We start from the raw sequence: 57,671 nt of genomic DNA, 5'->3' as shown, positions 1-57,671 counted from the left end.
TTCTTATATCTAGTTTTTATACCTATTAATACTGTGGTGCTGAGCGGGGGGTGTGATGTGCGCATTATTTAGGGGTGTATGTGCTGTTCAGATTCGTTCCTTGCAGGTGGGGGCGTTATCCTGGAGAGTATGACCCACTCACAGCCTAACCGCCGACTTTTTGTGCTCGGCACTGCTATGCTTCCGCTGATTGCTGCCTGCTCGAAGAAGTCGAATGACTACGACGGCACCAGCGGTAATTTCACTCCGTATCAGGCTGGCGGCGAGACCTCTGCTGCTGCTACTCGCCCCGCACCCACGAATTCGCCGACGGTTGCCGCTGCTGGCAACCCGGTTGATAAGCCGCGCGAATGGCCCGGCATCGGCAACTCCCTCGTTGGTGACGGCAAGTATGTTGCGTGGACTGTTGATGACGGCGCAAGCCCGGAGGCGATTCGCGGCTACGCTGAGTTCTCGAAGCGTACGAATACTCGCCTGACGTTCTTCATTAACGCTTCTTACACCGGTTTTAAGGAGCACGTGTCGCTGTTGCGTCCGCTGGTTCAGAGCGGTCAGATTCAGGTTGCGAACCACACCTACAGCCACGCCGACCTGACCACCCTGGACGCTGAGGGCGTGAAGGAAGAGCTGCAGCGTAACGAAGACGAGATTATGAGCATGTTCGGTGTCTCGTCAAAGCCGTACTTCCGCCCGCCCTACGGCCGCTACAACGATGCGGTTCTGAAAGCAGCCGGCGAGATTGGTTTTACCCGCCCGGTCATGTGGAACGGCACGACCGGGGATGAGGCGAAGACCAGCTCCCGCGTGATTTACATGCGCTGCATCCGATACATGCTGCCGCAGCAGATTGTGCTGGGCCACCTGAACTACGAGACGATCATCCCGATCCTGGATAAGGTGAAGGGTCTGATTGATGACCGCGGCCTGACTGCGGTGACGGTTCGTGACTACTACGGTGACGCATCCGAGGAAGAGATTAAGGCGGCGGCACCTTCGCCGACCCCCACCCCGGAGGAGCACACCCCGGAGCCCGAGCAGACCACTGAGGCACCGGCAACCCCTACCCAGGAGCCGACTACTGAGGCTCCGACTCAGGCGCCGACTACCCGCTATGAGGATGAGGCAGCGGCAAACCAGCAGGCGACGACCGCCCCGGCGGCAACGACTGCTCCGGCTGCTCGTGCGACCGCCGCACCTGCGGCTACGACTGCTCCCGCGGCTACTGCCACGACCGCACCGGCGGCTGCCCGCCGATAGGGTCGCGTATTTCGCGTGTGCTAAGCCCCCTTGACCCGGTTCCTGTACGGACATTCCTATACAGGGATTCTGTACGAACCGGCGCGAGGGGGCTTTGCCGTACCCGGCGGGAATAACCGCTGGGGAATAAACTCTGGGAAATAACGCTGGGAATAGCCGGGAATAAACGCGGCAGCCGGGGCGTTAGGTGAGCATACAAGGCGGCAACGTGCCGCATCCGAGTATGAGAGGAATAGATAACATGCGTATTGATATTTGGTCCGATATTGTGTGCCCCTTCTGCTACGTGGGCAAGCGTAACCTGGAGCAGGCGCTCGCCGAGTTTGAGCACCGTGACGAGGTTGAGGTGGTGTGGCATAGTTTTGAGCTGGACCCGTCGGCTACGGAGCATCCTGCCGGTTCGCTGCCTGAGATGATTGCCGGTAAGTATCAGATGTCGCTGGAGCAGGCGATCGCGAGCCAGGAGTCGTTGGCGGAGCGTGCCCGCGAGGTGGGTTTGGATTTCAATTGGCGGCAGGCACGCTACGGTAACACGTTTGATGCGCACCGTGTGATTCATTATGCGGCGGAGCAGGGTTTGGCATCGGCGGCGCAGGAGGCGTTTAAGAAGGCGTACTTCACGCAGGGCCGTTCGGTGCAGGATCACGAGTCGATTCTGGATATCGCCTCTGAGATTGGTTTGGATACCGCCGAGGTTGAGGCGGTGTTGAAGAGCGACCGTTACGCGGTGGATGTGCGCGCTGATGAGCAGTTGGCGCACCAGCTGGGCATTAATGGTGTGCCGTTCTTCTTGATTGAGTCGAAGTGGGCGGTGAATGGTGCGCAGCCTGCGGAGGCGCTGGTGCAGGCGCTGCGTCAGGTGTGGGAGCAGACTCATCAGGTTGAGTTCCTGAACCCGCTGGCGGGCGCGGCTGGTGACGCGGCAGGTAACAATGCTGCGGAGGCGGGTCCGTCCTGCGATATGAACGGCAACTGCTCCTAGCGACAGTTCTGGATGGAGCTGCCCCGGCGGGGGTGCTACTCCCCCAGCGCCCCCGGCTAATGCAGCCCCAGGTATAGCGGATCCCCCTCGTACTATTTCTAGTACGAGGGGGCTTTGCTATGCCCGCACGTTATATCTTCCCTTGTCAGAATGTTTGGGAGCTCAATATTACCTGCGGATAGGACTGTTTTCATTTACACTTGAGTGTGTGTTCTACGGTGAACACACTTGTCCACTCACTTTATAAAGGAATATTGTGTTGAAAATTCACACCGCGACCGCTGGTGTTCTTGCGGGTGCTCTGCTGCTGACTGGTTGCTCTTCGTCTGTTCGCGCTCCGAAGCCTGGGCCTTCTGCGTCATCGTCGACGTCTGTTTCTGCTAGCCCTTCGGTTTCAGCTACTCCTAGTTCTTCTCCGAGTGCGTCTGCGACTCCTTCGGAGTCTCCTACCCCGACGGTAACCCCGTCTCCGGTTCCGACTACTGAGGCTCCCGTGCAGGCACCGGCTACTGAGGCACCTTCCGCGGAGGCTCCGGCACCTCCAGTTTCTGAGGCACCCGCGCAGCAGGCACCGGTTCAGGAAGCTCCTGCTCAGGTCGCTACGGAGGCGCCGGTTCAGCAGGCGCCCGCGCAGGCTCCGGCGGCTGAGGCTCCTGCTCAGCAGGCTCCCGCGCAGCCGGTGCAGCAGGCTCCGGCGCAGTCGAGTGTTTATTACAAGAATTGTGATGCGGTACGTGCAGCTGGTGCGGCGCCGTTGCATCGTGGCGAGCCGGGTTACCGCCCCGGTCTTGATTCTGATGGTGACGGCGTGGCGTGCGAGCCGAAGAAGAAGCACTAAGTTTCAACCCCAGATATGGCGAAGCCCCCTCGCACTATTTCTAGTACGAGGGGGCTTCGTCATATCAGCCTCGTTCTGTCAGCTCAGCCGGTGAGGTTAGCGCGGCTGGTAGGCACGGGCACGCTCAGCACGAGCACGGCGCGCCTCCGCATCCTGCAGGACCGGCACCAGCATACGCACCACCTGGCCCATGCCACGCAGCACCAAGTTCAGCCACAAACCCACAGACCACACCGCCGCCACACGCGGATGCCCCGTGCGCACCCACCGCACACCCAGAAAAGACAGCGAATAGTACAGCAGAAGCAGTAGCGACTCACGGAAGCGGTGCACCTGCCGAAGGAGAGGGTTCTGAGGAAGCTTCATCATGCCTCCCAGTATACCCACCGGAACCCCTCGCCGGGGCTCCCCCGCACTACCCGTAATAGTCGCGAATCGTCACCGTCTTCAACCCGCGCCGATCCAACAACGCCCGAATACGGTCCAGCTCAGACACCACACCCCGATAATTCAAATGCCCAATCACAATATGCTGAGCCAACGCATACTTCTCCGCATAGGCATACACCTCAGCCGAAGAAATATTAGACGAATCCGCCAACGACCCGTACCACAGAACCGGGCGCGTAAAACCACACGACGCCGCAGCCGCCAACACGCGCGCATCATAATACCCGTACGGCGGGCGGAAGTACGGCTTCGAAGACACCCCAAAAAGCCGCCTAATCTCCTCATCATTACGGGTCAACTCCTGAACAATCTGCTCATCCGTCAGGCTCGTCAACGCCGCATGACTATACGTATGGTTCGCAATCTGCAACTGACCACTCTTCACCAGCGGCAACAACAGGTCACGATGCTGCCTAAACGCCGGGTACTGACCGTTGATAAAAAAGGTGAGGCGCGTGCCGGTACGGCGGGAAAACTCCGCGTAGGCGCGCACCACCTCCGGGTCGGCGCCGTCATCGACCGTCCACGCAATGTACTTACCCTCACCGGGCAGGCCGGTCTGCGGGCCGGTCCAGGCACGAGCTTCGGGAACCGGGTTCGACGAGGTCGCAGTCGCAGAAGCGGTCTTAGATGCCGCGGCAGTCGGGGATGGGGTACCCGTTGCGGAGCCAGATGCGGAGGGGGCAGCCGCCGAGCTTGCCGAAGGGGTCGAAGAAGGGCTCGCCGACGCACTACCGGACGGGCTGCTCGATGGGGTGTTCGACGGGGTACAACCGGTGAGGCCAAGACCCAGCACGCCGAAGCTCACCGCGCCCAGGCCAAAGGTACCAACGTGTTGTAAGAGTTCCCGTCGCCCCATGGAGGCGCGGGCAGAGGCGCCCGATACCATGTGGTCAGTAACGGGGTTGACGATAGCGGATTGACGAGGAGCGATAGGTGTTTCTGGGTGTGGAACAGTGTTCATATTACGAGTGTATGATGAGACCACTGTTAGCTATCGAAAAATTCAAAATATTACTTAATGATTAACAACTGCGCCATTAAAGAACCTCTACGTACTTTCAGTCCCCTCACTCACCGAAGACCACGCTCAGCGCACTAAGCTACCCCCGCCAGGCAATCCAGGTACAGCTCCAGCTACAGCGCAAGGTGCAACTCTAGGTAAGTACAGCGAGGCCCCTCCCCCAGAACACGTTCACAACGCGCCCGGGAAAGGGGCCTCAATATATAAAGTTCACGCAATCGTACTGCCAAGTACGCAGATACGATCAAGTACGCGGAGAGAAACCTACTCAGTTTCCGAAGCTTCCCGCTGCTCCGCCTTAGCAGAGTCCAGCGCATTCAGTGCCTCCAGAGCCGCAGCCTCCGCAGCCTCTTCAGCATCCGCCTCAGCCACACGCTCAGCATCCGACTCAGCAGAAGTCACCGCCGCCGGGTTCGTCAGAACCTTCACACCCATGCTGCGCAGCGCATCCGTATTCGTGATCGTCTCGTCATTATCAATCAGGTACACCTTGTACCCGTCATTCCGCAGGCGACGCATCAGCTCCAGGAGCATGCTCTGAGCGACCTCATCCACCGCGTACACGCGAGTCACGTCCAGGGCGACCTTGGAACCCTCCATCGGGGATTCCACAATCTCACGGATTACGCGCTCCACACCCGCAAAACGGATACGGCCCTGCAACTGGATCAGGCGCATAGACTCATCGCCCGAACCGATCTGGTAGTTCGCGCGCAACGCCGAACGAGCCACGGTCGGCACGTTCATCACGTGCATGCCCATGTCATCCGAGAACTGCTCGAACAGCTCCACACCGCGCACACTGTTACCGTGACCGTCCAGGCGCGGCGAGAACGTCGCCACACCCAGCTGACCGGGCACCGCACCAATAATGCCGCCGCCCACGCCGCTCTTCGCCGGCACACCCACCTGGGTTGCCCAGTCACCCGCAGCGTTATACATGCCGCACGTGAACATGACGCTCAGCACCTGACGCACCACAGTCTTAGGAACCACCTGCTCACCCGTCACCGGATGCACACCATAGTTCGCCAAAGTCGCCGCCATCAACGCCAAATCCTTAACCGTCACCATCAGCGAGCACTGGCGGGTATAACCCTGCACCGCCACAGTCGGGTCACCGGTCAGGATGCCGTGGCCGCGCAGCATGTGCGCAATCGCGTAGTTGCGGTGCGCGTGCTCCAGCTCAGACTCGTACACGCGCTCATTCACCGACAGGCGGCGACCCGCAAACGCAGACAGACCAGAAATGACGCGCTCCATGCGCTCGCCCTGAGTCGCACCGGGAGGACCAACCAGCGAATGGGTGGTAATCGCGCCCGCGTTAATCATCGGGTTCAGCGGCTTACCGGAGCCGTCCTCCAGGGACAGCTCGTTGAACGGCTCACCGGAAGGCTCCACGCCCACCTTCGCAAGCACGTCATCATAGCCGCGGTCCGCGAGCGCCAGGGCGTACACGAACGGCTTAGAAATCGACTGGATCGTGAACTCCACATCGGAGTCACCGGCGGCGTACTGCTCACCATCAACCATGGCGATAGACGCGGCAAGCTTGTCCGGGTCCACGGCGGCAAGTTCCGGAATGTAGTTTGCCAACTCACCGGAGGTATCAGAAGCGACCGACTCGAGGGTCTCGGTCAGGTAAGTGGCAATAGGTGAATGCATAGTGTTCCGTATCTGCTGCTAATCGTGGTTGTTCTCGTCAAAAATCTATGGATGCGCCCGCCCGCTGTTCCGTTTCAGCTATTCCGTTTCAGCTGGGCTGAGGCGCTCATCGTTGCAGGCTACCGCGGCTACCAAACTAAAGAGCCAGCCAGCGGGCCTGTCAAAGTGTGTGGGTGAGGAGCACCTTTTGCTCCCTAAAGAGTGTATCTTTTGCGTGTTGAAGCCACCAAATATAACGGTCACTTCTCCCCCGCTATTTCAGGCTCTGGTACCTGTTCTGGCTTGCCGTTTTCTGCCGTAATTTACCGCGGCGGGCAGAACTGCCTGCGAAGTCCCGGCAAAACCTACGGGCACAGCCTAGGGGTGGCGAATCGAATCCGGCTCACGACCACCCAGCTCGGCGGTCTCCAGCTGGAAGGTCGAGTGCTCCACCGACACCTCAAAATGGCTCGCCACACACGAACGGATATGGTCCAGAATCGTCACCGCAGACCCGTCATGGAAGCATGAATCGGCAACCACCACGTGCGCGGTCACCACTGGCAGACCGGTCGCCACCATCGAGGCGTGCACATCGTGCACCTCTACAACGCCGTCAACGCGCAGCATGTGCTCACGCATCGCGTCCAGGTCCAGGCCGTCCGGGGTAAACTCCATGAGCACCGCCGTGGTCTGCTTCATCAAACGTACTGCACGCGGCACAATCAGCGCCGCAATGAATAGACCCGCCAGGGCATCCGCCTGGTAGAAGCCGGTCAGCCAAATCACGATAGCCGCCACAATCACGCCCAGCGAGCCCAGGGCGTCATTGAGCACCTCCAGGAACGCGGCACGCATATTGAAGTTCGCGTTCCTCGCCGTAGCCAGCACCGCAATACCAATAGCGTTCGCCACCAGGCCGACCACACCAAAGATCAGCAGCTCGGTGCCGGGCACCTCCGGCGGGGCGAACAGGCGATGCACGCCCTCCACCGCCGTGTAGATACCCACCGCCAGCAGCAGTACCGACTGCCCGAGGGCGGCAAGCACCTCAATACGGCGGAAACCCCACGTGCGGCGGGACGTTGCCGGGCGCGTCATGAGCGAAGCCGCCGTAAGCGCCACCAGCAGGCCCGAGGCATCCGTAACAGCGTGCGCCGTATCAGTCAGCAACGCAAGACTTCCGGTGACCAACGAACCAATCGCCTGCGCCAACACAATAACGACCGCCAGACTGAACGCAATCAGCAGGCGCGGACGCATCGAGGCGGCGTCCTCCGGGCTCGGGGCATGCGAATGGTCGTGGTGATGCCCGTGATGCCCGCCGTGGCCGTGATGTGCGTGCGCTCCCATGAGTGACTCCTCAACTATGAACTGTGTTGTTGACTATCGAGAGTTATCGGCAGATAGCAAAATCGCCCGATTCACAAGAACCGGGCGACAAGCTCCTCAACCGAGGAAAACGTGGAGATAAGGGGACTCGAACCCCTGACCCCCTGCATGCCATGCAGGTGCGCTACCAGCTGCGCCATATCCCCATATTCTGTTAGTGACCTCAACGAGGCAACATGAATATATTACACACACCACGGACAGCGATGCAAACCAGCGCACCCAAAAATCCAAAAAGTTCCCGGCGGGTAAGCAAGAAGGGCGGCCCCCGCGGCACCATACAGCGCCAGCAGAGCCCACCCCTCATCAGCTAAAAATTAAGCAGAAGCCTACGCCTCGTCCTGAGCGGGAATGATGCGTGCAGCATCTTCCTCAGTCTCACCCTCAATGTCGAAGGGAGCCTCGTTCTCAACGCCCAGCTCAATACGCGGAGCCTCAGCCCACAGACGATCCAGAGCGTAGAACTCGCGGTCCTCCTCGTGCTGAACGTGCACGACAATATCGCCGAAGTCCAGCAGAATCCAACGACCCGAGGAACGACCCTCACGGCGGACCGGCTTCAGGTCAGCCTGCTCACGCAGAGCGTCCTCAACCTCATCCGCAACAGCGTTCACGAGGCGCTCATTGTGGGCAGAAACCACCAGGAAGCCATCAATCAGGCCCATCGCGTCGGATGCATCCACAGCGAACAGGTTAGTTCCCTGCTTCTCCTCCGCAGCGCGGGCGGCAATGCGCAGAGCCTCAATCGAGGACTGTGCAGCAGTCATATTTTCCTTCCTTGCCGGCAGAACACCCGCCGGCAACACCCGCAACAGGGGTGCATTGTTCACGGCCTACTTAGGGCCAAAAATCATAATCAGACCGACAACGACCAGGGCGAGCAACAGCACAATCCACAGCCACGCCAGGGAGGGCTTCTGCGCAGGCTGCAGAACCTCTTCAGTCTTCTCAACAGCGCTCTCAGAAGCAGAGTCTTCCCCAGTTTTCTTCGACGCTGCTTCCTTTGACTCGGCTTCCTTCGAAGCCTCAGCAGAAGAAGCCGAAGCAGACTTCGACTCAGCCGGCTTAGACTCTTCAACCTCAGAGTCCTCTTCGGACTCCTCGGCAGTCTCCTCGACCAGTGCTTCTTCGGGATCCTGACGATCCACCATGCGCTGCAGCAGCTCCTCAACCTCATCCGGGCTCAGAGCAACGGTCGGGTCGCCGTCCACCGAATCCACGGTGTCACCAGCGGAGGCGCTATCCAGCACGCTCAGGTCAAGACCCTGCGCGTTCACTGCGCTCACGCGGGTGGGCAGTTCGTCAGCAGACTCTTCAATCTCAGCAATCTCAACGGCTTCTTCCTCAACGGAAGCAACCTCGGTCTGCTCAGTCTCAACGTCAGAGCTGTCCAGCTCCTCAACCTTCGGCTCATCGCGCACCAGGTACTGGTGCAGCTCGGGTTCCGGTTTCTCCTCCTTGACCACGGCAATGACCGGGATCGAAGAAGTCATCGGGTTATCCACCGCGGAGGGGCTGGTCGCATCCACACGGTTCTGCGCGATCTCTTCGGGGCGCAGAATACGTAGGCTACTGGTCAGAGGAGCAGGCTCGTGCAGCTTCTCCTCATCGTTCGCTTCAGTGTCAATCTTGCCCTGAGCCGCCAGCGCCGCAAAACGACGCTGAACAGCCAGAACCTGCGGGTCAATAGCGTCCGTATAAATCACGGAGCCCATGTTCGCAACAGGCTTCGCGGGCTCACCGCGGCGGTTCGCGCGCAGGTACTCGGCAACTTCTTCACGGTAGCGGGCAAGACGGCGCGGACCCATCACCTTAGTAGGCGGCGGCACCTCAATGCCGTCCTCGGTCACGTACGTCTCGTAGAGGTACGCTTCGTCCTCGCTATAGGGCTTCGAACCCGTAGCTTCACTCATGTGTTCCCTCATTATTCGTCGATTGGGGTGCCTGCCCAGACTCATCCTTCACGCGGGGCAAGCCGTCACGGTACGCCGTCAAGGCGTCCTTCTTGTACAGGCCGTACTTAGCAATGTACTGCACCACACCATCGGGCACCAGGTACCAGATGGGGGCGTCTTCAGCTGCGCGGCGACGAATATCGGTCGAAGAAATCGCCATCGCAGGAATCTTCAGGGTCGTAATATGACGACCCTCAGCCAGCGGCGGATCCAGCTCATGATCGGGGCGGGTCACACCCACAAAAGTCGCCAAATCCCACAGCTTATGGGCATTGCGCCAGGTCATAATCTGGCTAATCGCGTCCGCGCCGGTAATGAAGAACAGGTCAGCATCCGGGCGCAGGGCGCGCAGCTCGTTAAGCGTATCAAAGGTGTAGGTGGCGCCGCCACGGTCAATATCAATACGGCTCACCGTAAAACGCGGGTTCGACGCGGTCGCAATCACCGTCATCAGGTAGCGATGCTCAGCGTCACTCACGTGCCGCTCCCCCACCTTCTGCCAGGGCTGACCGGTCGGAACGAACACAACCTCGTCCAGGTCGAACACGGCGGCAACTTCACTAGCTGCCACCAGGTGTCCGTGGTGAATCGGGTCGAAGGTTCCACCCATCACGCCCAGACGCACCCGACCGGGAATGCGCGGGGGAATCGACTCGGTGCTCGGAGCACCAAAATCAAGGTGAACAGGCTGGTCAGTCACAAATGCCGTCCTTGCTGGGGACAGAGACCGCACCACAGCAGCTAAAAAGCCACTACAGGCGCGGATGCGGGCAGGTACACAGAAGGTACGCAACACCGAAAAAGGTGCCCGCGTACATTCTCCTCTATGCTACCTGCTTACGGTCAAAAAAACCGAAATGACGGGGGGTGAGCTAAGCCGCCAGTGGAATACCCAGCCAGCACGCCCGACCACAGGCTCACCCGAATGTTCCAACACACACATCCGGCGCGAGAGACAACCGCACAGCACACAAGAAAGCGCCGCGCACCGGAGCCAAACCCCGGTACGCGGCACCATTCACTGTCTAGGAAACAGCTGTCTAGGCAACAGCTACGCTTCAGCTACTAGTCGTCAATGTTCGGCATGTCGATATTCTCGTCGACCTTGCCTTCCTTCAACTTCTTGCGGTACTCAACCGACTCGGTCCACACGCCTGCAACACGCTCGGACTCCAGCTCGGCACGAGCCTCCGCCTTCGCGTCCATACGCTCCTTGTACTCCACACGCTTCTGCGCACGAGTCGGGCGAATGATCTCTTCCAGACGAGCGTCCGTACCACGCGGGGAGGACAGCAACTCAGCGCCACCGACCATGGTCGGCTCCCAATCGAAGATCACCGAGTTGTCATTCTCACCAATCACCACGGCGTCACCGGCACGAGCACCAGCCTTGAACAGCTCATCCTCAACACCCAGGCGCGCCAGGCGGTCCGCCAGGTAGCCGACAGCCTCATCATTATTGAAGTCAGTCTGCTGAATCCAACGCTCAGGCTTCTCACCAATCACGCGGAACAGCGGCTCAAGGTTGCGCTCCTCGCGGCGAATAGTGAACTCCTGCTTCTTCTTACCGCGGAAGCCCTTCGGACGAACCACAGGAGCCTCAACAACCACGCGCTCCGCTTCCTTCTCGGCAGCGGCACGAGCCACGCGGTCCTCCTCCACGAGCTTTGCCATCGCAAAGATCAGGGACTTCAGACCCTCATGGGAAGCAGTCGAAATCTCGAAGACCTTAAAGCCCATCTCCTCAAACTCGGGGCGAACAAACTCCGCCAGCTCACGAGCCTCAGGAACGTCAATCTTATTGAGCACCACAATCTGCGGACGCTCATGCAGCGGCACGGTCACACCCGCAGTCGGGTCAACCTCGTAGTTCTGCAGCTCGCCGCGGATCACCTCAAAGTCACTGATCGGGTCGCGGCCCGGCTCCAAAGTAGCGCAGTCAATCACGTGCACCAGAGCCGAAGAACGCTCCACATGGCGCAGGAAGCGGTGACCCAGACCGCGGCCCTCCGAAGCGCCCTCAATCAGACCCGGAACATCCGCGACGGTGTAGCGAACATCGCCCGCCTGCACCACGCCCAGGTTCGGGATCAAAGTGGTGAACGGGTAGTCAGCGATCTTCGGACGCGCCGCAGAAATCGCAGCAATCAACGAAGACTTACCCGCCGAGGGGTAACCCACCAGAGCCACATCCGCAATGGACTTGAGCTCCAGAACAATATCAGCTTCTTCACCGGGGGTGCCCAGCAGAGCAAAACCGGGAGCCTTACGCTTAGCCGAAGCCAACGCAGCGTTACCCAGACCACCCATACCGCCACGGGCAGCAACGTACTCGTCGCCCACACGCAGCAGGTCAGCCAAAACATTACCCTCGCGGTCCTTCACCACAGTACCCTGCGGCACGGTCAGAACCAGGTCCTCACCGTTATAGCCGTGGTGCATATCGCCACGACCAATATCGCCATTCGGGGCGTGCTGATGCGGGCTGTGGTGGTACTCCAACAGGGTCGTGGTCTGGTTATCCACGCGCAGAATCACCGCGCCACCATTACCACCATTACCGCCGTTAGGGCCGCCCAGGGGCTTAAACTTTTCACGTCGCACGGAGACGCAGCCGTTACCTCCGCGACCGCCAGATACATGCAAGACCACGCGGTCCACGAACTCTGCCACGGGTTCTCCTTATCTTGAACATCTTCACTTCGCCACCGCACGGCACACACCAATCATGCTGCGGATGCGGCGGCAGGCGCGACCGGGTTGGGGTGCGCCTCATCGTGGAGCCCAGCACAGGCGTCCACGGCATTCGAGGTCATAGCGAGAGGGGGTAGACTAACGCCTACCCCCTCTGCCCTAGCGGTGAGTATTACTCAGCTGCTGCCAGGATGTTAACGACCTTGCGGCCCTTGCGGGTACCGAATTCGACGGTGCCTGCTGCCAGAGCGAACAGGGTGTCGTCGCCACCGCGGCCAACGTTCAGGCCGGGGTGGAAGTGGGTGCCGCGCTGGCGAACGAGAATCTCGCCTGCGTTGACGGACTGGCCGCCGTAGCGCTTAACACCGAGGTACTGGGGGTTCGAGTCACGGCCGTTACGGGTGGAGCTTGCGCCCTTCTTGTGTGCCATTCTGTATTCCTACCTTAGGGTTTGAATTCCGGTCGTCTTAATTACGCGTTGATAGCGGTAATCTTGACGGTGGTCAGCTCGGCGCGGAAGCCCTGACGCTTCTTGTAACCGGTCTTGTTCTTGTACTTCTGAATAACGATCTTCGGACCGCGCAGGTCCTCAACCTTCTCAGCAACAACCTTGGCGGAAGCCAGGGACTTTGCGTCAGCGGTGACCTTGTCACCGTCGACGAGCAGCAGCACGGGCAGCTCGATGGTGCTGCCGGGCTCGCCTGCAACACGGTCAAGGGTAACGAGGTCGCCTACGGAAACCTTCTCCTGGCGGCCGCCAGCGCGTACAATCGCGTATGCCACTATGGGACTCACTTTTCTCGACAACTTGCTTCTTGGATCTCACACGAATGAGCAGCCTGCGCTTTCATTGCTGTGCGCCCTCCCCCGCCAGTCGAATGACCGCGAATAAGGAGGAACGGCCCGTGCGTTCCGGCGGGATTGCCCGCCGAAGCCAACACGCGAGGCTCACCGGTGGTGTCTCTCTCCCGCACGTTTCGACTCAGCCAAATACTCGACCGTGCCGAAGACGATGCGGGTGGGAGCGGTGTCTCCCGCTGGCCCTGCGTCGATAGGGCTTCACTGAGATAAACACCAGTCCTTAAGGATACGGCATGATCTACGCGCCGCGCAATAGATAATTTTGCGGATTATCCGCAGACACCACGTGATGCTCCTCTAATACTGCACCGCACTCTTAGTAGCGCCTTTAAAATGACGCAGCACACGCACAGAAAAAATAGCCTCGGTAGGGAAGTTCCGGCTCGCCCTACCGAGGCTATCTCATATACACACACCATCGGAATTCCGATGATCGGAAGCTAAAGACTAATCGTCCTTACCTTCACGCTTAATGTCGGCAGCAGCAACGCCAATGCCGAACAAGACAGGAGCCGAAGCGTCATCAGCCACCGGAGCCACATCCGCAACAGAAGCGGAAGCAACCACGGAACCCTCAGCACGCTCGGAAGCGTCCACGGTCACGACCTGAGCACCGGCACCGGCGCTCGAAGCCGCACGGCGAGTGCGACGCTTACGCGGGGTCGAACCGGGCACCTGAGCCGCAGGTTTCTGAGCCTCCTCAACCGGAGCCTCAACCACTGCGGGAGCTGCGCCCACCACACCGGTTACCGCCGGAGCACCAATCACGCCGGTCACAACCGTACGAGACTCAGACTTCTCAACCTTATCAGCCTTTGCGGGTGCCTGCTCGGATGCCACGCTCTGCTCAGCTGCCTTCTCGGCGCGCTTCTCATCAGCTTCGCGACGAGCACGGCGGCGGGAGGCACGCGGAGTCTCACGAACATCCTCAATGCGCAGGTCCTCACGCTCAACACGCTTGGACTCCTGAGCCTTCTGCACACCCGAGTTTACCTCAGCGGAGGTTGCCTCAGCGTTCTGCTGCTCACGGTCCTGGCGCTTGGACGAACGACGCTCTTCCGAACGATCCTCACGGCCCGAACGGAACGACTCACCCTCGGTGCGGGCAAGACGGCCAGCCTTCTGAGAAGCACGAGCCTTCGCCTCACCGGCGCGAATCGCCTCGAAACGATCCGAGGAGCGGCTAAAGCGCGGGTCGAGCTCCGGGTCAACGTGGTGCTCGTCCTCCAGCGCACCCGCGCCGGAATCCTCCACAGCGGCGATATCCGCATCGGTCAGCTCGCGGCGCTGGCGGTTACGAGAAGACTTCTTCTCGCCGCGCTTAGACGAACGACGCTCCTCAGAACGGTCCTCAGAACGGTCCTCCGAACGCTCCTGCTCAGAGTCCTTCGAGGAATCCTCAGCGGACTCCTCCGCGCGGTCAAACGCACTTGCCAGCTGCTCCAGGGAGAAACCGCCCTGCTCGCCAATCCAGTTGCCGCCGGTGACCTCAGCGACCTTGTCCTCACGCTGAGCAACCTCGGCGTGAGCCTGCTCGCTGGCAGCCTCGGCAATACCCTGAATCTCCTGCTCAAGCGAAAGCTCAGCGGTCTCTGCGCGGCGCGAACGCTTGCGGCGCTTACGCTTCTTGCGGGTCGAAGCAGTCTCCTCCGAAACGTCCTCGCTCTGAGCGGATGCGGCAGCCACCGCAGCCATAGCGTTACGGCGCTCAGCCTTCTTCGACTCCAGAGCATCCTGCTTCTGCTGGTCACGAGAATCCTCGCGGGCAGCGGCACGGCTACGCTTACGGTCATTACGCTCATGGCGGTGGATGTAATCCGACGCGCCACCGCTACGACCGCTCAGCGGCTGATCGTGAACCACCAGGCCACGACCGGCACAATGCTCGCAGGGCTCCGAGAAGACCTCAAGCAGACCGGTACCCAGGCGCTTACGGGTCATCTGAACCAGACCCAGCGAAGTCACCTCAGCCACCTGATGCTTGGTACGGTCTCGGCCCAGGCACTCAATCAGGCGACGCAGAACCAGGTCACGGTTCGACTCAAGCACCATGTCAATGAAGTCAATGACGATAATGCCGCCGATATCGCGCAGACGCAGCTGACGGACAATCTCCTCAGCAGCTTCCAGGTTGTTCTTGGTGACAGTCTCTTCAAGGTTGCCGCCGCTACCGGTGAACTTACCGGTGTTCACATCCACCACGGTCATGGCTTCAGTACGGTCAATCACCAGCGAACCACCCGAAGGCAGGTACACCTTACGGTCCAGTGCCTTCGCCAGCTGCTCGTTGATGCGGTAGTGGTCGAAGAGGTCGTCGTCGCCGTCCCACTGCTGCAGGCGGGAGACCAGGTCCGGCGCCACGTACGTCACGTACGCCTCGATGGAATCCCACGCGTTCTCGCCCTGAACGATCATCGCGGTGAAGTCCTCGTTGAAGACGTCACGCACGGTCTTAATCATCAGGTCGGGCTCCTGGTAGAGCATCTCCGGAGCCAGCACCTTGCGGGAGTTAGCCTTCTCCTGGATCTCTTCCCACTGCGCACGCAGACGGTTAATGTCGTGGGTCAGCTCCTCCTCAGAAGCGCCCTCCGCCGCGGTACGAACGATTACGCCGGCACCCTCGGGCAGCTTGTCCTTCAGAATCTTCTTCAGACGCGCACGCTCGGTGTCGGGCAGCTTGCGGGAAATACCGGTCATCGAACCACCCGGCACGTACACCAGGAAGCGGCCGGGCAGGGAAACCTGGCTGGTCAGGCGGGCACCCTTGTGACCAATCGGGTCCTTGGTGACCTGCACCAGAACCGAATCGCCGGGCTTCAGGGCGTTCTCAATCTTGCGGGGCGCACCGTCCAGACCGGTGACATCCCAGTTGACCTCGCCCGCGTACAGCACAGCGTTGCGGCCGCGTCCAATGTCAACGAACGCAGCTTCCATGGACGGCAGAACGTTCTGAACCTTACCCAGGTACACGTTACCAATCAGGGAATCCTGCTGGGTCTTGGACACGAAGTGCTCAGCCAGCACGCCGTCCTCAAGCACGCCAATCTGGATGCGGCCGTCCTTCTGACGAACCAGCATCTGACGGTCTACAGACTCGCGGCGAGCCAGGAACTCAGCCTCAGTCACGATGTGGCGGCGGCGACCCAGGGAACGGGACTCACGGCGGCGCACACGCTTCGCCTCCAGGCGGGTAGAACCGCGCACACCGGTCACAGTGTTGGATGCGTGAGAGTCAGCCAGGCGCGGCGCACGCACCTTGGTGACGGTCTCAACCTCATCATCGACGCCGCCCTCAATCTCAATATCTTCGGTACCGCGGCGACGGCGACGGCGACGGTGGCTCGTCACCTCAGCCTCAGCGGCAGCCTCCTCGCGGCGGCGCTCCATGCGCTCCTTACGCTTCTGCTCCTCGGCAGCGGCGCGGCGTGCCTCACGCTCCAGCTTGGCGGCAACAGCGAGCTCGCTCAGCTCTTCCGGCTCGGGAGCCATGAACAGCGGCATCGCACCCATGTGGGTACGCGAGCGCAGCTCCTGCAGCTTTTCGCGCTGCAGGTCGCTAATGGTCTTTACCGGCTCAGCCGGTTCCTCGGACTCCTCAGCAGACTCTTCTGCGGCGGGTGCCTCGAGTGCAGCTTCTTCGGTTGCGGATTCCTCAGCAACTGCAGCAGCCTCGGCGGGCTGCTCAGCGGCAGCCTCTTCAGCGGGATCTTCAGCCTTCTCAGCCGGTGCGGGGGTTACGACCTCAACCTTGGCGGTCTCTTCCTTCACCTCAACGGCAGGCTCGGCAGACTCAGCGGCGGGGGCAACAACTTCCTCCACCTTCGCGGTCTTCTCCACGGTCTCGGTCTTAGCAACCTTCTCAACCTTGGCGACCTCTTCAACCTTCGCGGTCTTCTCGACGGTCTCGACCTTTGCGGTCTTCTCCTCAACAGCAGGCTCAGCCGCCTTCTTCTCAGCAGCCGCAAACAGGCTATCGAGGGTAGAAGCAACCTCGGTCTCAGACGCAACGGGAGCGGCAACCTTCGGTGCCGGCGCGTGCTTAGCCTTAGCATTACGCAGGTTGGTCAGGCCAGCAGCAATCGCCTCATCCAGGGGAACCTCAGGAGCCTTCTCCTTCTTCGGGCGACCCGGACGGCGGCGCTCAGCACCCTGCTGAGCCTCAGAGCTCTCACGAACATTCTTACGCAGAGTTTCACGGGTCTCTGCAGAGGCGTTCTTCTCCTCCGCGAGGGCGTTCAGCGCCTCAAAAACCCCAAGTTCGACGTTCTTCTCGTCAGACATTAATCTTCTTTCGTTACACCCTGCTCCGCACCGCAAGGATTTTAACAGCGCGCATACAGCGCAAAGCCTAGTTGCTGTCACCGCGGCTCAAGCCTCACCCTACGGCACGCGTTCATCGGCGCTACCGGGCACTATCTCGTTCAGTGCTTCTGCCGTAGGGGGCGAGCGGGCGGAACGCAGAGCGCGCCGCGACGGTCACAGCCACCTCGCTCTCGAGCACGGCACGCTCACACCCTTCCTGGGTGCCCTGCCGGTCTTCGGGTTTCTTCGCCGAGGCGGGCGGCCCGCGCGGTGCGACAGTTATGCTCCGCGGCTTATAGCCGGCGCTCTTCGGGTACTCTCCCTCGATGCGTTGGTGGGGATCTTTATGCGCGTGCGGGGCGCACAAGACACCGTGTTCCATTATACCCGGTAGAGGGTACCTCTAAGCCACCCCGGCACCCTATCTGGGTACCACTCCTCCCCAGCCGGATGCGTGGGCACATTACTGCGGGCACACTGCGGCGGCCGTCTAGCGGGTACGGCAAAGCCGGGCGTACCACTACGCACACCCGGCTTCAAAAAACTTTCAGAGGAGGGGCTAGTCCAGACCCAGTTCCGCATCGCGCGCCTCACGAGCCTGCTGAGCAAGCTTCGGGTCGGTCGGCAGGTACTCCGGACCGGAACCGGTCGCAAACGGAACGCCCAGAATGAAAACAAACGGAGAAACAACCAGCAGAATCACCCACAGCAGCGAGAAGTGACCGGCAGTCAGCAACAGCAGGGCAGTCAGAAAAATAACAGCAGCAGCGCCCATTGCGGCAATTCCGGCAGTCTTCACGGTTCTCCTCGAAGGGGTATCAAGAATCTAGTGTCCAGCAGAACGGCAGGCAGTCAACGCCGCAGGCAAACCCCGCGGACGGCTGCGGCTGACGCCGCTCAAGAATATACCTGACCATTATACGCACCCGCGCCGGCTCCCCGCTGACTTCACGGCTCGGGTCACCGGCGCCTCCCCACTACCCGGCGCCCCAGCCCAGCGCCCCAGCCCGGCATATTCTGCGCAGCCTCACCCACCCGCAGACGCAACAACGCCCCGGCACCAACAGGCACCGGGGCGTTGCATGTTCGGGGCATCAGCCCTCAAATGCTTAGCGCATCATATTCACAATGACCTCAAAGAAGCGGATCACGATGATGCCGAAAATCAGGATCAGCCACAGGCTAATCGCAAACCACGACCAGCCGCGCGCGCTCTCACGCATCGACTGCGACGCCGGAATAACACCCGCCGAAATATTGCGGACCGTGGTCTTCACAAAAAGCGTGATGGTCATAACCCACACGATCATGCAGAACAGGCACAGGGCGTTGATCTGGAACGTCGTCTGGTACCACAGCCACATAATGAATGCGGTCGCCGCCGCCAAACCAATGTTCATGCACACCCAGAACCACTTCTTAAACTGTGCGCCCGCCATAATCGCGGCACCGATAGTCACCACAATCGAAAAGCCCACCAGACCAATGAACGGGTTCGGGAAGCCGAACGCTTCCGCCTGAGGGGTGCGCATCACCGTGCCGCAGCTGAGCAGGGCGTTAATATCGCAGACCGTGGAGTGGCCGGCATCAATGTAAATCTGCAGCCGCTCATACACCAGAATCGCTGAAGAAATGAGTGCAATCAGGCCGGCGCCAACCAGCCAGAATCCGAGCTGTCGGTCTGAGTAGCCGCCCGGGGTTCCCGCATGCCCGTGCTGCGCTTCGTTCTCAGCCTCAGCGTGGACGGGCTCGGTAGTACTCGATGCGGCGGTACTCATACGACTCCTTTAGATAGTGTTTTACGGTGGTACTCACCGGCGCGGCATAGCCAGCACCCCGGAAGCAGTACCCCATTTATCCTAGCCTCTCACATTGCTCAATAGCACGCCATTAGCTTCTACATTTACTATATGACGCCTCAAATCATGCAAATAGGCGCATTTTTGTGACGTACCTTAAACACAAAAGCCCCGGAAGGAGCCCGCAACGTAGCGGCGGGCGGGACCTTCCGGGGCATGGTGCGCATGTTTTCTATGGCATTCGCCTCATCGACGCGCGGCGGCTCCCACGGCAACTACCGTGGAGCGCACAGACGGCACGTGAGGGCAGTGCGTTAGGGCAGCGGGTGGGTGTACGACTCGTCAAAGAACAGCTGCTCCAGCTCCACCGCGCGGCTAAAGAACTCGCGGGCACGCTGCGCATCCGACGGGCCCACACGGTCCAGTTCGCGGCGCAGGAAATCAACCAGCTCACGGAACTCCGGGTAGTCGTGCAGGGTAATCCACTCGTGGTGCACAAACGATTCGGGACGCTTGGCGGGAGCCTTCGACGCCCAATCCAGGTACAGGCCCTCGCAAACCACCAGCACCGACAGGATCGCCGCGTAGCTGCCGCTAGCCGCCGCGTCGAGGAAGAGACGCTTGAAGCCGGTGGTCGCCTCCGTATCGGGCATGGAGTCACGCTGATGTTCGGTCACGCCCAGAGTCTCAAAACAACGCAGGAAGTAAGTGTTCTCATCGCCCGCAATCTCGCCGGCAAACTGCGCCAAGCGCAGGCGACCCGCGAGAGTATCAGCGTTAGCAATCGCGCCACCAATCAGGGCGAGGAAGGTATCGAGGAAGCGGTAGTCCTGCACCAGGTACCCCGCCATGACCTGCGGGGCAATCGAGCCGTCAAAAAGCTCAGCAACAAAGCGGTGATTCGTGGCGGCAAGCCAGGTGTCGAGGTTCTCCTGGCGTAGGGACTCGGTGAACGAATCGGTGCCAATCAAATCGGTGAAGGGTGCGGGCATGATGGGTGCCTTTCACTATGTGGCATACCGTCGCTGGTATGCGTATGTGTGCGGGTGTGTTGGTGCGGCCTCAGGCGTTGGGGCCGGCGCCTCAGCGAATATAGCACCGTGACGCCAAGGCGCGCCCGGTTTTGCGCCCCGGTGCCCACAAATTTTCGTTCTTTTCGATTTTTTGGATGGGTGAGAGCGGATGATGCCGGTCAAACTCGCACGATTGGGGTTAGATGAGAGCCCATGGGAACACGTGAGAAATCATGCGTTCGAGTGGGAGCACGAGGGCAGAGGCGCGAAAAAACGGGGTGCCACTCCCCCAGCCAGTACAACCAACCGGAGGGCGGCACCCCGCCTCATCTCTGCAACCTCAACGGGTCGCCTTAGTGATCCGCATCGTCCTCGGAATCATCATCACCGAAGAAATCATCGGTGTACGAATCGCCCAGCGGCAGACCCAGCGAATCCTCCAGCGAAGAACCCGCCGCAGACTCGCCACCCAGCTCAGCCATGATGCCGTCCAGCAGCTCATCCGGCTCAGCAGAGGCAGCCGCAGCCGCCGCGGCAGCCAGAGTCGAAGCCGACGCCGCACCCGCAGAACCCGCATAGGCACCCTCGGCGCCCAGCTCATCCGGCAGCTCTTCAGCCTCAGCGCCGGGGGTCTTCGCCTCCTCATGCGCCGCCAGCAGGGTACGCGCCTCACCAATGACCGTAATCGAACCGGTAATCAGCACGCCCGCCGACTCCTGCTCAAAGAGGGCGTTCTCCATGGCGGTGGCAATCGCCTCGTCCAGGTGCTCAAACACCTCAATCGAGTCTTCATCCAGACCCGCATCCAGCGCCAGCTCGTGCAGACGCTCCGGCGCAATCGCACGCGGCGAATCCGACGCCGCCAGGTACAGGCGGAAGGTACCGTCAGAAGCGTCAACGTACTCTTCGCGCATGGTCTCAAACATGCCCAGAGCATCCTTCTCACCCAAAATACCGACCACGGAATGCAGGTGCGACAGCTTGAACGCCTCGGTCAGCGCAGCCGCGGACGCACGCACGCCGTGCGGGTTGTGGCCCGCATCCAGGATGGTCAGCGGCTCGGTGCGCACAACCTCCAGACGGCCCGGCGAGCGCACCGTCTCAAACGCGGTACGCACCACGTCCTCGGGCAGCTGACGCTGACCGCCGAAGAACGCCTCCACGGCGGCGAGAGCCACCACGGCGTTCTGCGCCTGATGCGCACCGTGCAGGGACAGCGGCACATCCGGGTACTCGCCCGCCAGTCCGCGCAGGGTCAGCAGCTGACCGCCGACCGCAAGCTCACGGGAGACAACGCCGAACTCCACGCCCTCAAAGGCGAAGGATGCTTCCTTCTCGCGGGCGGAGGCGAGCAGCACGTCCGCCGCTTCCGGGTCCTGTACCGCAGAAATCAAGAAGCCGCCGGGCTTGATAATGCCGGACTTTTCGGTCGCAATCTCGGCGAGGGTTTCGCCCAGCATGTCGGTGTGGTCCAGACCGATCGGGGTGACCACGGAAACCACGCCGTCGGCAACGTTCGTGGAGTCCCAGGTGCCGCCGATACCGACCTCGAGCACCACCACGTCCACCGGCTCATCCGCGAAAATCGCGAAGGCGAGCACGGTAACGGACTCGAAGAAGGTCAGGGCGGGCTCGCCGCGGGAGGTCATCTCCGCGTCCACAATCTGCAGGTAGGGGGCAATTTCCTCCCAAATGCGCACGAAGGTGGCGTCCGGTACGGGCGCGCCGTTAATGCAGATACGTTCGGTGACGCTTTCGAGGTGCGGGCTGGTAAAGCGGCCCACACGCAGGTCGTGGCCGAGCAGCAGCGCCTCAATCATGCGGGCGGTGCTGGTCTTACCGTTCGTGCCGGTGATGTGGATGACCGGCGCGGCACGGTGCACGTCGCCGAGGATTTCGACGGCGCGCGCCACAGCGTCCAGGCGCGGGGCCATCTTATTTTCGGGGGCGCGCGCCAGCAGCTCGCCGTAGACCCGCTCCACGCCCTCGGGATCGGGAATTGCGGGGTAATTCTTCTCGCTCATTGTTCTCCTCACTGGGATAGCCGGTTGCGGCACCGGCCGAGTCTCCGCCGTGCGGCGGGATAGACGACGGGCCGCCCCGCCCAATCAAGGGACGGGACGGCCGTACGGTTCAGGCGTTTTATGCCTTGGCTACGCTAATGCTCAGCTCGGCTGCTTCGCTCAGCTGCAGGGACACGGCGAGGGTTTCACCGGTCACCAGTGCTTCGTTGGTGCGCAGAGCTGCCAGAGTTTCCTCCGGTGCCGCGATGCTCAGGTTGATGCGGTCCGCAACGTTCAGGTCGGCGTCCTTACGTGCCTGCTGAATAGCGCGGATGGTGTCGCGGGCGATACCCTCGGCTACCAGCTCGTCGGTCAGCTCAATGTTGAGGACCAGGAAGCCGCCGGGCAGAACCGCAGCCGCAGTGTGCTCAGCACCCTCAGCGTCAGCGGCAACCACGGTTGCCAGCTCGTATTCGCCCTCTTCCAGAGCCAGGCCGCCGTCCAGAGCTGCCACGCCGACCAGGACGGTACCGTCCTCGGTCACGGTCCAGTCACCGGACTTGGATGCCTTAATGGCAACCTGCACCTGCTTGCCCAGGCGCGGACCTGCCGCACGTGCGTTGACCTTCAGCTGCTGGGAGATGCCGTAGTCGGCGGGGTCGACGGTGTCGGCGCTGACCAGCTCCACCTGGCGCAGGTTCAGCTCGTCCTCGACGATGTTCGCGAAGTACTCCGCGCCCTTCTCACCGAAAGCGGTGCCCAGGGCTGCGAACTGCTCGGGTGCGATCGCCACGGTCATCTTCTGCAGCGGCTGGCGCACGCGGATCTTCTTTTCCTTGCGCAGTGCCGAACCGGCGGAGCAGACCTCACGCACGGTCTGCATAAGAGCCAGCAGGTCGGACTCGTCAGCGAAGGCGGATGCCTCGGGCCAGTCAGCCAGGTGCACGGAGCGTTCACCGGTGAGGCCGCGGTAGATTTCCTCGCTGCTGAGCGGCAGCAGGGATGCGGCGACCTTCGACACGGTCACCAGTGCGGTGTAGAGGGTGTCGAATGCGTCGGTATCTTCGTTGAAGAAGCGCTCGCGGGAGCGGCGCACGTACCAGTTGGTCAGTGCGTCGGCGTATTGGCGCAGGGATTCGCAGGCGTTCCAGATGTCGTAGGAGTCCATCGCTGCGGTGACCTGCTCGATGAGTTCGCGGGTCTTGCCGAGGATGAAGCGGTCCATCACGTGCTGCGAGTCGTACTTGAGCTTTGCGCTGTAGCCTTCGCCGTTGTTGGCGGCGTTAGCGTACAGGGCGAAGAAGTGGTAGACGTTCCACAGCGGCAGCATGACCTGGCGAACACCCTCACGGATGCCCTGTTCGGTCACGATCAGGTTGCCGCCGCGCAGAATCGGCGAGGACATCAGGAACCAGCGCATTGCATCGGAGCCGTCGCGGTCGAGGACCTCGGAGACGTCCGGGTAGTTACGCAGGGACTTGGACATCTTCTGACCGTCCGAGCCGAGCACAATACCGTGGCTGATGACGTTCTTGAACGCGGGGCGGTCGAAGAGTGCGGTCGCCAGTACGTGCAGCACGTAGAACCAGCCGCGGGTCTGACCGATGTACTCGACGATGAAGTCTGCCGGGTAGTGGTTCTCGAACCATTCCTGGTTCTCGAAGGGGTAGTGCACCTGTGCGTAGGGCATGGAGCCGGAGTCGAACCAGACGTCGAGCACGTCTTCCACGCGACGCATGGTGGACTTACCGGTCGGGTCGTCTGGGTTCGGGCGGGTCAGCTCGTCAATGTACGGGCGGTGCAGGTCGGGTTCGCCGTCCTTGTTCAGGGGCAGGCGGCCGAAGTCTGCCTTGAGCTCTTCGAGGGAGCCGTACACGTCCATGCGCGGGTAGTTCGGGTCGTCCGAAACCCACACGGGGATCGGGGAGCCCCAGAAGCGGTTACGGGAGATGGACCAGTCGCGTGCGTTCTCAACCCACTTGCCGAACTGGCCGTACTTCACGTTTTCCGGGATCCAGTTGATCTGCTTGTTCAGCTCGTACATGCGGTCCTTGAAGTCGGTGACCTTCACGTACCAGGAGGTGATTGCACGGTAGATGAGCGGGGTGCGGCAGCGCCAGCAGTGCGGGTAGGAGTGCACGTAGGACTTCTCGCGGATCAGCACATCGTCTGCCTTGAGGGCGTTGATGATGGTGCGGTTCGCGTCGAATGCCTGCACGCCCGCGATTTCAGCCAAGGCGGTGGAGCCGGAGGCGGTAGGCTCGGCGAAGAGGTTCAGGAACTTTGCGCCTTCGTCGAGGGAGAGGATCACGGGGATGCCGTAACCTTCACAGACCTTCTGGTCGTCTTCACCGTAGGCGGGTGCCTGGTGGACGATGCCGGTACCGTCACCGGTGGTGACGTAGTCGGCGACGAGGATCTGCCAGGAGGTTTCGGTGCCCCACTTTTCGGCGTCTGCGAAGTAGTCCCAGAGCGGGGTGTAGCGCACGTGCTCGAGCTGGGAGCCGGTGTAGCGTGCGGTGACGGCTGCGTCTGCGTCCTTTTCGGGCTGGTCGCCTTCGTAGCCGAGGTCCTTGGCGTAGGAGCCGAGCAGCTCGGAGGCGAGCAGGAAGGAGCGACCCTCGAACTTGCCTGCGCCGGGTACGACGGAGTATTCGATCTCGGGTCCGACGGCGAGTGCCTGGTTGGTGGGCAGGGTCCAGGGGGTGGTGGTCCATGCGAGTGCTTCGACGCCGTCGAGTTCTGCGGCGACCTTCTCGTCAGCGCCGAGGGCGGTGTCTGCGGTGAGGCGGAATGCGACGGTGACGGTCTGGTCCTGGCGGTCCTTGTACACGTCGTCGTCCATGCGCAGCTCGTGGTTGGAGAGGGGAGTCTCGTCCTTCCAGCAGTAGGGCAGCACGCGGAAGCCCTGGTAGGTCAGGCCCTTGTCGTAGAGGCGCTTGAACGCCCAGATGACGGACTCCATGTACTCGACGTTCAGGGTCTTGTAGTCGTTTTCGAAGTCGACCCAGCGTGCCTGGCGGGTGACGTACTTTTCCCACTCGTTGGTGTACTTGAGCACGGATGCGCGGGCAGCGTCGTTGAAGTTGTCGATGCCCATTTCGAGGATTTCGCGCTTGTCGGTCATGCCGAGCTGCTTCATTGCCTCGAGTTCTGCGGGCAGGCCGTGGGTGTCCCAGCCGAAGCGGCGTTCTACCTTGTGGCCGCGCTGGGTCTGGTAGCGCGCGACGAGGTCCTTGGCGTAGCCGGTGAGCAGGTGGCCGTAGTGGGGCAGGCCGTTAGCGAAGGGAGGGCCGTCGTAGAAGACGAATTCGTTTTCGCCGTTTTCGCCTGCGGGGCGGTTCTCGACGGATGCGGAGAAGGTGTTGTCCTTCTTCCAGTAGTCGAGGACTGCCTCTTCGAGTGCGGGGAACTTGGGCGATGCGGTGACGCCGCTTCCTGCGGCTTCGAAGGCGCTCGCCTTGGGGTAAACATGGGACATGTGTTTGTGCGCCCTTATCTGTTGTTCTCAACGCTGAGAGGTTGGGGCGACAGGGTACGTAGCACTCGTCGTCCCACCGTTTCAGCGGGTGAGGATTGACATGACGGGTGCAAGGACGCCTGGGCATCGCTGACTTGCCCGGGTTGTGCCGGGGGTCGGGATGCGGCGCGGTACCACCTTGCTTACTGATTTAACAGCTCAACGCACCGAACCCTCCCGGGGCTACGTGGCGTCGCGGTGTATGTCCGCGATACCTAGCCACCGGAAGAGCGGCGCGTTGGGCGGGTATCAGTCGCTTATTACAGCTATATCGGGCTTAACCGTCCGGTTCTACTGGGACTACATCTCTTCCGCTAAGACACCCTCGCCGCAGCGATTGGCGGGTGTCCGCAGGTGCGGTCCGTTCTTCCGAATTGCTCGCCGGTGATGGCCGGGTCGTTGCAAACACTAATAGTTTATGTGGCTTTTGTGTCTGTATGCAACCCCGCGGGGTGTGGGTTTGAACAGCACTTTTCTAATGCACCGATACTGGAGGCGCAAAACAGAATGGTTCTTCGTTCGGCGATATCTAGAGCGAGTAGGGGGCTTAAGGGGTCTTGCCCCACCCCGCACTCGGGCGTGTTTAAGGATGTATGTTTTTACATTCCTTGCGTGTTGCTTTAAGTGGGTTTCAATTTTTTCAAGGGAGCCTGCGGGATTAGTGTCGGTACAACCACAAGATATGGGGTGAACACCGATGTAATTCCACTAGATATTCACCTCTGCAAGTTTTCATCCCCTCAGTATTCCGTGTGGGAACCGGTTTTTCCGGATGGTTCAGCAATGCATAGCGGGTGAATAGAGTGCATATTTGGGGATTGCCGAGCGGGTTTCCCCTTATTGAATCGGGTATTTCTTCTGGACTATTGAAGACTTCCTTACGGTCAGAAGATTAAACTAAACACCCTCCTCTCCCCCGCCTTTTGGAAATACTGAGGCGCAGCTCTTTTATTTTTCAAGTCATAAATATGACCGAAATCACTTAGCTCGACATGCGCGCAACCCCCTCGCCAAGTAGTCGCCTCCATCACATAACTCCTCACCAGCAGGGGGCAGCCGTAATACTTTACAGTGATTGATATCTTGAATGCCCCATAGGCTCTCAGGGATTACTAAGGTGCTTTTTCGTGCATTTTGAGCTCAAAATAGTCTAAAATGAATCGTGTAACACATCAATGATGATTCGATAACATCTACCCTCTCACCGGGGCGCGACCACAGCAGTCTCAAAGATGAGTTCACCAGTACCTCTAGCCCACGGCGTGAGGTACACCCGAGGTCACTTCCGGACAGGGTCTGAAACCGCGGCACCTACCCGAAGTTTCACCCCCTTTCACGACCTCGCCCAACACGCCATACAACCACGCGCCCGCCGCCGGGTGCCCCGAGCCTGCCTCGGAAAAAATCAAGGAGTTCACCGATGCTCTCACCCGACCGCTCTTCGAGTACCCGTTCCGCTACTTCCCGCCTCTTAAGCCGCCGCACCCTGCTACTCGGTGGCGCGGTTTCCCTCATGGCTGGTTGCGCCTCCGATATTCGCCCACTGAGCGAAGAGGCAAAAGCTAAGGTAGGCTCCCCCGCCCCTTCCGCGAGCGCTTCACCTTCTGCATCTAGTTCGGCATCTGCTACCGCTACTTCCTCCGCGAGCGCTTCGGCAAGTGCTTCAGCAAATGCCACAAGCAGCTCGTCCAGTGCGGCACGCGTACCCGTCTCCGAGGATGCGCTGGTCGAGGGCTGGCAGAAGTACCCCGGACCCCTGAAGCTGACCGGCGAATACATGGGCGAGTACCAGCCCGCAACGGATTCTTCCCCTGCGAAGAACGTACCCAAGCCTCTCAAGACCGTTCCGCACCGTGAGGACCCGACCTTCCAGGGCGCCTACGAGACGTTGCGCGCCTACTACAGCGCCCAGATCACCACGCTCAAGGATGGCCGCTACGCGGATCAGGCGATTGAGCTGACCTACCCGGCAGACAAGAGCGCCATTGATGAGGTCAAGGCGGTCAAGGAACTGTATGAGCAGAACGGCTGGTACATGGACTTCACGTGCACTATTTCCATGCGGAATACGGAGCCGCGAACTGCCCTGAAGAACGGTGACGGCTACGTAGAAATCATGATGGACGCCAAGTATTCTGCCACCGCCATCCATCAACCGGACGGCTCCGAACGCAAGATACCGGCGATTACTCAGGTAGCCATTCCGCACGTGATGCTCTACACCGAGGGTAAGTGGTGGCGAATCGGCAACGACTATCTGAACGAGCGTCTGAATGGCGGCAAGGGCTCTTCCGATTCTTCCGACTCTTCTAGTTCCGGAGGTTCCGGTTCCGCTGGTTCTAGCGGTTCTTCGGGTCGCGGCTCCACTAAGGTCTAAATCCGCAGGGGTCTAATACCCCCGGTCGAGAGCCGCCCCATCTCACCAATTTCATACGCGCTAGCCCAAAGTCGTTGAGGCACAGTTCCCCCTGCACCTCACCGACTTTGGGTTATTGTGCCTTAAAGACAATGTCCAGGGTTTTTTGACGAAGTTTTAAAACCAGTCTTCTATAGTAAGAAGTGGATACTTCATACCGCCGCAGTTCACGCTTCGGCACACTCGTATCCCGGTACTTCCCCTGTACCGCGCACCATACAAAACGATGAGGAAGAGTCTCTCGTACGCATCGCAGCGTTGCGAGTTACCTCGATCAACCACTTTCAGGAGATACCATGTCCTTCCGGCCGAGTGCACACACCAGCCCCTCTGCTAACGACCGAAACATGTTGACCCGCCGCGCCGCGCTCTTGGGCGGTCTGACCGCCGGCGCTTTCGCCCTGGCAGGATGCGCTTTCAACAAGGATATTCGCCCCACCGGTACCGGTGATACTTTCTCCGGTTCCCCGAGCGCTTCCGCCTCCCCCTCGGCTTCGGCTTCTGCGTCGCCTTCTGAGTCTGCCTCGGCTTCGGCATCCGCTTCGTCTTCGTCCTCGTCCAGCCGTACCACCGCGAAGATTATTCCGCCCGACGAGTTCTTGAAGGACTATAAGAAGTACATTGGCGACGTCAAGTACGAGTACAAGCCCGCCATTGCACACTATGTTGAGCCGACCGACACCTCCCCCGCGAAAAACGTCCCAATCCCGGTCATTGATACGGTGGCTCAGCGTACCGTCTCCCTCGAAGGTGCCTACAAGACCCTGGCTGCTTACCAGAGCGCGTACATTGCCGCGATGTACAACGGCGACCTGCAGTACCTCAAGGGACTGGTCCACGGCGCTGACAGCGGTCTGGTCAACAACCTGAAGGCTATCGCTAAACTCTACGCTGCGGGCGGTTGGACTAAGGACTACGAGAGCAAGCTGAGCATCCGTGACGATCTAAATGCGAAGGCTCTTGCCTCTACCGATTTGGCTGTTGTGGCGTTCCCCTGCCGGGATGTTGTCAAGGAATACACCATCTACCAGAAGGGCACCGGTGAGGTTCAGAAGGCAAGCACCCTGGATGTCGTGATTTACGTGGTGTACGCCGAGGGCAAGTGGCGCGTGACTAGCCGCGAGTACTTCGTGTCGGAGTACAGCGACCGATTCCGCCAGGTCTTTGAGGGTCCCTCCTCATCGGCTTCGGCAAGCAAGTCCAGTGGTGGCGGCTCCGGTAGCTCTAGTTCCGGTAGCAGCAGCGATTTCAAGATCTAGGCGCTGAGACTCTAAACTCCAAGATTAGGATTTGAGCGCAGCACCCCTGACGAAAGCGGGGCGGGTATCAACTGATACCCGCCCCGCTTTCGTATGTTTTTGTGCCGCTGTTTTTGCTCCGCGGCGCTCCCGGCGTAGCAATATAACCCGGCACAGCAACAGCCCCGCCCCTTGGCAACTAGGAAAACCAAGGATGCGGGGCCGTGCAATACTATCTGGCGCACCGCCTCTAGGAGGTGGAACGCTCACGCAGACGCTCGTGAACCTCGCTCACAAAGCGGTTCTGATTATCGCGAGCATAATGCACGACCTCACCGATGACGGTAATAGCCGGCGCCTTAACCGATGCGCAATCCGCCTGAGCGTTCTCAAGGGTCGTGACAGTCACGCGCTCCTTCTCAGAGAAACCGTTCTCAATGATTGCCAGCGGCGTGTCAGCCTCAATCCCACGAGAGAGCAGAGACGCCACCGTATCGGGCAGGGTACGAACGCCCATCAGCAGCACCACGGTGCCCTGGGCACGCAGGGTCGCCTCAACCGCCGACACTTCGGTCTCCGACAGGCCGGAGTGACCAGAAATGACGGTGAAAATCGAGGATACCTTACGCAGGGTCACCGGAATCGCAGCACGCGCAGGAACCGCAATGGCGCTGGTAATGCCGGGGATAACCTCAGCCTCCAGGCCGGCGGCGATGCACGCATCCAGCTCTTCAGCGCCGCGACCGTACACGTACGGGTCGCCGCCCTTCAAACGCACCACGGTCTTACCCGAGAGCGCGTAATCAATCATGAGCTGCTGAATGCGGGACTGCGGAACAGCGTGCTTACCGGGAACCTTGCCCACATCAACGATGAGGGCGTTCGGTGCGTACTCGCCGTACTCCTGCGGGGCGAGGTGATCCAGAAGGACCACGTCCGCCTCGCTCAGGGCACGTGCCGCACGCAGGGTCAGCAGGTCAGCGGCACCGGGGCCGCCACCCACAATGTAGACCTTGCCGGGGTTCTCAGCAGGCTCGCCGGGCAGAAGAATGCCGCGTTCCGTCACGCTATCGTCCAGGCTGTGCCCGGGCGCCCCGCCCGCGAGTACTTCGTCGATAGTGGCGAACTCGCGGGGCGGGAACGGAGGAATCTTCGGGCACATACTATGCTGCCGGGACCGGGTTGAGGTCACTGGGCTTACCCACGGGAATCTTGGTACCGGTCAGCAGGACGGTGTCGGACTCGCCAGCTTCTGCCGCCGCAATTTCCTCGGGGGTTGCGGGGCGAATCTGCTCGCGCTCCAGCACGTACAGGTGCGAACCCTCGTCGCTGCCGTTGGGCTCGTTAATGAAGGCGCGGAAACGGCGCAGGCGGCGCTCGTCGCGCAGGGTTGCTGCCCACTCGTCCTCGTAGGAGTCAACGTGACGCTGCATGTCGCGCTCCAGGTCCTCGCACACGCCCAGGGAGTCCTCAATGAGGACCGACTGCAGGTGTGCCAGACCGTCGCCGTGCTCCTCATCCAGATCCTCAAGCCAGCGAGCGGTACGCTGCAGCTTGTCCGCGGTACGGATGTAGTACATCAGGTAGCGGTCAATGTAGCGGATGATGTCCTCGCTGGAGGCGTCCTTGACGAAGAGGCGACCGTGAGCGGGGTTCGCACCACCGTTACCGCCCAGGTACAGGTTCCAGCCGTTGGTGGTTGCAATCAGACCAACGTCCTTGCCCTGTGCCTCAGCACATTCACGGTTACAACCGGAAACACCGAACTTGAACTTGTGCGGGGAACGCAGACCGCGGTAACGGTTCTCGAGCTTGACTGCCATGCCGGTCGAGTCCTGAACACCGAAGCGGCACCAGGTCGAACCCATGCAGGACTTCACGTTACGCAGGGACTTACCGTATGCCTGACCGGACTCGAAGCCGGCATCCACCAGGCGTTCCCAAATGTAGGGCAGCTGCTCCAGGCGAGCACCGAACATACCGATACGCTGTGCACCGGTGATCTTCACGTACAGACCGAACTCTTCAGCGACCTCTGCGATGACGCCCAGCTTCTTAGCGGGAATCTCACCTGCGGGAATACGCGGAACGACGGAGTAGGTACCGTTCTTCTGCATGTTTGCCAGCGCACGGTCGTTGGTCTCCTGAATACCACCGCGGCCTGCGTCCAGGACGTAGGAGTTGCGGAAGGAGGAGAGAATCGACGCAACGGTCGGCTTACAGATAGCACAGCCGTCGCCACCGCGGCCGAAGCGTGCCAGCACGGAGTCGAAGTCATCCAGGCTGGTCAGGCGCACAGCCTCAGCCAGCTCAGCACGGGAGAAGTCGAAGTGCTCACACAGTGCCTTGGAGACGGTCAGACCCATCTTCTTCATCTGCTGTTCCAAAGTCTTCTGCAGCATCGGAACACAGGAACCACACTGGGTACCCGCGGTGGTGCAGGACTTCAGGGATGCAACATCGTGGTTGCCGTCAACGATAGCCTCGCGGACAGCACCGAAGCTGATGTTGTTGCAGGAACACAGGATTGCGTCGTCGGGCAGTTCGGTGTCGGGGATGCCGTCGCCGCCGCCAGCTGCGGTCAGGTAAACGTTCGGCTCAGCGGGCAGTTCGCGGCCGAGCAGGGGCTTGAGAGAGTCGAAGGGAGCGGTGTCACCGACGAACACGCCACCGAGCAGGGTCTTTGCGTCGCCGCTGGTCACAATCTTCTGGTACATGCCGCGTGCGGGGTCTGCGAACAGAACCTCGAGGCAACCCTCGGTGGTACCTCGGCGATCACCGAAGCCGGCAACCTGAACGCCGGAGAACTTCAGCTTGGTTGCGATGTCGAACTCTTCAACCTGAGCTTCTTCGTTGTCGTTGAGCAGGTTAGCTGCCACAGCGTCAGCCATAGCGTTAGCCGGTGCGACCAGGCCCCAGGTGCGGCCCAGCACGCAGGCAACCTCACCGATAGCCCAAATGTGCTCGTCGGAGGAGTGGCATGCGTCGTTGACGAGAATACCGCCGCGCTCACCCAGTGCCAGGTCAGCGTCGCGTGCCAGCTCGTCGTTGGGGCGAATACCAGCACCGAAGACCACCATGTCGGCGGGCAGGGTGCGGATTTCTGCATCCTCAGAAGGAGAATCTGCGATGGAGACGGAGACGACGTTGCCGTCAGCGTCCTTGTTGATACCGGAGATGTACACGCCGGTCTCAATGTCAATGCCGGTTGCCTTAATCTGGGCGTTCACGGCGTAACCGCCGCCCTGGTCAACCTCAACGGAGAGCAGCCAGGGTGCCACGTCCAGGATGGTGGGCTCTGCGCCCAGGTCCTTCAGACCCTCAGCTGCTTCGAGGCCGAGCAGACCGCCACCGACGACGACACCGCGGGGTGCGCGGCCGAGGGTGGACTGCAGGCGCTTGACCTCGGAGACCATGTTCTTCACGTCGTCAATGGTGCGGAAGACGTGTGCGGCGTCCGAGTTAAGAATGGGGATACGAACCGCGCGGGAACCGGTTGCGAAGACCAGCACGTCATAGGGGTACTCGTTGCCCTCGGTGTCGGTAACAACGCGGCGGGTGCGGTCAAGCTTCTCTGCGTGGCAGTTGTTGACCAGGTTGATGTTCTCTGCATTCCACAGTTCGGGATCACCGAGGGTCAGGTCCTTCTCGGTGTCCTTGAAAATCTTCTCGATAGCAACGCGGTCGTAGGGGATGTAGGGCTCATCGTTGAGGACGGTGATGGTGTCCGCTGCGCGACCGGCAGCTTCAGCGCCTTCGTGGTACGCGCGTACAAAACGCCACGCAGCGGGGCCTGCGCCGACAACGAGAATGTTGCGGGGGGTGTGCGACATGGATTTTCCTTCCTAGTTGTAATGCAGGTAGTTCATGGCACTTATCTACCCTCAGTGTGCGGCTGGATCGTGCCCGGTATTGGAACTCCTAGTTTCCGTACCGTTGGGCTCGTACCTGATGCGTACCGAGTAGTTGAAGCGCCCGCTTCTTTAGAATGCATCTGAAAATTACGAAACATTTTTGTGTGGGATTATGTTGTTTTCTTCAGGCAGTCAAAAGGCGTTTTAAACTACGACTTTTATCGTACACTCTAGCGCGGGGTCGAAGCATCGAAAATCCGTATTTTTTGGGAAAATTTTCCAAAAAATCCGCGGAATACCGGGCTGGAATAGGGTATTCTTACCTTATCTAAACCTAATTTAGGTAAGGCTAATCTATGAAATTTGAGATCATCTTTTAGGGTAAAAATAACCTTTAGCACCCTCCGCGTGCCCCATTTCCAAATGTGGGTTTCATAAGGTAAACTCCAAACAAAGAACACACGAACCGCTATTGTGTCCTGCACCCCGCGCGGCGCAGACCACCACTTCGAAAGGAAACCCCCATGGCTGAGAACTGGGTACGCATCTGCGCCGAATCTGACCTCGAAGAAAACTGGGGTGAAGTCGCCCTGGTCGACGGCTACCAGTACGCCATCTACAAGACCAAGCACGGCATCTTCGCCAGCGACCACCTCGACCCGCACAGCCAGGCACTGGTCCTCGCACGCGGCATCGTCGGCGAGAAGAATGGCAACCCCACCATCACCTCCCCCCTCTACAAGGAGGTCTACGACCTGACCACCGGCGAGTGCCTCTCCGACCCCTCCTACTCCATCAAGGTCTACCCCGTAGAGGTCCGCGACGGCGACGTCTACCTCAAGACCGCCTAAACACTCACACTTCACAACTCAAACACAGCAACACAAAAAACCTCGGGAACATAACGTCCCGAGGTTTTTTGTATGGATTTTCAGAAGCCCCGAATCAGGTGAGTGAACAGCGAGCGCACTAGCCTGATTTTAAGTCATCTAGGCGGCATCCAGCTGGGCAATAGCGGCATCCATGCGGTCAATAAAGCACTCCGCCACCACGGCAGCAGAAGCACCACCCTGCGCGTTCACCAGCGGCGAGGCAACCTTCACCGGCACACCGGTCGACTCAGCATCACGGCGCATCTTACCGGCGAAGAAACCCTCCGCTAGAAGGTAGGTTGCAGCAAACTTAGGCTGATGCTCAGCAACCACCTCGTGGAACTTCGGATCGATAGCGGCAACGAAGCCGTGATGCACCGGGGTGTTCAGTTCCTCAGCCAGCAGCTCAGCGGCACGGCTCATGTCCGCGCGACCATCAGCACGAGAAGAACCCGCAGCACCCTGCACAACAGGGCCGTCGCCGGGAGTCCAACCAGCCTCTTCCAAGCGGGCGCGGGTCAGTGCGGCAAGGCGCGCATCCGGGCCCAGAGACTCGCCAATACTAATACGCTCAATACCGCTATTGCGTGCGGCACGGCGCAAATCCACCTGAGTGTGGAAACCGGTCGACAGCAGAATCGGCACGATCACGCAGGGCTCATCATTGGGCAGAGAGGCTGCGGCATCATCAACGCTGGGAGATTCCACATCCACATATGCGGCGTGGATACGGTACTCCACGCCGTCGTTACGCTGCGCGAGCAGGAACTTGATCTGCTCACGAATCAGCGTAATAGCCTCGCGACCGGCGACCGAGTCGGTGCCGTGCGAGGTTGCGATTACATTCAGAATAGTCATATTTCCATTGTATGAAAGGAACACCCCGCTTCCCCACTCATGAACACGAGTGACGAAACGGGGTGTTGCACGAAGGCTAAATTTTAGCTCTTGCGGCGGCGTGCCACGACCAGTGCGGTACCTGCAGCCAGGGTGATAGCACCAGCTGCTGCTGCGAACATAGCGCCGGATGCGCCGGTCTGTGCCAGCTTCGAGGAGGAGCTACCGGAGGTCGAGGAACCACCTGCGGAAGAACCACCGTTAGAGGAACCGCCGTTGGAGCCGCTCACACCCAAGTTGTCGGAGGCGCCGGAACCTGCGTCAGAACCGCCGTTGGAGCCACCCTTGTGGCCGGCTGCGTTCTGGTCAGCGGTGCTGCTCTCAGAAGCAGAAGCGCTCGCGGATGCAGACTCACTTGCGGAAGCGCTCGCGGACGCGGATGCACTCGCAGATGCAGACTCGCTAGCCGATGCGGTCACCGATGCGCTGCTGGAGCTGCTTGCGGAGCTCGATGCGCTCGCAGAAGCGCTCGAAGAAGCAGACGCGCTAGCGGATGCAGACGCGCTCACCGAGGGGGTCACAGCGGGAACGCTCGGAACCGCGGTCGGGGAAGCGCTCACCGATGCGCTCGGAGTTGCAGAAGCACTCGGGGCTACAGAAGGAGCCACGGATGCGGTCGGCAGAGACGGCGAGGTGGGCTCTTCCGAAGGTGCTGCGGTGGGTTCTGCGGTCACGCTGGGCTCAGCGGTTGCAGAGGGTTCCACGGTCGGCTCAGCAGTCGGTTCTGCGGTGACAGAAGGTTCTGCAGTAGCAGAAGGCTCCGCAGTCGGCTCAGCGGTGGGAGCGACGGTCGGCTCAGCGGTGGGAGCAACGGTCGGCTCAGCAGAGGGTGCCTCGGTGGGCGCAACAGTCGGCTCAGCGGACTTAGTGGGCTCTGCGGTCGGCGCCTCGGTCGGAGCAACAGTCGGCTCCGCAGTCACGGTAGGCTCAGCAGAAGGCTCAGCAGAAGGCGCGACGGTCGGCTCAGCAGTCGGTGCCACGGTAGGCTCAGCAGACTTAGTCGGCTCAGGTGCCTTAGTCGGCTCAGGTGCCTTAGTCGGTTCAGGTGCCTTGGTCGGCTCGGGTGCCGGGGTCGGTGCCGAGTTCGCTGCCAGGCGGTTCAGCCACAGCTGATCCTCATAGGTGTTCGGGTTCTCGAAGCTGGTCGGGTAGATAATATCGCCGTTGGGCAGCTCGAGAGCGTTGTAGCCGCCGCTCTTGTCGGTCTTGCGCATCGAGGAGAGCACCACCTCGTTCACCTTGTTCAGGTTGTCATCCATGAACACCAGGCGGGAGCCGGATGCGTCCACCACGACCACGTTACCCGCGCGGGTCAGGAACATGGTGGCAACCTCGGTCTTCTCGAAGCCCTCAAGAGTTGCGGACTCGCGGACCACGCTGAAAGTGCCGTTCTCGTACTTGAGAATCTGCACCTTACCGCCGTACCAGTTGTTCCAACGGTAAATGTAGCCCTTGGGGCTGACCAGGGTCGAGGGTAGGGCGGTGTCGTAGCCTGCGGGTGAAGAGTTCGGCACCAGGGACACGCCGTTGCTGCTCATGTGCAGCAGGTGACCCTTCTGAACCACCTTTTCGCCGGCCGCATCGTAGATGGAAGTCGACGGCGCGTACACGAAGCTGCCGTCGGGCAGCGGTGCGAGGGTCACGGTGTTGTTGGAGAACGAGTCGCCGTAGTACTCGTCGAGCGAGTATGCGTTCACAACCTGCGGGTCGATAGAGTCGGGCTTCGGCAGAGCCTGCGAGGTTGCCTTGCCGGATGCGTCAATGATGGTCAGCTTGCCGCCACCCTGGCCGTCAACGCTGACGATGCCCCAGGTGTTGTTGGCGGGGTTGTAGCCGATTGCCTTGACGGTGTTGGCGCCGAGCTCTGCATCGGAGTAGGTACCGGAGGAGACGAGCTTACCCTCAGCCGTCACGGTGTACAGCTCGGGCTTGTTGGTCTCGCTGCCGATGACGAGCATGCGGTTGCCGTCAGCATCCACGGCGAAAACGCCCTTGTTGGCCTTCAGTACGCCGGTGTCGGTCATCTTCAGGTTGGAGCTGGTCAGCACGGTGTAGGTGGTGTCGCCGCCGAAGCTCGGGGGTGCCACGTGCACGATGTGGTTCTGGCCCAGACGTGCGGTGTTCTGGGGCAGGTTCACGCCCGCACCGGTGTTGTAGGACTCAGCGACGCTGTAGGCGCTCTTGGGGGTGTTAGCTGCGCTACCGTTGTAGGAGATGCTCAGCGGGTCGAGGCTGGCGCCTTCGTTGTAGAAGTCGGAGAAGGCGTGGTTACCGTCGGCGGTCAGGTTCGCGGAGATGCCGCTGATGCTGACCACACCGTCCTTCTCGCTCTGCTTGGCGGTGCCGGTGCTCAGGGTCGCCATCTTGACTTCCATGGGGCCCTCGAACTTGCCGGAGGCGTAGTTTTTGGTGCGCACGGTCATGTAGAGGGAGCCGGTGCCGTCAGCAAGGTTCAGTTCCACGCGGGGGTTGGAGAAGGTGAGGTTCAGGGCGCAACCAGTTTCGGGGTCTTGACCTTCGGCGCAGTGGCCGGTGAACCAGAGGCGGCCGGCAGCCTGCAGGGTGACCTGCTTGCCGTCTTCAGAGACGGTGGTGGAGGTCGGGGTGAAGGTGAACTGCTTTGCGGTTGCGTCCCAGGCTGCGCCGTCGGTCATTTCGCGGGGCATACCGTTGTAGGACAGGAAGGAGGCGCGCACGCCCCAGCCGAAGGACGCGCCGGCGGTTGCCTGGTCGCCTGCAGCGACGTTCTGTGCGGCAACGTTCTGGGCAGCGATATTAATGTTCTCGGCGAGAACGGGTGCCAGGGGCAGGGCGACAGCGCCAGCGACAGCGAGGGCGCAGGCTCCCTTGGAGAGGCGGGTGCCAGATGTGAAAATCTTCATTGGTGTGTATCCATACTATCGACACTGTTAGGACAGGCTTACTATATCGATAGCGTGAGTATTTCTCAACATCAGGTTCCAAGAAACCGTTTTGTGACAAACCACCCCACAGCACACCGACAGGGCAATACCCCCTCAACAGGCAACAGGGGCCGCTACTCCCCCACCCCCTACGCGACTAATCCTTCTTCGAGGTATGCATGCGTGACATGCCCAGAGCACCAAGAATCAGGCCACCGCCCAGGGTCACCAAAATCGGCAGAAGAGGCGAACTCTTATCCATGTTGCGGGTAATCTGCGCCTCCGTTGCCTTCACACCGTTCGGCGATCCGGGATCAGTACGAACCTGAGAGGAAGAACCGTTCAGAATCGCGGCACGGCGAGACTGAGCCGCCGAATCGGTACCCGAGGGCAAATTAGACTCGGGGGTCGCCACCTCAACAGGCTGCGCCTCCCCGGTGCGGTACCCCAGCGCCGAGGAAGACGCGGTGGCAGGGCTACCGGCAGCGCGCGGAATAGAAATCGTGGCGTCATTAGTACCCGGAGCCATAGCACTGTCGGCCTGAATTCCGCGGGTCTTAGATTTGGAACCCGCGGCGGGTGCCTTCGTACCGGATGCGCCCGCAGTATCAGCGGGAGCCGAAGAAGACGCGGAAGACTCCACAGCTGGGTTACCCTCGTCCTTAGAGGAAGAATTAGATGACGAGCCACCATTCTCGGCAGACGCCTGGGTCACCGTAAAACGCACTGTATTGAGCTGAAGGTTACCATCATCACCTGCGTCGAAAGCCGCCACCAGGTAGGTCCTACCAATCTGCAGGGACGCACCGGGCACGCCAATCACAGCCTCGAAAGCGCCCGCAGAAATGGATTCCGGGCCAACGTGCACAATGGCGAGCGCATCACCAACAGTGTTGCCGTTGGAGTCAATTTCCATGACGATCAGGTCGTAGCCCTTCTCATTCCGGGGGAAGTTCGTGGCACGGACCGTGACGGGCTTCGTGTCATCCTGAGAGTCGCCCTGCGAATCCTGAATGGATAGGTGCGCTTTGCCATCCCTCTGGTTCATCGGATCGTACACGCTGTTGTCTTCGGAGATAACGTACTGCCCAGAATCATGGTTCTGCGGGTTATCTACAGTACGGCGAACCGTGTCACCGTTCGCATCGGTGGATGACGTAGCGGTCGGCGAAGGCAGGTTTACCGCCTCGGGACTTGGGGTGGCAGTTGCATCAGCAGTTTCTGCTTCTTCACGCTCAATATCGACCGGCGGTTCGGTGGGCTTTGCCTTACCGTTGCGCGGGTCAGCAGTCTCAACCAGGCGGTTCCCCCGCTCAGTCACAAAAAATTCGTAGGAGACACCGTGCGCGGTGTCCTCCAGAACGATCACGTACACGACGTTAGAGTCCGTCGCCGGGCTCATCAGGAGGCGAAACTCCCCCTCCTTGGTCCCCTCAGCTAGGGCCGGGCTTTCCAGGACGGAGCCACCATACTCACCGGAAGGGGCGTAGAAGTTCACATCAACCAGAACACTGGAGGCCTCCAGATCTTCAGGGAAACCCGTCCAACGTAGAAGATAGCCGCCATCCTTGAGCTGCGCCTTCATGGTGATGGTGGAGGCGGCGCCCTGCGTCTCCTGGTTGTCTTCAGCCTGGTTCGTGTTCAAGGTCGCGGTTTTTTGCACGGCAGAGTGGGTCGTGACGGGTGCTTCCGTTGCGACAGAGGGTACAACAAGCCCGCACTGAAGCCCCGCAACCAAAACGGTTGCGGTGACAATACGGTGCTTCGCTGAATAAATACTCATGCAATGCGTCTTTTCATGATGGAATTGTGCGTGCTACTGCCCATTCTTCATGCGCCTCAGGGAGCCTTTCGGGAGCGCCATACACCCGGATTTGTCGTACCATACTCCGCTTCATATTTCAGGTGAAGAAGACCTGACAATAGCTCGCATTTATTTATCGGTTATTTCAACCCTATCACGAACCTTAAGGTTTATTCACGCGAGGGTAGAGTTTTTTTGAACACTCTGAACAAACACCCCGAACACGCGACTCGCCCCCGCTATCTGCACCTACAGATAGCGGGGGCGAGCATTCCTCATGAAACGAAAAACATACTGCACACGGCCGGCAGAAAACGCCTGACTAGCGCATTAGCCACCCAAGAAACCGCGGCGGTGAGCCATCCAGGCGGCACCAACCACGAGCGCCAAACCAACGCCGCCAAGAGCCCAGAAAGCTACGCCATGCTGAGCAACCTCTTCACTAGCAGGAGCCGCAGTGGAAACCGCAGCCTTCACGCCGTCCTGACGATCAGCATTCGCGTTGGAGTGCACCTGGGTGGTATTCGAGTTCACCGTAGCGGAACGATTATTAGATTCCGAATGAACCACGGGGGTGAAACCCTTATTGCCATTACCAGAAGCTGCCGACGCCGCCTTTTCTTCATCCGTCAAAGCATCCAGCTTCGCGGTAGCAGCGATAGATGCCGGATCAGAACCCGAACTGTACGCCGAAATCTGATTGGTGCGGGTCGGTTCAAAAGCCGAACGCGGAGCTATCGTACGTGCCTGAGCCAAGGCCTGCAGAGCCTGACGCTGACGCTCAGCCTTCGCTTCCTTTGCCTTGGACATGGCGCTCACCGCATCCAGAGTGGAGCGGGGTGCGCTCGCGGCAGACTGACCCGAGCCCGACTGGGTATCATCAGAACGAGTCGAGACGGCACTAGTAGCAGCGGAGGGGCTACCCTGAGTGGTACCGGTCGCCTCGGCCGCATTGGCGCTGGGCGTGAGCGATGCGCTTGCATCCTGGCGGGGCGATTCATCCTTCGTCAAGGAGGTTGAGTTGCCGGTCGCCTCGCCACTGACCTTGAATCGCACCGAGACAACTTCTTCCGCATACTCAGTATCGTCCGCACGCACCAGGTAGGCGGTGTACACCGAGCCGGTCTTCAGCAGAGAGCCGGGCATGCCAACCTCTTCTTTGAACGCGCCATTCACAATGCGATCAGAGCTGATGCGTGTAATGGACAGCGCATCACCCTTATGGTTGCCACTCATATCGGTTTCAACCACGATCAGGTCGTAGCCAGCCGCATTCGCGGCCAGACGCTCTGCACTGATAGTCACCGGCTTGGTTTCCTTATCGGAGCGAACCTCAGCATACGCAACCTTCAGTTCCGTAGCGCTCAGGGTCTGAATATCGCGAGAAGAGGTCGATCCGCCGGGGATCTGCTCCAGCTTCTGCGTGTGGGTTTCGGAGTTCGGGTTTTCAGCAGACTCGGAAGGCACCTCAGTCTTAACCTTATCCTTGCTACCCTTCTGATCTGCAGCCTGCTGGTTCTTCTGCTCCTCTTCACGGAGCTTTTCCATCGTCTTCAGCTCGTCAATGGTCGGAACACGGTGGGCGTTTTCCTTCTTATCCACCATAACCTCGTCAGGGTCATCCTCAATCGGGATAACGTGCGGAACGAGGGAACCCTCAGAAATCATGAATTCGCCATAACCCGCGTCGGAGGTCACAAGATCCATGGCACTAATGGAGTAGTAGCCCTCCTGGGGCATCTGCGGCATCTCAAAGGTGACGAGCATCGAGCCGTCGTCCGCACGCTCAACCTGCATTGCGGAGGGCTCGTAGGTGTCAGACCCAAGCAACGTGCCAGTGGCGTCGTAGTACTGCATTACCAGGTACACCCTAGAGGCATCGCCCACGTAGCCGCCCTCATAGAGGGGCGCGAGCTTAATGGTTGCCTGACCGTCCTTGATGGACTGAATCTGAATCTCAATGGTATCGACCTCAATTTCGAGGTCTTCGTAGGGGCAGCTTGAATTAAATTCGCTATTAACCAGAGCCGCCAGGCAATCATTCACGTTAATTGCTTCAGCCTCTACTGCGGAGGCGCCAGGAAGCACAAAAGCGCTTGCACCTAAAGCGGCTACAAGCGAAAGAGCATGAATGCGTTTCGGAAGTCGAGTGATAGTCATGTGCGCCATTTCGATCGATGTAGGCGCAAAGCGTGGACTAGGGAAGGCTCACCACAAGCCGGTGTTTCTATCCAGGTATTTGCGCACCAGTACGTCGGTTACACCCTAGCCTAACACGGATATTGCACTTAATGTTGCATTGCATTCACGTGCTAAAACTTTATGTCGCGATAATTGCCGAAATAAAAGGGAATTAAATACTTTACTGAGATATAAATAACGCAAAATTCGAATGTCAAAATATATTCCCCAGAGTGCACCAAAAAGAAATTTTTACACCACCCTAAGGCGCACCAGACCACCGCGCAATAGAGTCAAACATCCGGGCACACAGAAGGCGCCCCACCAAACACGCACCCACTCAGCACGCATCCAGCAGAACGCCTCCCACTCAACAAACTCCCCTACAGAGAGCCACGCCTCACAGCGCTAAGCAACAAATAGCTGAACTACTCGGCACCCAGCTCCTCAGCACCCTCAAGGCGGCGACGATACACGTTAACCGCAACAGCAGTACCCACAAAGGCAACCGAACCCAGCAGAGCAATACTCAGCGGCAAGGTACCCTCCGGCAGCGGGCCATTATCCTGAGCACTCGCCTCCAGCTTCGAACCGGCAGAATCACCGCGCGACTTCGAGCTACGCGTATAGAAACTACCCGAACCTGCAGCACCCACATTCTCCTGAGGCGAAGCAACAGTCACCGTCTCCCCCTCAGTAGACTGGTAACCCAACAGGTTCACCACGGTACGCCCCGGCAACATCACTGCATAACCAGACATCACCATCGTCGAAGGAACCACCGCAGTCTCAGCCACAGAACTACGAGCCTGCGCGGTAATCGCACGCGCCGACTGCTGCGCCTGCACAATATAGCCCAGAGCGCTATCCACCGAGGGAATCTTAGCAACAGAATCAATCACCAAACCCTGAGCGTCCGCAGAGGTATCTGAAGAGCCCACGCGACCTGAAGGGGCCGAAGGGCTCACACGCTGGTTCGCATCAGAAATCATCGGGACCTGCGGGTGAACAACAGTATTCGTAGGCTTCGGAGCCGGGTCAACAGGAACCGCACGCTGAATCACGCTCACACCAAAAGCACTGGTCGCCATGAGCTGCAGCTCCTCAGTGGAGTTACCACCCACCACAACCACACGGTAGCGCTTACCCGCATTCAAAGAGGTACCGGGAACCTTCAAATCAGCAGAGAAAGAAGCATCAGTCACCTGCTGAGGGCTCACATGCGTGGTCGCCAGCGGCGAACCCACGGCACCGCCGTCAGCAGGCATTTCAAAGACCATCACGTCATAGCCCAGGCCACTCTCCGCAACGTTCCTAGCGCGCACGCTAATCGGCTGCAGCTCATCCGATCCGCGCAGCTCTGCGGTGGAAATTTCCAGGGTCGCCTCACGGGTCTCCGCGGGAGCCCGATCGGAGCGGGAGTGCACCAGCAGACGATCCTCGGTCACCTCAGCGGGCGCCGCATCATCGGTAGAAGAACTCACCGAAGCAGAAGCACTGGCAGACGCACTCACCGAGGCGCTAGCAGATGCACTCACAGAAGGACGAGCAGAAACTTTCTGCGATGCAGACGGCGCTTCAGAAGGTGCCGGGGCGACCGTCGGGCGCGGGCTATCCTTCGCGGCACTCGGGGATGCGCTGGGGCTCAGGGACACCTCGGGGGCAGGATTCGCCTCCACGCGGTTAGCACGGGGAACACCGGGGGTGTCCGGGAAGAAAATGTTCTGGCTGCTAGCCATAATCTCGTCGACTGTTACACCGTACTCGGGCATAAACTCAACGGAGACAGTCTCGCCGTTGCTCAGATTCTCAATTTCCACCATGTACGGCTGCTCAACGTTGAGGCGCTGGTGGATGCTCAGCTCAATATTGCCTTCTTCATTCTTTGAGGCAGTCATCTGGGCTGCGGGTACGGTCATGGTCGCCACAACGCCATCTTCAACGGAGATGGCGGACAGGCGAACCTTCACCTGGTCCAGGGAATTTACACCGCCGATTTGCAGAAGAGTGTAGTCGCCAGTCTGAGCCAGTAAAACCAAGGAGATACTGTGCTGAACCACATCAGTGGCAACGGCGAGCGGAAGTTCAGGCTTTTCAGGCTGCTGAGTCTGAGCGTAGGCAACAGGCGCGAAAGTTGCGGGAGCAAGAGTTGCAGGCGCGAGAGCACCCCCCAAACCGAGGGTTGCGGACGCTACTAGCGCCGCGCCGCGAGCAGTTCGCTGCGTGGAAAACATGGTCACCTATTTTCGTGAGTGAGTGTGATGAATCGTCGTGTGACTCCTGCGCCCAAAGGTCGGAAGTAGGCACAGAATAACGGTTCTCTGATATCGGTGACCGGAGGCGCTTCACAGCGACTCCTCACCTCGGGTGAACGAGGTGGTAAAGAGTGATAGTACCGTCTATGACAGCACTCTAAATTATAGGTATAACCTTAGAAAAAGTTAAAGATGTAGGGACGCCCGAATCTTGCATTTCGGACATCCCTACATCTATATGCGTATTTTGCCTAGTGGGGCAATAATTGACCCGTTTTAGCGGCGAGAACTGAGCTGCATCTCACTACGGCGACGGCGGCTCAAACGCATACCGGCAAGCAGTGACAGCGATCCAGCGGCACTAATGACCAACATATTGGAGGCGCCGGTAGCCGCCAACTGCTCGCGCTTCTGCTGGGCACCGGAGGCAACCTTCTGGGAGCCAGATGCCTGTGCTTCGGCCTTCTGCGCGTTGCCCTTCTGCGCTTCAGTCTTCTGCACAGAGGTATTCTGTGCAGAAACATTCTGCGCGGGAGCACCCTGAACACCAGCCGGAGCGTCCTTCTTCTGCTCAGCACCGCTCTCCCCCGCCTTCTGCTCGGTAACAGAAGCCTGATCAGCCGCAGGCTCAGTAGGCACCGAAGCATCGACCGCGGGAGTCTCGACAGCGGGAGTGTCGGCTACGGGAGCCTCGACAGTGGGCGCATCCTGCTCAGGGGTAGTGGGCAGGCTATCCACGCTATCGCGCTCGACGGTAAAGCCGCCATTGACCATGCGCACAGTACCCTGCTCATCCTCCGCCACAGCACTCACACGATAGGTGGCACCGGACTTGAGCTCCGAGCCGGGAATCTGCACCTGTGCGGTGAAAGCACCGGAGTCGTCAATCTCAGAGACATCAGCCGACGCAATCACGCCGCCGGTAGCCACTCCGTATTCATCGATAGCGCTAACCATCAGGTGCACCGAGCTGACGCCGGTGAAGCCCTCTCCACGCAGGGTCAGGGTCTTTGCGGAATCGTTTTCGGGAACTACGGTTTCTTCTACGTGCAGGCGGGCGGTCATCACGGGGTTAGAGGTGTTGTTCTGTTCTTTAGTGGTGTCGTGGACGCGGTCAAAGACGGTATTGCGCGGCAGGCTGTAGTGGCGGCGCGGGTCGTTCTCGGGCAGTACGTGGTCGAACTGCTCGACGGGGCTCGCGGCAACTGCCTGAGCGGACTGAGCATTCGAGGTAGCCTGCTCAGACTGCGCACTCGGGGTAGCCTGGGCGACCTGCTCGGGCTGCGCTTCCTCTGCAGGCTGCTTCTTCTCGAACTGTGCCTGCTCCGCCATTGCACGCTCAGCGGTAGCAACCGGAGCGGAGCCATTCTGTGCATTCCAACCATTCATGAAGGGAACCTCAACTTCCTGGGCGGTGTAACCATTAGCGGCAGAGGGCGCAACCTCAATGCTCAGCACGTAGCGCAGGTCTTCGTGAACAGCCTGCACTTCTTCCAGCCTGGATCCGGGCACTTCAATGCCGTCCAGGAGGGTGCCGTTCATAACGTCGGCACGCGCGGGAGAGGCAGCGAGCAGGATGCGGTTACCCTGGCTATCCAGGGCGTAGGTGTAGGTCATGACTTCAAAAGCCTGCGCCTCACCCAGACCGGTGACCTTGTAGACGACAAGGTTCTTATCCTGCGGGATTTCCAGCTGCCCCGAAAGAATCTGAGCATTGAGCGGCTCATCCTGAGTATTTGCGGGCAGCAGCTCCAGGGGTGCGGAGGAGTTGTAGGAGGGATCCTCCGTCGCGTAGCCCTTGGCAGGGTCAACCACGGCAGTTGCGACAACGTACTGCTGGTTGGGGTCGAGGGTACCTGCGGGCAGGGTCAACTGGGTGCTGAAGCGGCCACCGTCCACATCGAGTTCGGGCACGAGGGTCATCGTCACTGCGGAACCGCGCCCCAACGCGTAGAGGGGGTACTGGCGGTATTCGCTCACGTACACCGCCACACCGTAACGTTCAACGGCACCGCCGGTGAAGCCTTCACCGGTGACGGTGATGCTCTGGGAACGTGCCGGGTTAATGACGACACCCTGCTCGACGTACACCTGCGGGGAGGTTTGGGTGGCAACGTTTTCGATGGGGGTTGCGTTTGTTGCGGAGGGGGGATTGTCGGGTTCTACCGCAGTCGATGAAGCAATTCCGCCATTATTTTGCACCTGCACATCTGCGTGCGCAGCACCAACACCGGTAACGGACAGGACGGATGCAGCAATAGCGGCTGTTGCACGGGTTTTTGAGTGAGCGGGTTCGGGCATGGAACACACCTTTTCTGTGAGTGTGAACGATACCCTCCGGAGGGTGCCACGGAGTGAAGATGGTTGGATACCTCTTCAGGAATGAACACTATAACGCACGGACTAGTCATAACATTCCTGTAATAGTGGAAGTTACCGCGAAGGGAATCGCTCTATTTATCGGTAATTCCACACTAACAATACTTTTTAGATTATTGCTGTAAATACGCTTTACGTCCTGACTATTTTCTTGTGCAATAACCCACATGGAATATTTTTTACCCTCCAGAACAGTATCAAGAGCACTCAAATTACATGGACTAGGCGAAATTTTTCAACTCTCCCTTGAGGTTCAAGGTTTTATTGCATGCATATGCAGTTTTAATGGATTTGAGATAAAAATATTCTGCACATTCATGCATTTAATTTATTTCTTTTAAGTGAAAAAATGCAGGTCACAGCACCTTTTCCCGCACATTGATTAAAAGCGTGCGTACCAATAACCACGCACAAAATAAGTCGACAAAATCATTCCGTTACGCCAGCCTGCACCCCCAATACGGAAGAGCCACCCCTCTCACCCCGCTTGCCGCACACACCTTGCCACACACAACTACCCCCCCCCAGATCCAAAGAACAGCTCAACAAAAACTGTTGACATACAAAACTGCTGACATGCAAAAGTGCCGCCAATACCCTTTCAGAGTATTGGCGGCACTTGAATCACTCACCTTGCGGCGAGTATCAGATATTCAGAGCCTAGCCTATAGAGGCTGAGCTATTAGAGGCTGCGGCGGCGCAGGAGCATCAGTGCAGCACCAGCAATCAGAGCTGCGGCGCCAACGCCTGCGATACCTGCAACACCTTCAGCACCGGTGTTAGCCAGCTGCGGCTTCGAGGAAGCCGAAGAAGAACCCTTGGTGCCGGAGACACCTACAGTGTGGCCCTTGGAGTTAGAGGAGGTAGCAGCGGATGCGTTACCAACCTTAGCCTTGGGTGCCTGAGAAGTGGGCATGCGGGTCTCGGTTACGACAACCGAACCATCTTCGCGCATTTCAGCGGTGAAGACGCTGGTGGTGCCGTCGCCGTTATCGCGAACAGTGGTGTTGTCACCCTCGGTAGCTGCCGGCAGGGTCGGTGCGGGGTTGTTCGCATCGCTCACGGTAGCGGTGGTGACTGCCACCTGGTGTACCGGGCCGTTGGGGTCGCTGGTTGCCACCATTGCGTAGGCGTAACCGGGCTGCAGCAGTTCAGCAAGAACGCTGACCTTGACGCGGAAGGTGCCGTTCACGATTTCAGAAGCGGGCACATCGTGGGTTGCCAGAGCATCACCGGTGATGTTGCCGTTTGCATCCAGGCGGAAGATAGCGATCTGCACACCGTTAGCGACGGACTCGTGGGTGAAACCGGAGCCGTTGAAGGTCAGAACGTTGTACTGGTCGTTCGGGTTCAGGGAAGCATCCTCGGTGGTGAGGGTTGCGTTCTCGGGTGCCGCGGGCGCCTCAGGAGCGGGGGTCTCGTCAGCCTTGGGGGTCTCAGCCTTGGGGGCTTCCGGAGCAGGAGTTTCTTCCTTGGGAGTCTCAGTCTTGGGAGCCTCGGGTGCCGGGGTCTCGTCAGCCTTCGGGGTCTCGGGTGCCGGGGTTACGGGAGCGGGAGTCTCGTCAGCCTTGGGGGTCTCAGGCTTGGGAGCTTCAGGGGCGGGGGTCTCGTCGGTCTTCGGAGCTTCGGGAGAAGCGGAATCGGTGACCTTGAAGGAGGAGAGAGCCACGAGCTTCTGGTCAGCCTGAGCAGCCTGAGGGTTGCTCACAGCAACCAGAGCGTAGGAAGCGCCGGCGGGCAGCTTGCTTGCCTCGACAGTGAAGGAAGTCTTGAAGGAGCCATCCTGAATCTGGTCCGCAGACACGGACACGGTGGTGATGGCGTCACCGGTAATCTGCTGGTTCTCATCCAGCGCGTAGATGCTGACCTGAACGCCGGGGCCGACCTTCTCGCCGTAGAAGCCGGTACCAACAACGCTCACGGTGTTAAACTGCGCATCACCGGAGAAGCGTGCGTTCTCGATGGAGACGAAGGGGTTAGCCTGCTTCGCCTCGGGAGCCGGGGTGGAGGGAGTGGTGGGCTCGGGGGTTGCGGGAGCAGGGGTCTCTGCCTTGGGAGCCTCGGTAGCCTCAGCCTTAGGAGCTTCAGCCTTAGGAGCCTCGGTTGCTTCAGCCTTGGGAGTCTCTGCCTTAGGAGTCTCTGCCTTGGGAGCCTCGGTAGCCTCAGTCTTAGGAGTCTCTGCCTTGGGAGCCTCGGTTGCCTCAGCCTTAGGTGCTTCAGTCTTAGGAGCTTCAGCCTTGGGGGTCTCGGTTGCGTTGCCGCCAGGCAGGGAAGAAGTCTGAGCAGTTGCCTTCTGGTCGACAACCTGCTGCTGGTCAGCGGGTGCTTCTGCCGCAAAAGTTGCCGGGATTGCTGCCACGGAACCGGCAGTAAAGGCTGCCGCTGCTGCGATCTTGTAAACGCGACGGGTAGTCTTCGACATTTTTCCTCGATCTCTGATTATCGGTGTTGAGCCTACCGTGGTTCGCCCCCGTCTTTGAAGGTGCAGTAGGCCCACTACATGGGTGTGACTGCTAAAAGGCTAGCATTTGCCCCTGGACGTTTAGCATGCTTACCGCCATCTTTGCCCAACTGTAACGAAATCGTTATAAAACCACCCCTTAAGTTGAGGCTTAATGCAGACCAATCCGGGAATTTTACGCCCATCTACTGACACACGAAGGCATATAACCCTATCTTTTGATTGCATTTGAAGAAAATATAGGGTGTTCCATAGGTGATTTCGACTCACCATTTTCACCCTAATGAACCTTGAAGTCTCACGTACCACTTTATAGTTCCCTCAAGTTCTCCTTCATGCCTCTCCCCCGCTTCTCAACACCCCACGGGCACCTTCATGTATGCCTTCTCTACACGCCGAGAACACAGAGAAACACCCCGCCCGCATCCAGATAGGGATGCGGGCGGGGCTACCAAAGTCAAGGCCTCACTAAGGCTCAATCGTCACGGCACACCGCAAGCTCAGCTCTCCTTACGAATCACCTTGAACTGGCTCGGCTGCGCCACCGGGCGAATCGTAATGCGGTCAAGGTTCACGTGGTGCGGAACGTTCAACGCAAAGGTCACGGTCTGCGCCACGTCCTCTGCGGTCAGCGGCTTCTCAACACCCGCATAGACGCGCTCGGCGGCTTCCTTGGAACCCAGACGATTTAGGGAGAACTCCTCGGTGTGCACCATGCCCGGGCAAATCTCAATCACGCGAACGTTATGTTCCGCTTCTTCCAGGCGGAGCGCCTCGGTCAGGCCGCGAGCGCCGAACTTCGCCGCGTTGTATCCGGCGCCGCCCTCGTAGCCGTGCTCGGCAGCGGTGGAGGTCAGGTTCAGGATCGTGCCGTGACCGTTCAGGCGCAACGCCTCCGCGAAGGCACGCACCATGTGCAGAATACCGAGCACATTCATCTGGTACATCTTCAAATAATCGGTAGGCTTGCCGTCGGCAACCTTATCCACGCCAATAGCACCACCGGCAATATTGACCAGGGCGTCAATGGTGCCCTGCTCCTCCAGGATCTGCTCGGCAATAAAGCGGACGGAATGCTCATCGGTCACGTCGCAGGTCACCGGGTGAGCGCCGGTTTCCGCGTAGAGAGTGTAGAGGCGGTCGGTGCGGCGAGCCAGAGCGTACACCGTCCACCCGGTGGCAACCAGCTGATGCACGGTAGCTCGACCAATTCCGCTGGACGCGCCGGTCACCACGGCAACTTTGCCGACGCCGGTCGTGGGAAGAAAAGGAGATGCAGGAATGTGGGTGTTCTCAGTCATACTTTAATCCTAGTAGAGTGATGCCCGCGGGTGCTCTGTTCGAGCAGACTCGCGGGCATATATTTTGAAATTTTCGATAGTGAGATAGATGCCGACAATGCCACCATTCAGGACGAACGGTACAGGCGCTGTCACACCTACTACTTGCGGCGGCGCGGCAGACCCCAGCGGCTCCTGCCGCCGTCACGGAATCCGAGGCGGTGCTCAAAGTACACGGGCGAGCTACTACCGGTCTTCACGGTGTCCGGGGGAACCGTACCCTCGCGTGCAGACATGAGATAGAGAATCGCGGCACCGGGCATGAACGCAATCAGAGGCAGTACGAAACGCATACGCGCCTCACCGTAACCGCTACGCACCGTCAAATGCCAGACGCACAACGCAACCAGCACCAGGTGCAGTATCAGCAGAACGGTTTCAGACGTGCCCAAACCAAAAATACTCAGAGAACTCATTGGCAACTCCTCAAAGGTCGTGTATCTTCAGTCTACGCCGCGCCCGCTCTGCTGAGAAGGATTCGTGGGCATTGATACTGCAGATTTTCGCGCATACACTGCAGGTAATCAGGGGCAGCAATATTAGGGGGTCTCTCCCCCATTACCGTTTCCACCGAGTTTGTCACTGAATCGCCGATTACTCCTCATATTGGGAACCTCCACATGACAGCAATACCGCACCAGCGCATCACCTCTCTTAAAGAGCAGCGCCAAGCACTCCAGCAGCGGGCGCGCACTATCCGTGCCGCCACCGGAACCCCCTATAGTTCTGAGGTGCATCTGCTGCTCGGGCAGAGCTACCTCGACCCCGCTTCCTGGCGGGAACTCACCGCCTCCGGCGGGGTACGCGCCGCAGTACGCAGGGCACAATTTGTGCGCCGGTACCGGCACCTCCTGGCACGTCTAGAAGCCGCAATCGAGCAGTACGAACAGGCAAGCACAGCGCAGAATTCCCCTGGAGCTGAGAGAATGCCGTGAATATGAGAAAATAGCCGTTATGGCTGAAAACATTTTGGGCTCAGACTCGCCCGTACAGATTAACGTTCCCGACCGCCCCGCCCTCGAAGGCCTCGAAGAGAAGCTCTCGCAGCGCTGGGCCGACGAGAAGACCTACGCATTCGACGAGAACACCACTCGCGAACAGGTCTACTCCATTGACACCCCGCCGCCGACCGCATCCGGCTCCCTGCACGTGGGTCACATGTTCTCCTACACCCAGACCGACGTCATTGCACGCTACCAGCGCATGACCGGCAAGAACGTGTTCTACCCCCTCGGCTGGGATGACAACGGCCTGCCCACCGAACGCCGCGTTCAGAACTACTACGGCGTTCTCTGCGACCCCTCCGTGGCAGACAACGACTCCTTCCGCGACCTGATCACCTGGAAGGCAGACGGCACCCCCAAGCCCGACCGCAGCCAGGCAAAGTGGCCGCGCATCTCCCGCAACAACTTCATTGAACTCTGTGAAGAGCTCGCGGTTGAAGACGAGAAGGTCTTCGAAAACCTCTTCACCACCCTGGGTCTGTCCGTTGACTGGTCGCGCACCTACCGCACCATCGACGCGCACTCCCGCAAGGTCTCCCAGCTCGCCTTCCTGAAGGACCTGGAAGCAGGCAACGCCTACATGGCAGAAGCACCGACCATGTGGGACGTCACCTTCCGCACCGCAGTGGCACAGGCTGAGCTGGAAGATAAGGAACGCCCCGGCGCGTACCACCGCATCAGCTTCCACCGCCCCAACGGCGAGAAGGTCTGGATTGAGACCACCCGCCCCGAGCTGCTTCCCTCCTGTGTGGCTCTCGTGGCGCACCCCGACGACGAGCGTTACAAGCCGCTGTTCGGCACCACCGTCACCTCCCCGCTGTTCGGCGTTGAGGTCGAAATTAAGGCGCACCCGCTGGCACAGCCCGACAAGGGTGCCGGTATCGCCATGATTTGTACCTTCGGTGACACCACCGACGTTACTTGGTGGCGTGAGCTGCAGCTGGACACCCGCGCCCTCATCGGTCGCGACGGCCGCTTCTCCCGCGAAACCCCCGAGTGGATCACCTCCGCCGAGGGCCGCGAGCGCTACGAACGCATGGCGGGCACCACCGTCTTCACCGCACAGAAGACCGTCGTGGAAATGCTGGTTGAGGCCGGCGAAATGGACGGCGACCCCAAGCCGATTACCCACCCCGTGAAGTTCTACGAGAAGGGCGACAAGCCCCTCGAAATCGTTGCTTCCCGCCAGTGGTACATCCGCAACGGTGGCCGTGACGCTGCACGCCGCGAGAAGCTCATCGAGCGCGGCCGCGAAATCAACTGGTACCCCTCCTTCATGCGTAGCCGCTACGAGAACTGGGTTGAGGGCCTGAACGGCGACTGGCTGATTTCTCGCCAGCGCTTCTTCGGCGTTCCCTTCCCCGTCTGGTACCCGCTGGACGCTGAGGGCGAGCCGGACTACGAGAACCCGATTCTGCCTTCTGAGGACATGTTGCCGGTTGATCCCGCATCGCAGGCTGCTCCCGGTTACACCGAGGATCAGCGCGGCGTAGCGGGCGGCTTCATCGCCGACCCGGACGTTCTGGACACCTGGGCTACCTCCTCCCTGACCCCGCAGATTGCGACCGGTTGGGGTGTGGACCCGGACCTGCACGCGAAGACCTTCCCCATGGATCTGCGCCCGCAGGGTCACGACATTATCCGTACCTGGCTGTTCTCTACCGCTGTTCGCGCGGAGACCCTGGCTTCCTCCGTGCCGTGGTACAACACCGCACTCTCCGGCTGGATTCTGGACCCGGACCGCAAGAAGATGTCCAAGTCCAAGGGCAACGTTGTGGTCCCGAACGAGGTTCTGGAGAAGTACGGTTCGGACGCTGTGCGCTACTGGGCTGCTTCCGCTCGCCTGGGTGCTGACACTGCCTACGACGAAGGCCAGATGAAGATTGGCCGCCGCCTTGCGATTAAGCTGCTGAACGCATCCAAGTTCGTGCTGAACCTGGGCGCTACCGAGAAGTCTGTCATTACTTCTCAGGCTCAGGGTCGCGTGCTCATCAACGCCCTGGACCGTTCCCTGCTGGCTCGCCTGGCGTACCTGATTGAAGAGGCAACCGCTGCGTTCGAGAAGTACGAGTACGCTCGTGCTCTGCAGATTTGCGAGAGCTTCTTCTGGTCCTTCACCGACGACTTCGTCGAGCTGATTAAGGACCGTGCGTACGGTGCTCGCGGCGAAGAGGAGCAGGCTTCTGTTCTGGCTGCGCTGGCAACCACCCTGGATGCCCTACTGCGTCTGTTCGCTCCCTTCCTGCCGTTCGTGACCGAAGAGATTTGGTCCTGGTGGCGTGCAGGTAGCGTGCACCGCGCCGAGTGGCCGCAGGCACTGCCCATCCTGGAAGGCACCCTGCTGGCTGAGTACTCCGCTCAGAACCCGACCGCCGGCATTTCGGCTCAGTGGGTCCTGGCGGACGCTGACCCGGCTCAGATTGAGTCGCTGAAGCAGATTCTGCCGGATGTTGCTGAGGCTCTGGGTGGTCTGCGTAAGGCTAAGAGCGACGCGAAGGTTAAGCAGCGCACCGAGGTTGAGTCCGCAACTATTGCGGCTCCCCAGGCTCAGCTGGATCGCATTGCTGCTGGCATGGCTGATCTGAAGGCTGCCGGTAACGCTCGTGAGCTGTCCCTGGTGGCGGCTGAGGGCGAGCTGGAGGTTCGCGATGTGGTGCTCGTTGTGGAAGAAGCAGCTGAGTAATTTCGCCTAATTTTGAGCGTTGTTCGCTTAAATTTATGACGCTACTTGAGCGTTGAGGACGGGGCGGTACCGGTTGACGGTACCGCCCCGTTTTCTGTGCCTACTGTTCGTTGTAGCTCGCCGGGTGTGAGGCCCCAGCGGCTGACCTCTACGGCTCTGACTATAGGATTTGTCCAAGCTGCGCCCGTGGATGCCTGCTCCAGCCCTCTGAGAATCTTCGCTAGCGGTTCCCCCAACGATATGGGTTTAGCCTGCTAATCTGTGGGGATTCTATGGAATTTCCAACCCCTTTTTATATTCATCAATGTGCAAAGAGCATAATCAACCTTATGAGATTGACTGTCACTTTATGTATGATTGTTGATGCGAGGGTTTTACCATCAGGAACAACCCTCTATTCAACTTCAGCAACAGACAAATCACCGGTACGAGTAACGACATACCCCGACCAACCGCACGACAATAAACCACCCGTCAGGCGTAGCGATGCGTCCTGGCTCTGACCCGCGCCAAAGTAGGCGCACCCATAATTACTATGAATTCACATTCTTCATCTTCCGGATTACCGCAAGAGCCTCAGGCGAGGCAGAGCTCAACCCCGAGCACGCCGCCAGGAGCGCAAACCAACATTTCCCCCAATCAGCTTCAGCACTATCACACGAGCCTGAACGAGTACATCAGCCAGGCACGTGAACATGCCCAGGCGCTGCGTGCCAGCTACACCAACGAAGTGTATGAACTCTGGCTTCAGCATATTTCCACCAGCGCCGCCACCGATGAGGCGAGCATCGTCTCCGGTTCGTTGACCGCTCAGCAGCTTGAGGAACTGACCCGCAAGTGGGTGCGCCTCATGCGTGAAAGCCGCGATATGCTGCACCACGAAAGCTCCATTGCCGCCGCACGCGCCGCTGTGGAGGCTAAGCCCCTCCCCGAGTAGGGTCACCCTTTATTTCTTTCGCGCGGCAACGCCAGCACTCCGCGTTGGTACCGCGTTTTCCGCGGCGGGGCGATCGAGCCAAGCGATTAAGCCCTGCTCGGAATGCGTACTTCACATAACCTGCCCCTTGCTATAGTTATGGATATTCAAAGACCCTAACTATGTTGCAGAAAGGGCGGGAATGTCCCACCAAAAACGCGTCCTACGGCCTATACGTAGCGATGTTGCTCCCCCAGTTACCTCCCCACCGGTCTACCGTGGTGATATTGACGCGCGCGGCACGGCGCAAGACCTCGTCCCGCGCAGCTTGTGGGTCGATTTCTGGGACACTCTCTTCTTTATCTTTGCCGGCATCGCGGCCCTCGTGCTGACCTTCATGATTCTGGCGAATACGGTCGGCCATTCTTTCTGGGGTTTCCCCATTGCCTTCATTTTCTGGGCGGTCACCGCGTACCTGACGCTACCGCGTTTTCACGCGATCATGACCCGCATCTACGTGCCCGACTACTTTATTGGGCGCACCCGCACCCCGGACGGTCTGCTCGGCGACCCGGTCAATATCGGTCTGATTGGTACCGAGGAGCAGATTCACCAGGTCATGCAGGACGCAGGCTGGACCCGCGCTGACAACGTCACCCTCGTCTCTTCCTGGAAGATTATTCTCTCCACCATCACCCGCCGCTCCTACGCGGAGGCGCCCGTCTCCCCGCTGAAAATTTTTGGTAAGACGCAGGCTTTCGCCTACCAGAAGGAAGTGGACGGCAACCCCGAGAAGCGCCACCACGTGCGCTTCTGGAAAACCCCGGACGGCTGGCTTCTGCCGGGCGGTCACCAGGTGGATTGGTTGGCGGCGGGCACGTACGACTCCGGTGTGGGTTTCAGTTTCTTCACTCTGCAGGTCACGCACCGCATTGACGCTGAAACCGACTTTGAACGCGACTACATTGTGGAGTCCATTCAGTACGCCCACCCGGAAACTCACGTTGAGATTCTGCACGATTTTTCCTCCGGCTACCATGCCCGTAACGGCGGCGGTGACGCGATCCGCACGGACGGCGCGCTCCCGGTCATCGTGCTGAACAATGAGGGCCTGGAGCCGCAGGAGCAGGAAGAAATTCACCTCTCCAGTGCGCACGACCTGGCGTACCGCATGCCGCTGAGCCTGCTGGTTGGTTCGGGTATGCTCATCGCTGTGACCCTCGCCGACATTGTCAACAGTGTCATTTTGGCGCTCAGCCGCCCGGCACTTCGCGCCAAGCTGTTGGAGGAAGGTTCCGGCAACGACATTGAGCTGCTGGACCTCTTCGATCAGGTGGATAGCAACGTGCTACTCACCATTACCGGCACCGTGCTGGTGGGTTTTGTAGCAATTTATTCGGCGGTGCACCTGTTCCTGCTGTGGAGTACGTTGCGCGGCTCGTCGAAGGCTCGTCGCCTGGCTCTGCTGTTGACAGCGTTGAACTTCGCGGCGATTACCGGTGGTGTGCTGTGGGGCCATCAGTCCCTGCCGCTGTCCACGATTTTCTTCCAGCTGGGCGTTGCGGTGTTTGCGATGTTGGCGTTCACCTCGGACGCGGCGGTCCAGTACACGGCAACCCGCACCTTCCATATGCGTGATACGAAGATTGTGCAGCGGGCAACGCACCCGAAGGTTCTGGAGCACAGGGCTCAGCGCAAGGCTCAGAAAGCGCTGAAAGCGCAGAAGATGCACAATGCACAGAAGGCGCACAATGCGCAGAAGGCGCACAAGGCTACCTCTGCAAGTAGCGCTCACCGCGCGTAGATCGTACGTTTCAGCGCAACATAGTGAATAGAAAAGTACCGCCCGGTCAGTACATGACCGGGCGGTACTTTTTTGCTCTGCAGCCGCAGACTCTACCGAGCCTGCGGGCATGCAGGATTCTCAGCACATTGCAGGCTTCTTAGGCTTCGCCCTTTTCGCCGTGGAAAATCGGGCCCACGTTACGGGGGCGCTTGAGCTCAAAGAAGCCGGGGTAGGAAGCCAGCGCCAGGGCGCCGTCAAAGAGCTTACCAGCCTCTTCACCGGCGGGGCTCGGGGAGATGACCGGGCCGAAGAAAGCGGTGCCGTTAATGGAAATCAGCGGAACACCCACATCGGTGCCGCCCACGGTCTCCAGTGCCAGGTCCAGGGAGGCGCGCATCTGCTCATCGTACTGGTCGGTGAAGGCGACATCCACCAGCTCAGCCGGCAGGTTGACCTCCTCCAGCGCCTTGACGATTGCGTCGCGGTAGGAATCAGCCTTGTTCTTGTTGTGGTGAATCTGCTCGCCCAGAGCGTCATAGAGGGGCTTGATGACCTCATTGCCGTGCAGCTCACGCACAGCGGTAATGAGGCGGGTCGGCGCCCAGGACCGGTCCATCATTGCCTGGTAGTCGGCGGGCAGGTCGCGGCCCTGGTTGTGCATGGACAGGGAGAAGGGACGCCAGGTCACCTCAACATTACGGACCTTCTGCACCTCGCCAATCCAGCGGGAGGTAATCCAGCACCAGGGGCAGATCGGGTCGAACCAGAAATCAATCTGTGCGGGTGCGTTCTCAGTCATGAGTGTTCCTCTCTCATACGGTTGCGCCAGCCGCTTCTATGAGCCGGCGCTTATTCTTCGGTACACGCTCATCAGGACATGCCAGCGAGAGCAGTACCTGCTAGTGAGCCGTCACCCCGTATAACCGGGGCGACGGCTTCTTTATTCCC

Annotated in this window: 37 protein-coding genes and 1 tRNA gene; 9 read left to right on the top strand and 29 right to left on the bottom strand. The window is 59.8% G+C overall.

Annotated features, from left to right (window positions below; all coding sequences use genetic code 11):
• The first annotated feature begins 129 nt into the window (after positions 1-129).
• The 3 genes from HMPREF2845_RS04570 (at position 130) to HMPREF2845_RS04560 (ending at position 3,077) form a co-directional block, all read left to right on the top strand.
• On the top strand, positions 130-1,257 hold the full coding sequence (locus HMPREF2845_RS04570; protein ID WP_070633999.1) for a polysaccharide deacetylase family protein: 1,128 nt from the start codon (positions 130-132) through the stop codon (positions 1,255-1,257).
• A 241-nt stretch (positions 1,258-1,498) separates the two neighbouring features.
• Positions 1,499-2,239: a DsbA family oxidoreductase gene (locus tag HMPREF2845_RS04565; protein ID WP_049345558.1), complete on the top strand. Its 741-nt coding sequence runs from the start codon at positions 1,499-1,501 to the stop codon at positions 2,237-2,239.
• A gap of 256 nt (positions 2,240-2,495) precedes the next feature.
• Positions 2,496-3,077, top strand: a complete 582-nt coding sequence (locus HMPREF2845_RS04560) for an excalibur calcium-binding domain-containing protein (protein ID WP_049345561.1) — start codon at positions 2,496-2,498, stop codon at positions 3,075-3,077.
• A 96-nt stretch (positions 3,078-3,173) separates the two neighbouring features.
• Here HMPREF2845_RS04560 and HMPREF2845_RS04555 read toward each other — a convergent pair whose 3' ends face one another.
• The 17 genes from HMPREF2845_RS04555 to ileS form a co-directional block, all read right to left on the bottom strand.
• Entirely contained in the window at positions 3,174-3,446 is a 273-nt protein-coding gene (locus tag HMPREF2845_RS04555) for a hypothetical protein (RefSeq protein ID WP_231840305.1), read from the bottom strand.
• A gap of 46 nt (positions 3,447-3,492) precedes the next feature.
• Positions 3,493-4,491, bottom strand: a complete 999-nt coding sequence (locus HMPREF2845_RS04550) for a polysaccharide deacetylase family protein (RefSeq protein ID WP_049345564.1) — start codon at positions 4,489-4,491, stop codon at positions 3,493-3,495.
• Positions 4,492-4,815: 324 nt separating this feature from the next.
• Complete coding sequence (locus HMPREF2845_RS04545; RefSeq protein WP_070633998.1) at positions 4,816-6,216, bottom strand: glutaminase; 1,401 nt, start codon at positions 6,214-6,216, stop codon at positions 4,816-4,818.
• A 357-nt stretch (positions 6,217-6,573) separates the two neighbouring features.
• Complete coding sequence (locus HMPREF2845_RS04540; RefSeq protein ID WP_070633997.1) at positions 6,574-7,548, bottom strand: cation diffusion facilitator family transporter; 975 nt, start codon at positions 7,546-7,548, stop codon at positions 6,574-6,576.
• Between the two features lie 112 nt (positions 7,549-7,660).
• A tRNA-Ala gene (locus HMPREF2845_RS04535) sits at positions 7,661-7,733 on the bottom strand.
• A gap of 183 nt (positions 7,734-7,916) precedes the next feature.
• Positions 7,917-8,354, bottom strand: a complete 438-nt coding sequence (gene rsfS / locus HMPREF2845_RS04530) for a ribosome silencing factor (protein WP_005505774.1) — start codon at positions 8,352-8,354, stop codon at positions 7,917-7,919.
• Positions 8,355-8,420: 66 nt separating this feature from the next.
• Positions 8,421-9,500 carry a sulfite reductase subunit alpha gene (locus HMPREF2845_RS04525; RefSeq protein ID WP_070633996.1) on the bottom strand — a complete coding sequence of 360 codons (1,080 nt, stop codon included), beginning with the start codon at positions 9,498-9,500 and terminating at the stop codon, positions 8,421-8,423.
• Positions 9,493-10,242: a nicotinate-nucleotide adenylyltransferase gene (nadD, locus tag HMPREF2845_RS04520; protein ID WP_070605331.1), complete on the bottom strand. Its 750-nt coding sequence runs from the start codon at positions 10,240-10,242 to the stop codon at positions 9,493-9,495. Before nadD ends, HMPREF2845_RS04525 begins: the two co-directional genes overlap by 8 nt.
• Positions 10,243-10,607: 365 nt before the next feature.
• Complete coding sequence (obgE, locus tag HMPREF2845_RS04515) at positions 10,608-12,215, bottom strand: GTPase ObgE (protein WP_049360454.1); 1,608 nt, start codon at positions 12,213-12,215, stop codon at positions 10,608-10,610.
• Positions 12,216-12,408: 193 nt separating this feature from the next.
• Positions 12,409-12,666 (bottom strand): 50S ribosomal protein L27, encoded by a 258-nt coding sequence (rpmA, locus tag HMPREF2845_RS04510; RefSeq protein WP_005505766.1) that lies wholly within the window; start codon positions 12,664-12,666, stop codon positions 12,409-12,411.
• Positions 12,667-12,707: 41 nt separating this feature from the next.
• Complete coding sequence (gene rplU / locus HMPREF2845_RS04505) at positions 12,708-13,019, bottom strand: 50S ribosomal protein L21 (RefSeq protein WP_005505764.1); 312 nt, start codon at positions 13,017-13,019, stop codon at positions 12,708-12,710.
• 525 nt (positions 13,020-13,544) lie between these two features.
• A complete protein-coding gene (locus HMPREF2845_RS04500; protein WP_070633995.1) occupies positions 13,545-17,378 on the bottom strand; it encodes an Rne/Rng family ribonuclease in 3,834 nt (1,277 codons plus the stop codon).
• Between the two features lie 580 nt (positions 17,379-17,958).
• Complete coding sequence (locus HMPREF2845_RS04490; protein ID WP_005505761.1) at positions 17,959-18,198, bottom strand: hypothetical protein; 240 nt, start codon at positions 18,196-18,198, stop codon at positions 17,959-17,961.
• Positions 18,199-18,508: 310 nt separating this feature from the next.
• Complete coding sequence (locus HMPREF2845_RS04485; protein ID WP_070633993.1) at positions 18,509-19,177, bottom strand: vitamin K epoxide reductase family protein; 669 nt, start codon at positions 19,175-19,177, stop codon at positions 18,509-18,511.
• Positions 19,178-19,512: 335 nt separating this feature from the next.
• A complete protein-coding gene (locus tag HMPREF2845_RS04480) occupies positions 19,513-20,190 on the bottom strand; it encodes a TenA family protein (protein WP_049350103.1) in 678 nt (225 codons plus the stop codon).
• A gap of 374 nt (positions 20,191-20,564) precedes the next feature.
• A complete protein-coding gene (locus HMPREF2845_RS04475; protein WP_070633992.1) occupies positions 20,565-22,235 on the bottom strand; it encodes a bifunctional folylpolyglutamate synthase/dihydrofolate synthase in 1,671 nt (556 codons plus the stop codon).
• Positions 22,236-22,353: 118 nt separating this feature from the next.
• Positions 22,354-25,695 (bottom strand): isoleucine--tRNA ligase, encoded by a 3,342-nt coding sequence (gene ileS / locus HMPREF2845_RS04470; RefSeq protein WP_070633991.1) that lies wholly within the window; start codon positions 25,693-25,695, stop codon positions 22,354-22,356.
• 1,459 nt (positions 25,696-27,154) lie between these two features.
• On the opposite strand from ileS, the gene HMPREF2845_RS04465 reads away from it, so the two are divergent.
• Together HMPREF2845_RS04465 and HMPREF2845_RS04460 are read left to right on the top strand one after the other, a co-directional pair.
• Positions 27,155-28,111 (top strand): DUF6318 family protein, encoded by a 957-nt coding sequence (locus HMPREF2845_RS04465; protein ID WP_070633990.1) that lies wholly within the window; start codon positions 27,155-27,157, stop codon positions 28,109-28,111.
• Positions 28,112-28,446: 335 nt separating this feature from the next.
• Entirely contained in the window at positions 28,447-29,409 is a 963-nt protein-coding gene (locus HMPREF2845_RS04460) for a DUF6318 family protein (RefSeq protein ID WP_070633989.1), read from the top strand.
• Between the two features lie 229 nt (positions 29,410-29,638).
• Here the strand turns inward: HMPREF2845_RS04460 and cobA are convergent, their stop codons facing one another.
• The gene (cobA, locus tag HMPREF2845_RS04455; protein ID WP_070633988.1) at positions 29,639-30,550 is read right to left on the bottom strand and encodes a uroporphyrinogen-III C-methyltransferase; all 912 of its coding nucleotides are present in this window, start codon (positions 30,548-30,550) and stop codon (positions 29,639-29,641) included.
• 1 nt (position 30,551) lies between these two features.
• Positions 30,552-33,221, bottom strand: coding sequence for a nitrite reductase large subunit NirB (gene nirB / locus HMPREF2845_RS04450; protein WP_070633987.1), 2,670 nt, complete (start codon positions 33,219-33,221; stop codon positions 30,552-30,554).
• A gap of 545 nt (positions 33,222-33,766) precedes the next feature.
• Here nirB and nirD point away from each other — a divergent pair.
• On the top strand, positions 33,767-34,093 hold the full coding sequence (nirD, locus tag HMPREF2845_RS04445) for a nitrite reductase small subunit NirD (RefSeq protein ID WP_060824684.1): 327 nt from the start codon (positions 33,767-33,769) through the stop codon (positions 34,091-34,093).
• Between the two features lie 138 nt (positions 34,094-34,231).
• On the opposite strand, the gene HMPREF2845_RS04440 is transcribed toward nirD, so the two are convergent.
• The 9 genes from HMPREF2845_RS04440 to HMPREF2845_RS04400 all read right to left on the bottom strand — a co-directional run bounded on the left by HMPREF2845_RS04440 (position 34,232) and on the right by HMPREF2845_RS04400 (position 50,750).
• Entirely contained in the window at positions 34,232-34,972 is a 741-nt protein-coding gene (locus HMPREF2845_RS04440) for a sirohydrochlorin chelatase (protein WP_065423850.1), read from the bottom strand.
• Between the two features lie 83 nt (positions 34,973-35,055).
• The gene (locus HMPREF2845_RS04435; protein ID WP_070633986.1) at positions 35,056-37,893 is read right to left on the bottom strand and encodes an HtaA domain-containing protein; all 2,838 of its coding nucleotides are present in this window, start codon (positions 37,891-37,893) and stop codon (positions 35,056-35,058) included.
• A gap of 178 nt (positions 37,894-38,071) precedes the next feature.
• Positions 38,072-39,559 (bottom strand): enoyl-CoA hydratase, encoded by a 1,488-nt coding sequence (locus HMPREF2845_RS04430; protein ID WP_246824597.1) that lies wholly within the window; start codon positions 39,557-39,559, stop codon positions 38,072-38,074.
• 489 nt (positions 39,560-40,048) lie between these two features.
• Positions 40,049-41,878, bottom strand: coding sequence for a hypothetical protein (locus HMPREF2845_RS04425; RefSeq protein ID WP_246824596.1), 1,830 nt, complete (start codon positions 41,876-41,878; stop codon positions 40,049-40,051).
• Between the two features lie 449 nt (positions 41,879-42,327).
• Positions 42,328-44,133, bottom strand: a complete 1,806-nt coding sequence (locus HMPREF2845_RS04420) for a propanediol dehydratase (RefSeq protein ID WP_070633983.1) — start codon at positions 44,131-44,133, stop codon at positions 42,328-42,330.
• 297 nt (positions 44,134-44,430) lie between these two features.
• A complete protein-coding gene (locus HMPREF2845_RS04415) occupies positions 44,431-46,455 on the bottom strand; it encodes an adhesin (protein ID WP_070633982.1) in 2,025 nt (674 codons plus the stop codon).
• A gap of 760 nt (positions 46,456-47,215) precedes the next feature.
• Positions 47,216-48,955: an LPXTG cell wall anchor domain-containing protein gene (locus HMPREF2845_RS04410; protein WP_070633981.1), complete on the bottom strand. Its 1,740-nt coding sequence runs from the start codon at positions 48,953-48,955 to the stop codon at positions 47,216-47,218.
• A gap of 539 nt (positions 48,956-49,494) precedes the next feature.
• Positions 49,495-50,295 carry an SDR family oxidoreductase gene (locus HMPREF2845_RS04405; protein ID WP_070633980.1) on the bottom strand — a complete coding sequence of 267 codons (801 nt, stop codon included), beginning with the start codon at positions 50,293-50,295 and terminating at the stop codon, positions 49,495-49,497.
• Positions 50,296-50,435: 140 nt separating this feature from the next.
• Positions 50,436-50,750 carry a hypothetical protein gene (locus tag HMPREF2845_RS04400; protein ID WP_049342077.1) on the bottom strand — a complete coding sequence of 105 codons (315 nt, stop codon included), beginning with the start codon at positions 50,748-50,750 and terminating at the stop codon, positions 50,436-50,438.
• A gap of 538 nt (positions 50,751-51,288) precedes the next feature.
• On the opposite strand from HMPREF2845_RS04400, the gene valS reads away from it, so the two are divergent.
• From valS to HMPREF2845_RS04380, 3 genes are all read left to right on the top strand, one after another.
• The gene (gene valS, locus HMPREF2845_RS04390; RefSeq protein WP_070633978.1) at positions 51,289-54,021 is read left to right on the top strand and encodes a valine--tRNA ligase; all 2,733 of its coding nucleotides are present in this window, start codon (positions 51,289-51,291) and stop codon (positions 54,019-54,021) included.
• Between the two features lie 730 nt (positions 54,022-54,751).
• The gene (locus tag HMPREF2845_RS09345; protein WP_070633977.1) at positions 54,752-54,958 is read left to right on the top strand and encodes a hypothetical protein; all 207 of its coding nucleotides are present in this window, start codon (positions 54,752-54,754) and stop codon (positions 54,956-54,958) included.
• Between the two features lie 181 nt (positions 54,959-55,139).
• On the top strand, positions 55,140-56,741 hold the full coding sequence (locus HMPREF2845_RS04380; RefSeq protein WP_070633976.1) for an LssY C-terminal domain-containing protein: 1,602 nt from the start codon (positions 55,140-55,142) through the stop codon (positions 56,739-56,741).
• A gap of 139 nt (positions 56,742-56,880) precedes the next feature.
• Here HMPREF2845_RS04380 and HMPREF2845_RS04375 read toward each other — a convergent pair whose 3' ends face one another.
• On the bottom strand, positions 56,881-57,522 hold the full coding sequence (locus HMPREF2845_RS04375) for a DsbA family oxidoreductase (RefSeq protein ID WP_070615900.1): 642 nt from the start codon (positions 57,520-57,522) through the stop codon (positions 56,881-56,883).
• Between the last annotated feature and the right edge of the window lie 149 nt (positions 57,523-57,671).

This window comes from Rothia sp. HMSC065B04, assembly GCF_001812285.1.
Lineage (GTDB): Bacteria > Actinomycetota > Actinomycetes > Actinomycetales > Micrococcaceae > Rothia > Rothia mucilaginosa.
This window is presented reverse-complemented; position numbering and strand designations above follow the sequence as displayed.

Bases quoted from the DNA above. Each gene is read 5' to 3' on its own strand.
- HMPREF2845_RS04440 (WP_065423850.1), bottom strand. From the start codon at position 34,972: ATGACTATTCTGAATGTAATCGCAACCTCGCACGGCACCGACTCGGTC.
- HMPREF2845_RS04555 (WP_231840305.1), bottom strand. From the start codon at position 3,446: ATGATGAAGCTTCCTCAGAACCCTCTCCTTCGGCAGGTGCACCGCTTC.
- HMPREF2845_RS04475 (WP_070633992.1), bottom strand. From the start codon at position 22,235: ATGAGCGAGAAGAATTACCCCGCAATTCCCGATCCCGAGGGCGTGGAG.
- HMPREF2845_RS04570 (WP_070633999.1), top strand. From the start codon at position 130: ATGACCCACTCACAGCCTAACCGCCGACTTTTTGTGCTCGGCACTGCT.
- HMPREF2845_RS04400 (WP_049342077.1), bottom strand. From the start codon at position 50,750: ATGAGTTCTCTGAGTATTTTTGGTTTGGGCACGTCTGAAACCGTTCTG.
- HMPREF2845_RS04420 (WP_070633983.1), bottom strand. From the start codon at position 44,133: ATGTTTTCCACGCAGCGAACTGCTCGCGGCGCGGCGCTAGTAGCGTCC.
- nirD (WP_060824684.1), top strand. From the start codon at position 33,767: ATGGCTGAGAACTGGGTACGCATCTGCGCCGAATCTGACCTCGAAGAA.
- HMPREF2845_RS04380 (WP_070633976.1), top strand. From the start codon at position 55,140: ATGTCCCACCAAAAACGCGTCCTACGGCCTATACGTAGCGATGTTGCT.
- HMPREF2845_RS04485 (WP_070633993.1), bottom strand. From the start codon at position 19,177: ATGAGTACCGCCGCATCGAGTACTACCGAGCCCGTCCACGCTGAGGCT.
- HMPREF2845_RS04375 (WP_070615900.1), bottom strand. From the start codon at position 57,522: ATGACTGAGAACGCACCCGCACAGATTGATTTCTGGTTCGACCCGATC.
- HMPREF2845_RS04465 (WP_070633990.1), top strand. From the start codon at position 27,155: ATGCTCTCACCCGACCGCTCTTCGAGTACCCGTTCCGCTACTTCCCGC.
- valS (WP_070633978.1), top strand. From the start codon at position 51,289: ATGGCTGAAAACATTTTGGGCTCAGACTCGCCCGTACAGATTAACGTT.
- HMPREF2845_RS04405 (WP_070633980.1), bottom strand. From the start codon at position 50,295: ATGACTGAGAACACCCACATTCCTGCATCTCCTTTTCTTCCCACGACC.
- HMPREF2845_RS04500 (WP_070633995.1), bottom strand. From the start codon at position 17,378: ATGTCTGACGAGAAGAACGTCGAACTTGGGGTTTTTGAGGCGCTGAAC.
- HMPREF2845_RS04410 (WP_070633981.1), bottom strand. From the start codon at position 48,955: ATGTCGAAGACTACCCGTCGCGTTTACAAGATCGCAGCAGCGGCAGCC.
- cobA (WP_070633988.1), bottom strand. From the start codon at position 30,550: ATGTGCCCGAAGATTCCTCCGTTCCCGCCCCGCGAGTTCGCCACTATC.
- HMPREF2845_RS04435 (WP_070633986.1), bottom strand. From the start codon at position 37,893: ATGAAGATTTTCACATCTGGCACCCGCCTCTCCAAGGGAGCCTGCGCC.
- HMPREF2845_RS04540 (WP_070633997.1), bottom strand. From the start codon at position 7,548: ATGGGAGCGCACGCACATCACGGCCACGGCGGGCATCACGGGCATCAC.
- HMPREF2845_RS04545 (WP_070633998.1), bottom strand. From the start codon at position 6,216: ATGCATTCACCTATTGCCACTTACCTGACCGAGACCCTCGAGTCGGTC.
- nirB (WP_070633987.1), bottom strand. From the start codon at position 33,221: ATGTCGCACACCCCCCGCAACATTCTCGTTGTCGGCGCAGGCCCCGCT.
- rsfS (WP_005505774.1), bottom strand. From the start codon at position 8,354: ATGACTGCTGCACAGTCCTCGATTGAGGCTCTGCGCATTGCCGCCCGC.
- HMPREF2845_RS04525 (WP_070633996.1), bottom strand. From the start codon at position 9,500: ATGAGTGAAGCTACGGGTTCGAAGCCCTATAGCGAGGACGAAGCGTAC.
- HMPREF2845_RS04550 (WP_049345564.1), bottom strand. From the start codon at position 4,491: ATGAACACTGTTCCACACCCAGAAACACCTATCGCTCCTCGTCAATCC.
- ileS (WP_070633991.1), bottom strand. From the start codon at position 25,695: ATGTCCCATGTTTACCCCAAGGCGAGCGCCTTCGAAGCCGCAGGAAGC.
- HMPREF2845_RS04425 (WP_246824596.1), bottom strand. From the start codon at position 41,878: ATGACTATCACTCGACTTCCGAAACGCATTCATGCTCTTTCGCTTGTA.
- HMPREF2845_RS04480 (WP_049350103.1), bottom strand. From the start codon at position 20,190: ATGCCCGCACCCTTCACCGATTTGATTGGCACCGATTCGTTCACCGAG.
- rpmA (WP_005505766.1), bottom strand. From the start codon at position 12,666: ATGGCACACAAGAAGGGCGCAAGCTCCACCCGTAACGGCCGTGACTCG.
- HMPREF2845_RS04565 (WP_049345558.1), top strand. From the start codon at position 1,499: ATGCGTATTGATATTTGGTCCGATATTGTGTGCCCCTTCTGCTACGTG.
- HMPREF2845_RS04415 (WP_070633982.1), bottom strand. From the start codon at position 46,455: ATGCCCGAACCCGCTCACTCAAAAACCCGTGCAACAGCCGCTATTGCT.
- HMPREF2845_RS04460 (WP_070633989.1), top strand. From the start codon at position 28,447: ATGTCCTTCCGGCCGAGTGCACACACCAGCCCCTCTGCTAACGACCGA.